A 57671-nucleotide genomic window follows, 5' to 3' on the forward strand; every position below is an offset into this window, starting at 1 on the left:
CAGGTAAACCTTGTTTGGCGGCAGCTTCCATCAAATCCCAGCCACGTTCAACATTGACCGGCACGCAAATGCCGTAAGCCAACATATCACCGTATAAAAACTGATAAGAAGGCAACTTCATAATATCAGCCCGGGCTTCGATATCTTTCACCAATTGGCATTCATCATCTTTCACCCGTTTCAGATGCAGATTTTGCCGGATCAACGCCAGCAATTCATCCTGACTGTACAACTGAACAACCTGCAAATCATCGACAGTGACCTGAGCTGTTGCCAACCCAGACCAGGCACATATTATCGCCAACACGCTATTGCGCCATCTGCTCATGTTCATCACCTCAAAATGCCACAGCCATCTTTATTAAGCTAACTATCCGCATTGCGAACTATAGTTATGGCATTGTTATCGGCTACACCGCAAGCTTCCTGAGGCTTGGCAACAAAAAAATCTGCCTGCCGTCCATTTATTGCGCCCATAAAAAAAACGCTGCACCAGGCAGCGTTTTTTCAACATCGCGGATTAAGCAAATGGATGCAGTAACACTATGGTTTGTACCCGATCCGGCCCGGTAGAGACGATATCAATAGGTACACCTGTCACTTCTTCCAGTCGCTTGATGTAATCACGCGCCTGTTGTGGCAGACCTGCTAATGATTGCACACCAAAAGTCGATTCCGACCAGCCTGGCATGGTTTCATAGACTGGGGTAACCAGTTCATAACCTTCAGCCGCCAGTGGCGGTACATCGGCAATTGAACCGTCCTGTTGGCGGTAGCCAACACAAATCTTCACTTCAGTCAGCCCATCCAGCACGTCTAACTTGGTCAGACAGAAGCCAGAGATACTATTTAGTTGCACAGCACGACGCACAGCAACAGCATCAAACCAGCCACAACGACGTTTACGGCCTGTGGTGGCGCCAAATTCATGGCCTTTCACACCTAAGTGTTCACCGACTTCACAATCAAGTTCAGTTGGGAAAGGTCCAGAACCAACCCGGGTGGTGTAGGCTTTGACGATACCAAGCACATAATCAAGGTAACGCGGACCAAAACCAGCACCTGTGGCGACGCCACCAGCCGTAGTATTAGATGAAGTCACATACGGATAGGTACCGTGATCGATGTCCAACAAGGTACCCTGCGCACCTTCGAACATGATTTTTTGGCCGGCTTTACGCGCTTTGTCCAGCAAATCAGTGACATCCACCACCATGGATTTCAGCGTAGCTGCCATCGACAAGGCGTTGTCCAGCGTGGTCTGATAATCAATTGGATCCAGTTTATAATACTGGGTCAAGGTGAAGTTATGCAGCTCCATCAGCACTTTAAGCTTTTCAGCAAACAGCGCCGGATTAAACAGATCACCTACCCGTAAACCACGGCGGGCGACTTTATCTTCATACGCAGGACCGATACCACGGCCTGTGGTGCCGATTTTCTTATCGCCGCGGGCAGCTTCACGAGCTACATCCAGCGCAACGTGGAATGGGAGGATCAGGGGACAGGCTTCGCTGATCAGCAAACGTTCTTTCACCGGGACGCCACGCTGTTCCAGCATGGTCATTTCCTTTAAAAACGCTTCTGGAGACAGCACTACACCATTACCAATCACGCATTTTACGTTGGCACGTAAAATACCAGACGGGATTAAGTGTAATACCGTTTTCTCGCCGTCGATCACCAGGGTATGACCGGCATTATGGCCACCCTGATAACGAACAACATAGCTTGCCTTGTCGGTTAATAAATCGACGATTTTGCCTTTTCCTTCGTCACCCCATTGGGTGCCGAGCACTACAACGTTTTTGGCCATGGTTCCTACATCATGGAAAAAAATTAGGCGGGGATTCTACCAAAATAAAACACAAAGTTCAGCCGCAAGGGTAAAAAAAAACCAACTGATTATTCAGTTGGTTGAATTCATTCAAGTTTAAATCAGAAAAAAACACTCAGGACGTCTGGATTTCTAGTTTTTACAGGCGAACCAAGGCGACCTCTGTTGCTTGCAACAACCAGTCAGAGTAAAAACAGGTAAATCAACACTGCAGTGGCACAGAGCACAGCCCCAACCTGACGCAGGCTAGTGGCAGGTTCCTGCGCCAACCGGGCTAAATAACGCTGCCATTTATTGGGAAATAACAAAGGCCCCAAACCTTCGAGCAATAATACCATCACCAATGCCAGCCAGAATGCGTCCATCTAGCCCCCAGTTACTGCTGAATTCAGACACCCAAGCTGAATATCACTGATATCCAAATAAGGTGCAAAACCAAATCTGAGCCGGTCTCCCCGATAATCAGTATGGATCCCCTGCTGTTTTAACAAACTAGCCAAGCCGGCGACTGTAGTGGCATCAGCGAGTCTAAAGGTTAAAAAATGGCCATGCTGGTGCAGATCATGCTGGATTAAATTGGTTTGATTCAGTAGCGGATGCTGCTGCAGCGCCAGTTCAGTCAAAAAGGCTTGTTGCAGTTGTTGCACATGCTGATGCACGGCTGCGATGGTAATACCCTCAGCTTGATACAAATCCAGCACGGCTTCAAGGCGGTATAACGCGGTAAAATCCATGGTAGCGCCAGCAAACTGATAACCGTCCTGACTATATTGCACTGCCCCGGTACGGGCAGACGCCAGCGCGCCAAACTCGGCAAACCAGCCAGTGTACAAAGGCCGCAGACCGTTGTCGGCTGGCACCAGCATAAAACAGCAACCTTCGCCGCCCTGAGCGTATTTGTAAGAACCCGCCAGATAAAAAATTTCGCCTTCGAGCGCCGATAAATCAGTCGGTATCGCCATAAAAGCATGATAACCGTCAATGGCAATCCGGGCCTGACAAGCCTGTTGTAACTGGCGTACCAAGCTTGTCAGCTCAGGTACAACCACACCTGAATTAAAAAACACCTGGCTGAAAAAGATCAGATCAGGTTGCAACTCAGCAGCAGCAGTGACGAAGCGGCTGTTGAAGCTGGCGAAGGGTTCGGTCGGTACCTGAACTAATTGCACTTGTGGCAACTCAGCCAGCCGCTTGCTCTGGCGGTTGAAGCTATGAAACTCACTGTCAGTGGTCAGGATCTTCAGCGGTTTGCTCCAATCAAAGCAACTCAGCAGCCGGAACAATAATTCATGGGTATTAGGTGCAAAGACCAGCTGTGCACTTTGTTTGAGCTGCAATAAGCCGGCAATTTGCCGTTGTACTTTTGGTACTTTCTCACCAAACACCAAATCCCATTTATCGTCGACCAGGCGCGCACTGTCATCCCAATAGGCTAAAGTTGCAGCGCGGGTGACGTCAGGCCAATAATGATGGGAGTGGCAGGCAAAATGTTGCACCTTGGGGTTTGCTTGCAAAAAACGCTGATAATATTGTTTGTAAGACATAGAGGTCTCCGCTGTGTTGCCAGCATTGGTTGCTTGAGGTCGTCACTTGAACTAGCTAACCTGAACTCGGGTTAAGCAATACCGTTTCATACGCATCTTTTCGCGCCTCTCTGCGTTGCTTTTTCTAGCTATAGCCAGCTATGACGTACGAAAAAACGCCTTGATATCCACAAAAATCTACGCATGAAACCTTTCATTCGTGCTGTTCATATCAATCTTAGTGCACGGTACTCATTAACCCGAGTTCAGGTTAACTGAGTGACTGTCAGCGCGCAAAAGCAAGATACAAAAAAGGCGCACCAGGCGCCTTTTTCTCAGTACTGCAAATTATTTCTTGGTTTGTGATTTCATATATTGGAAGAAATCACTATCAGGCTGCACCACCAGAATATCAGATTTGCTGTTGAAGCTACGGTTGTATGCTTCTAAGCTTCTGACAAAACTGAAGAACTCAGCATTTTTATTGTACGCTTCAGCATACACTTTGGCAGCAAGCGCATCACCTTCACCGCGAACAGTACGCGAATTACGCTCGGCTTCTGCCACCATGACCGTCACTTTGGCATCGACATCAGCCCGGATGATCTCGGCCTGCTCCATACCACGGGCACGGTGCTCTTTGGCCACTGCAGTCCGTTCGGCGCGCATCCGCTGGAAAATGTTATTACTGATTTCATCTGGCAGGTTAATTTTCTTCACCCGCACATCCAGAATTTCAATACCCAGCTCATCGGCACCTTTACCGGCTTGTGCCAGCGCGCCAGTCATCAGCTCAGCCCGTTCACCAGACACAATCTGCTGAATGGTACGGGTACCAAACTCAGTCCGTAAACCGTTGTTAATGTATTGCTTTAACAAAGTTTCGGCCCGGTCAGTCCGGCCTGCAGTCGCCAGGAAGTACTTACCAAAATCTTTGATCCGCCATTTGACATAGCTATCGACCAGTAAGTCTTTTTTCTCAGCAGTCACAAAGCGATCAGCTGGATCATCCAGCGTCTGCACTTTGGCATTCAGCAAACGAACATTTTCGATCATCGGTAATTTAAAGTGCAAACCTGGTTCAAATACCACCACACTACCATCACTGGTCCGCTGGATTTTACTGAACTGGAATACGATACCACGTTCACCTTCCTGCACCACAAACAGCGACGAATACACTACGATCAGGATTAAAGCGATAATAGCTGCAATAAAGTTCTTCATGGCTTAACCCCTCCCTGCCCGGTTGGAATCCACGCGCGGACTCGGATTCACGCTGTCAACGCTACGATTCTCAGGCAAGCTGATTCTGGGTTCTGCTGTTGCAGGCTGCGCTGCAGCGCCCGACTGATTCAGCATTTTATCCAATGGTAAATACATAATATTGTTACCGTTTTTCACATCAACCAACACTTTTGACGTGTTGCCATAAACCTGTTCCATCGTTTCCAGATACAACCGCTCACGGGTAACCTGTGGTGATGCAATATACTCAGGCAGTAATTTTTCAAAACGGGCCACTTCACCCTGTGCCTTGAGTTGTGATTGCTGCTTGTAAGCTTCGGCTTCCTGCATCACGCGGTTCACCCGACCACGGGCTTCAGGTTCAATGGCACGGGCATATGCCTGCGCTTCCTGAATAAAACGTTGTTCGTCTTCCTGCGCCGCAATAGCATCGTCAAAAGCAGCTTTCACTTCTTCTGGCGGCCGGGCATCACGGAAGTTGACATCAACAATCTCTAAACCCAGGTTATAAGGTTTGATAATGCTTTCCAGTTCGACACGGGTATTCTGCCGGATCAATTCACGACCTTTGGTTAACACATCATCCATCAATGAGTGACCAACCACATAGCGTAACGCGGCATCGGTCGCCTGGCGCAGGCTAATATCCGGATCAACCACCGCAAATTTATATTGGCGTGGGTCAACAATCCGGTACTGCACTTCAAAAGTCACCCGAACCAGATTCTGGTCCTGCGTCAGCATAAAACCATCAGTTTTTAAGGTTTCAACGCTGCTGACATCAACTGGCAATACTTTGTCGATAAAAGTTGGTTTCCAGTTAATACCCGGACTGACTTCACTATGGTACTGACCAAAACGCAAAATCACGCCACGTTCCGATTCTTTAATGGTGTAAATACCACTGAAAAACCAGCCGATAACGGCAATCAGGATTGCAAACACCAGGATGGCAGAACCACCACCGGAACTGCTGGCTGAACCGCCTTTATTGCCACCAAACAATCCGCCGAGTTTTTTGCTCAGATTGCGAAACATTTCGTCCATATCAGGTGGACCCTGATTGCGACCACCCTGGTTCCAGGGGTCGTTGTTTTTGCCGTTATTACCCGGCTCATTCCAAGCCATACTTCACTCCGTCATGCTGTAAAAAGAGTTGAGGTTAATGTATCAAAAAGTCAGGTCGATACGATAAAATTTTGCAATTGGCCAGCGCTGAGTTTCAGCAATCTGGCCCATTGTGCTGATGCAAGTGCCAGTTCTAACCGACAACTGCCATCCTGTTCAAATTGTTCCTGCTGCACCGCTCCCAACTGGTGCAATCTGGCGCGCCAGTGCCCGGCATCCGGAGGTAACAACAGTTGCAGACGCTGATAACTGTCTGACAATAATTCAGTAATCGCTTGCAGCAATAAACTGATACCTTCATCAGTGCGGGCCGACAAATACACGGCTACCGGTAAGGCTGCTTCGTTATATTCAATCCGCGGTTGCTGTGCTAATAAATCGATTTTATTAAATACCAGCAGTTGCGGAATACCATCAGCTTCAATTTCCTCCAGTACCAGTTCAACCTGGCGGATATTGTCATTGATGCGTGGATCAGCCACGTCTATCACATGCAACTGCAAATCGGCTTCCCGACTTTCCTGCAACGTTGACTTAAACGCCGCCACCAGGTCATGGGGCAAATGCCGGATAAAACCAACAGTATCAGCAAAAATTAATTGACCAAAATCCGCCAGCCGGACTTGCCGCAGCGTTGGATCCAAAGTCGCAAACAGCTGATCTGCCGCATAGACTTCAGAGCGGGTCAGTCGGTTAAATAAAGTAGATTTACCCGCATTGGTATAACCGACCAGCGAAATCACCGGAATTTCAGCCCGTTGCCGCGCTTTACGTCCCTGCTCACGCTGTTTACCAACCTTTTCCAACTTCTGATACAAAGCAGCTATACGGTCGCGCAACAAACGTCGATCTGTTTCCAGTTGAGTTTCACCTGGTCCACGCAAACCAATACCACCTTTTTGCCGTTCGTTATCAAAACCACGGATCAAACGGGAGGATAAATGTTTCAACTGCGCGAGCTCAACCTGCAACTTGCCTTCATAACTGCGGGCACGCTGAGCAAAGATATCCAGGATCAGAGTGGTACGATCGATCACACGACACTGAAACAGCAGTTCCAGATTGCGGGTTTGGGCTGGTGAAAGAGCGTGGTTAAAAATAACCACCTGAGCGCCAGTTGCAGCGACCGCCTGTGCTATTTCCTGCGCCTTGCCACTGCCGACAAAAAGTCTGGCATCGACAGTACTGCGATTGCAGGTGACAACCGCAACTTCAGAAACTCCTGCGGAAGACACCAGCATTTGCAGTTCGTGCAGGTCTTCACAAGCGTGTTCTTGCGGAAAATAAACATGCACAAGGATCGCTTGCTCAGCCTGAGAGTCACGGTCAAACAAGCGTAAAAATCCTGTTGATTATTCGTTCTCGTCCATATCACCGCTGCCTGAACCATGGCTAACCATAGTGTTCACTGCGCGGGCCGGCACCACAGTTGAGATAGCGTGTTTATATACCATCTGACTCACTGTGTTCTTCAGCAAAATAACAAACTGATCAAAAGACTCGATTTGTCCCTGTAATTTAATCCCATTCACCAGATAAATGGAAACTGGAATACGTTCCCGCCGTAAGGTGTTTAAAAATGGGTCTTGTAAAGATTGGCCCTTTGCCATGTGCCGCTTTCCTTTTTCTTAGTTCTGATTCTTGATATATGGATTATTATATTATTTTCAAGTCGTTAAATAACGATTTTTTTCTCTTCACCCACAGAGCGTAGCGAAGATAAAACAGCTTGCAAGTTTTCTGCAGGACTTCCTTCACTTTTCAGCCAGTTTAAATCCTGCCAACTGCGCAACCAGGTCAATTGCCTTTTTGCCAGTTGTCTTGTCGCGGCGACCCCACGATACACCATCTCAGAGTAAGGCACTAGCCCGTCCAGATAATCCCACATCTGGCGATAGCCGACACAACGCATCGATGGTAAATCCGGATGCAGGTCACCCCGTTGTCTGAGCGCAATGACTTCCTGCTCAAACCCTTGCTGTAGCATCAAACTAAAACGCTGCTCTATCCGCTGATGCAATACCGCCCGTTCAGTCGGCGCTATGGCAAATTGCCGCACCGGATAAGGCAAAGCTTCACCTTTTTCGGCTGTCCATTCGGTCAGACTTTTACCACTTATCAGGTAAACTTCTAACGCCCGACTGATCCTTTGTGGATCGTTGGGATGGATCCTTGCTGCCGACACCGCATCGACCTGTGCCAGTTGCTGATGCAATTGCTGCCAACCGACCACCGCAGCCTGCGCTTCCAACTCAGCTCTAATCGCAGGTTCCGCCTCAGGTAATGGCGAAATCCCTTCCAGTAATGCTTTAAAATACAGCATAGTACCACCAACCAACAGCGGAACTTTACCTTTTTGCTGAATATCCGCAATGTGCCACAAAGCGTCTCGGCGAAAGTCGGCTGCTGAATAAGCCTCTGCTGGATCCAAAATATCAATCAGCCGATGTGGTGCCAGCGCTTGTTCGGCCGCATCAGGTTTGGCAGTGCCAATATCCATGCCCCGATAGATCAGTGCACTATCAACACTGATAATTTCCGCATTCGCCTGCTGCACCAGCTCAAGCGCTAACGCAGTTTTGCCAGCAGCCGTCGGGCCCATCAAAAAAATTACCGGCTGCATGCGCTGGCCTCCAGTTGTGCCTGACTTGCCGACAGATCTAACGGCACTGCCAACCAGCATTGCGGCTCAGACAAGAGCGGCGCAAAATAGTTTAAAAAAATTTCGGCACTAAACCAATGCTGCTTTAGTCCATGTTGGAATAAAATTTGTAACAATTCAGCGCTATTGCATGTAGTGACCGGCCAATGTTGCCACCAAAGCGGTAACCACTGACTGAAAGCAGATTGACGCAACAACTCAGGCACGGCGCGGATAATCAGCGTTTGGTTGTTCAGCAGCAAATCAAACCCCAGCTCAGCCAACAGCGTTGCTTGCGCCAATAGCAACGGTTTCTCTGCCGTGGTCAAACTCAGCCGCACTGGCAATAATAAAGTTGCACTGGCCACAGGCTGTTTATGCCAAAGCGGCGCCAGTGTCGCCGCCAGATCAATCAGCCACAGCTGCCCGCCAGCAGCTGCCACCGCATAATAATTATCTTGCAGCAGCCAGTTTAAAACCGACTGGGTCACAGCAGAGCCGGTCGCTGCCGTCGGCACTGTCGTTGGCTGTGCCGGTATGGCCGCAGCGGCCCCCGTTTCCGTCAAAGTGGGTTCAGCCACGCGCATTGCGCCTGTATCTGACTGCACTGCCAACCCTGTCTGCTCTGGTAGTGGCCAGCCACGGCCAGCGCCGCCAATTGCCGTATAATTCTGCCCAGCAGGGCTACGACTTACGCCAGCGCCCTGATAAGTGCTACGACTCAAACCGGCAGAGGAACTCAAGCCACCCCATGAGCTGTTCGTCTGGAGCGGGCGTTCAGCTTGCGCCACCGCCTGGTCCTGACGCTGTCCGATACTGTGCAATAGCGAAGGTTGCTGGCAAACCTGCGCCAATGCGCTGGCAACAAAATCATGCACCAGGCGGGCCTGATGAAACCGCACCTCATGCTTGGCCGGATGTACATTGACATCCACTTGTTGCGGATCAAGCTCCAGGTACAACACAAAAGCCGGCTGCACACCAGGTGCCAGGCTATCGTCATAAGCTTGCCGAATGGCATGGTTCAGCAACTTATCCCGCATCATCCGGCCATTGACGTAACTATACTGACAAGCTGGTTGCGCCTGACAGGCTTCCGGCGCCTGGATCCAGCCCCATAACCGCATCTGTTCGTACTGACTTTCGACAAAGAGCGCCGATTCAGCAAAAGACCTGCCACACAATTGCGCCAGTCGTTTTTGCCGGCCGGCCTGATCAGTGGCAATTTTTAGCTGCCGCACCGGCTGGCCGTTATGCTGTAGCTGCCATTGCACATCGTAACGACTGAGTGCCAGTCGTTTCACCAGTTCATCGATGTGACCAAATTCAGTTTTATCACTGCGCAAAAAACGCCGGCGGGCTGGTGTATTAAAAAATAAATCCAACACTTCAATGCTGGTGCCCGTCGGATGCGCGGCCGGTTTTAATTGCACCTGCATGTCACGGCCTTCTGCCATCGCCTGCCAGGCACTTTCCTGCTCCGCCGGTTTTGAAGTCAGGGTCAAGCGGGAAACGGAGCTGATACTCGCTAGGGCCTCACCACGAAAGCCAAGACTGACGATTTGTTCTAAATCAGTCAGTTGAGAAATTTTGCTGGTGGCATGCCGACACAAGGCGAGTTCCAGCTCTGCTTGGGCTATGCCACAGCCATTATCGCGGATACGAATTAATTTACTGCCACCTTTGTCGATATCAATACTAATGCTAGTGGCGCCTGCATCCAGACTGTTTTCTACCAACTCTTTCACCACCGATGCAGGCCGTTCGACCACTTCGCCGGCGGCAATCTGATTGGCAAGTTGGGGCGATAAAATCTGAATGGGCATCAGTTCGGGATCCGCAGTTTCTGACCAATCTGGATATTGTCTGATTTCAGTTTATTATGCCGGCGTAACACCGACATCGGTATGCCATATTTTTTCGCCAGGCCAGATAACGACTCACCTTTACGCACCAAGTGCACTTGCTCGCGGGCTTGTGGCGTCGGCGAAAGTTTCGGCGCCGTCCTGACAATAGGTCCCGGCTGGCTTGGCACAGTCCGCACTATCGGACCGGGCTGAACCCCTGCGCTGCTTTGCTGCTGCCCCTGCTGTCGGCTAACCGGGCGGTCCAGCACTGGCTGACCTTTGCGTTGTGCCAACCAGGAATCAGCTGGTGGGTTTTGCTGATAATGCGACTTCAGCGCCCGGAAAATCGCACCAGCTAGTTTTTGCTGATATGAAGCCGACTTTAGCTTTTGCTCTTCCGCAGGATTAGAGATAAAACCGGTTTCAATCAGGAACGACGGAATATCCGGCGCTTTTAACACGCCCAGACTGGCGGGCTGTGGTTCCTTTTTATGCAGGTGAGTCACTTTACCCATTTCAGCCAGCACCTTAGTGGCTACTTCAAAACCTGTTGTCATCGAATGATTCATCGATAAATCCAGCACTGTTTGAGCCAGATAGCGCTCATTGGCAGAATCCTTAATCACTTCTGCTACCCCACCCAACAACTCTGAGTGTTGTTCCGTTTGCTCCAGCATCCGGCCGACTTCAGTGGTGGCACGACGCAGGGATAACACCCACACCGAACCGCCATGGGCTTGACGGTTTTTCACCGCATCAGCATGTACAGAGATCAGTAAGTCTGCCTGTTTATTGCGTGCCAGTTCAGGCCTTTTCGTTGGATAAATATAATAATCTGCAGTACGAGTCAGCACAGCTTTAAAACCAGGCTCCTGGTTAATCAGCGCCATTAACCGCTCTGAAATCGCCATAGTGACATGTTTTTCATAAGTGCCACGCGGGCCAACAGCCCCCGGATCATGACCCCCATGACCGGCATCAATCGCAATCACAATATCGCGACCAGCCCCTGAACTACGTCTGATCACCGGAGCCGCAGTCGCAGCAGCAGCTTGCTCTGCTTTACTGTCTGCCAGATCAAGCACCAGACGGTGACCATAATTTGCCGAAGGTGGCAGGCTAAAAGCTTTGCCTTGCGCCGATCTGGTTAACTCAATCAGCAAGCGGATACTGTTACCGGCCTGACGCTGCACCCGGATGTCCTTGACCAAATCAGACTCACCTGACATCCGTCCCAGCGATGGGCTGCTGACATTACTCAGATCCAACTGCACCACGTTGCCCTGTTGTGGCAATAAGCGATATTGCACCCGACCACTGACATCGAACACCACGCGAGTACTATCGGGGGATGGCCAAATACGGACACTCTGGATTTTTTCTGCCGCTTGCAGCGGATTTAGCAGTAATAACCAGCCCAAACACAGCCAACCAGCAAACACCAACCGCATTAACAGACTCCAAAACAGTGTTGCAACATCTGGTTGCCACGCGCGGATTGCGCAGTCAAGGTGAACTGACGGGAATGTTCAGCCAGGATCTGCAGTTCCAGCAAGACATCAGGTGGCGGCAATAAAGGTTCGCCACGTTGCGGCCATTCCACCAGACACAGATTATCCGCACTGAAATAATCACGGATCCCCATAAATTCCAGCTCTTCCGGATCCCGCACCCGATATAAATCAAAATGAAACACCGTCAGGTCGGCCAGTTGATAAGGCTCGACCAGGGTATAAGTTGGACTTTTCACATTGCCTTGATGACCAAGCGCTTGTAACAGACAACGGCTGAAGCTGGTTTTGCCCGCGCCCAACTCGCCCTGCAAATAGATCACAGCCCCCTGACGGCAAGCAACTGCCAATTCTGCAGCCACTGTCTGGGTATCGGCTTCGCTGTGAAGCAATCGTTGATAACTTGCACCTGTCATGCTTTTCCTCAATCGAAAAACTACTGCTCTGCCAGCGCGCCGTCAGGAGGGCTATGGCTTTGATGTTTGGGTTGCTATGCTACCAAATTGTGCACCTCAGAACCACAGCTATAGCCGGTTGATTTCAGGTTGCACCGGCGGCAGCGCTCTGGGTATGATCAGCGGCCTTGGTGTAACAGCCGTCATTTTGGACTTTCAGCAACATGGGGCATCAAGCGCCTGACATCGACTGGCAGCAACTCGCCAGTCAGATCAAACAGTGGGCACTGGAACTGGGCTTTGCTCAGGCCGGTATTTGTGACACCGACTTGCAACCGGAAGAAGCCAAACTGCAGCAATGGCTGGATTTGGGCATGCACGGCGAAATGAGTTATATGGCCGAGCATGGCATGATGCGGGCAAGGCCCACCGAACTACTACCCGGAACTTTAAGGGTGATCAGCGTGCGGATGGACTACCTGCCACCGGCCGCTGCATTTGCCACCAATCTGGCCGATCCGGCCCTGGCTTATATCAGCCGTTATGCGCTGGGCCGGGATTATCACAAATTAATCCGTAACCGGTTAAAACAACTCGGCGAACGGATAGAGCAACAGCTCGGCAGTTATGGCTACCGGCCTTTCGTCGATTCAGCGCCAGTGCTGGAACGACCGTTAGCCGCCAAAGCGGGTTTAGGCTGGATTGGCAAGAATAGCCTGTTGCTCCATCCGACCGCTGGCTCCTGGTTTTTCCTCGGTGAATTGCTGGTGGATTTACCGCTGCCGGTGGATCAACCGCTCAGCCAGGACTGCGGCCATTGTGTCGCTTGTATCACCATGTGTCCAACCGGCGCTATTGTGGCACCAGGCGTGGTTGATGCCCGCCGCTGTATCAGTTATCTGACAATTGAACTTAAAGGTGCCATTCCACTGGAATTCAGGCCTCTGCTCGGCAACCGGATTTATGGTTGCGATGACTGCCAACTGGTGTGCCCGGTCAACCGCCATGCACCACTGACCCGTCAGAGTGATTTTCATCGCCGCCGGCAGTGGCAGGACCAAAGTTTATTGGCGTTATTTTTATGGGACGAAAACACTTTTTTACGCCAAACCGAAGGCTCAGCGATCCGGCGCATCGGTTATCAGCGCTGGCAACGCAACCTGGCTGTAGCATTGGGCAATGCGCCTTATCAGGCTGAAATTATCGCCGCCTTACAACAGCGTGCCGGCACTGCCGAAGCTATGGTGCTGGAACATATCGAATGGGCGCTGGCACAACAGCAGCAAAAACAACAGCAGGCGGAAAAAGCCAATCGTCAGCAACAAAGGTTAATCCGGATTATTCAGGTTGGTTTGCAAAGAGATGCCTGATGGCATCAAGGCTGATTCAGACTGCAACCGCGCTTGCTGCAGTTGCGCTAATCTGGCACTGGCAGTGGCAATAATCTGTAATTTCTGCTGCTCATCGGCCTGATGCCAGCCAGTGATTTCGGCCAGTGAACGACCACAACCCAAGCAGATATCTTGTTGATCCAAGCAGCAATTACGCCGGCAAGGAATGGGTATCATCACTGCGGCCCCTGCAGCAACTGTTGTTGACAGAACTGCAGCAGTGCCGGCAGTGGCAAAGGCTTACTGAAATAATAACCTTGGATAAAATCACAATCCAGTTGCCGTAATACCTCCAGTTGCTCCAGAGTTTCAACGCCTTCTGCTACCACTTGCACATCCAGCACCTTCGCCATATTGATCAGGACCGCCACCAGGGCACGGGCTTTTTCATGTAACGCCACTTCGACAATAAAACTTTTATCAATTTTGATAAAGCCAACCGGATAGCGACTCAGATAATTTAAGGCGGAATAACCAGTGCCAAAATCATCAATCGCCAATTGTAAGCCTTGCTGATGAAGGCGGGCAATATTCTGTTGCTGGATTGAGACTCTGTCCATAAACAGCGATTCGGTGATTTCAAAAATAATCTGGCTACTGTCGATTCCGGCCGCTTGCATCAGGTTCAGCCATTCATCCGCCACATGGTGCACGTTAAACTCCTGACTGCTGCGGTTAATCGACATTTGCAGCCTTAATCCCTGCCGGTTCAGCTCGGTTAAATCCCGCAGTGCCTGTTGTAAAATCCATAAGCCCAGCGGTCGAATGGCACCAGTTCGCTCCGCCACCGGGATAAAATCCAGCGGCGAAATCAAGCCACGCTCCGGGTGTTGCCAACGCACCAATGCTTCGCATTTGCTAAATCCGGCAGTCGCCATATCGTAAATTGGCTGATACACCAGAAAAAACTGTTCGTGGGCTATGCCATGCAAAATTTCATTATGCAGATGGACAAAACGATCAGCTTCTTTTTGCATCTGAGCATCATAAAAATGATAGGTATTGCGGCCCAGTTGTTTTGCTGCGTACATAGCGCGGTCGGCATGTTTGAGTAAATCACCATGATTCATGCCGTCATGTGGATACATGGCAATGCCAATACTGGCGCTGACGGCCAGACTTTTATCACCGACCTGCACCGGCTGCGATAACTGTTGTACCAGCCGTTCTGCCATCAGCTCAGTTTGCTCTGGCGCTTTGCCCAGCATAGTCACAATCACAAATTCATCGCCGCCCAGCCGTGCCAGCAGATCATGCTCGCCAACCAGTGACTGTAAGCGCTCCGCCACCGCCCTTAACAATTTATCGCCGACCAGATGGCCTAGGCTTTCATTCACCTGCTTAAACTCGTCCAGATCCAGACAGAGCAAACTTAAACAGCTGTGCTGATTTTGCGCCTGCTTGATCATGCGGGACAATTGTTCGGTAAACACCACTCTGTTGGGTAAGTTGGTCAAGGGATCATAAGTGGCCTGAAACGCAATAGTATACATCGCCAACTCGCGCTCGCGCGCCAAACGTAACAGCAAAAAGGCAGCTGTACAAAGTAACAGAATGACCGTCACGGCCAGCAAGGCCAGCCACTGTAACGAGCCGAACAACCAAGCGTGCTGCTGCCTGGGGGCCGCTTGTAATTGCCAGCGCCCGACCGGTAATTTGATATCGGCCATCACGCGCGGCTGGCTGGTGACTTCGACATCGCCCCAAAACAACTGTTCCGGCTGATCATCACCATCTTTACCTGATAAACCAACATAATAATGCGCTTGTAAGGACGGCAATCTGACCTGCTGCAATAATAATTCCAGCGGCATAATGGCAGCAATCAGCCCCCAATGTTGCTGCTCAGCAAGCAACACCGGCACCCGCACCACCAGCGCAGTGCCACCTTGCAATAAATTCACTGGCCCTGCCACTACAGGTTTGCCCAGTTTTAGGGTTTTTTCGATGGCCGCCATTTGCTGTGGTAGATTTCGATAATCAACACCGACGATACTTTCATTGCCTGCCAGCGGATAGACGTAACGGATCACCAGATCAGGCGCCAGCGCCACATGGCGAAATAACGGATAATTTTGCAACAACAAACCCACCCGCTGATCCAGCCGCTGTAAATTGGCAGAGGGCTGCAGAATCAATTCACTGCGAATGGAATCCAGCGCCACCACCCCACTGTTGACGGCACCTTCTAATTCCGAAGCGTAATTGGTCAAAGTTTGCAGCAGTTGATAGCGCTGCACTTCAATCTGGCGCGCTCTTTCCTGCGCCAACATTGCCAGCGCTAATGCCGCTAACAGCAAAAACAGCAGCACTGTCACCAGTTTCGGGTAACGAATAAGTAAATTACCAAGGTAAGGTCTTGGCATCAGGTGGGATAAAGTCGCTGGCATCGGCGTCAAAACTGGCGATCCAAAAAAGCTGTTATGCTGAACTTTAACAGGCAATCTGAGGGCGCGCCAGTTTAGCCGCAGTTCATCTCATCAACTTGACGCTTTACCGGCGGTGCGGTTTTTCGGGATCCAGGCCCAGACATATTCTGCCACCACAGGTTCAACGCCGACTTGATCGCTGATTTGCACCTGCAGCGTCACCTCTCCTTTCACGTTACTGCGAATATACTGAATTTGTTCAGCGGTCAGACTCACAGTGGCAGTCAACTCACCACTGGCTCTTTTGACATAATCCAGCTTCATCGATTTGAGTAAAGGCAACCTGTCATCCGGCACATGCATCCCCAGCAGAAAGCCACTGGCAGATTCCCCCAGTAGCGCCATCGCGGCGGCATGGACTGAACCAATATGATTCTGGACTTTACGAAAATTGCCTTGCTGCAAAACCGCTTGCTGAAAAGTTAACTGACGGATACGGATACCGGCGGTCCCGGCAAACTTGACAGCACGACCAAACAATTGACTCAGTAACCAACTTTGTAACCACTGCGGCGCCCGCTGAATTTGAACGACCATCCGGCTTAATTTATTGTTGCTTTCCATCCCGCACACCTCACTGGTCATACCTCTAATATGACAGCTAAATTAGCAGCTCGGCAGGCACAATACAAGCTGAGGCTTAGCTGATAGCTTTTGCATAGTATCGTAGTGAGAAGTATTTTAGACAACGAATTGCAGCATTGTTGCCGCCGCCCTGTCGGGAAAATTATGGCTTGGATGACATCTGAGGTACAGGATTTGGAGCGGGCAACGAGACTCGAACTCGTGACCTCGACCTTGGCAAGGTAGCGCTCTACCAACTGAGCTATGCCCGCATAACGAGGATTTACTATGAACTTGCTGACGATTGGAGCGGGCAACGAGACTCGAACTCGTGACCTCGACCTTGGCAAGGTAGCGCTCTACCAACTGAGCTATGCCCGCATCACCGTCAACTGAAGAATTTGGAGCGGGCAACGAGACTCGAACTCGTGACCTCGACCTTGGCAAGGTAGCGCTCTACCAACTGAGCTATGCCCGCATCAATTTCTTCTGAACACCGCTTTATCACAACACTAGCAACTGACTAACTTTGCGACTAAGCGGGGCGCATTTTACAAAATCAATTTGAGTTTGCAAGCACTTTATCAGGGTAAACGAAAAAAGTGTTGCTGATAGACCATTAATTCAGCAATTGAGTCACGAATATCATCCAGCGCTAGGTGGCTGGATGATTTTTTCACCAGTTTACTGACTTCCGGATTCCAGCGTTTGGCCAGTTCTTTCACCGTACTGACATCTAAATTGCGGTAATGGAAAAAACTCTCCAGCTCCGGCGCATATTTCACCAGAAAACGGCGATCCTGGCCGATGCTGTTGCCGCACATCGGTGACTTGCCGGCTGGCACGTACTGCGACAGAAAATCTATGGTTTGGGCCACGGCGGCAGCCAAGTCAGTCTGACTGTCACGGCAGCGTTGTGTTAAACCGCTTTTACCATGTTGCTCCACACACCAGGCACTCATATTGTCCAGTACTGCATTGGGCGTTTTAATCGCAAAAGCCGGACCTTCGGCCAGAATGTTCAGATTGCTGTCGGTGACAATAGTCGCCATTTCCAGGATCACATCCGTATCCGGCTCCAGGCCGGTCATTTCCAGATCGATCCAGACTAAATTTGTATCCTGTACTGTCATAAAAGGTACCTTCTTGCTGATGAAAGCCAGTTGCCAGCGGCTGGCAACGGATTGCCGCTTTGTAACTTGGCTGAATGCTAGTATCATACTACGCCTGACGCCAACTGGAAAACGCCCATCATGGGCCTGTGAGATACAGTGACGAAAAAGAAACATCTGAGTAACCGCCAAACCGACAGGATCGCCGGAAATCAGCAAAAACGACTGGAACGGCTGGAAAAAAAAGCCGTCAAAGCAGAACAACAACTGCAACACACGCAACTGGCGGAGCCTGAAGCCGGTGTGGTTATAAGCCGTTTTGGTCAGCATGCCGATGTCGAAGACAGCCATGGCCAGATTGAACGTTGTAATATCCGCCGTACTATTAATTCCTTAGTCTGTGGCGATGAAGTGGTCTGGCGGCGCTCACTCCAGCCACAGTCTGGTATTCAGGGCGTGATTGAAGCGGTACAGGAACGTCGCTCCGTATTATCCAGACCCGATTTTTATGATGGTCTGAAACCGGTCGCTGCCAATATCGACTTGCTGATTATTGTGTCGGCCGTGTTACCAGCCCTGTCGCTGAACATTATCGACCGCTACCTGGTCGCAGCTGAAGCAATGCAAATTAAACCTCTGTTATTGCTAAATAAAATTGATTTATTATCGGTCGAACAACGCGCCGTGGTGGAACAGCAACTCGATACTTATCGGGCTATTGGTTATGAAATTCTACTCCTTAGCGCCAAAACCGGTGAAGGTATGCTGCAGCTTGATCAGTACCTGCAATCAGGTACCAGCATCTTTGTCGGTCAGTCTGGGGTGGGTAAATCATCTTTGGTGAATAACCTGCTGCCAGAATTACAAGTCGTCACGCAAGAAGTCTCTGATAACTCAGGTCTGGGTCAGCACACGACCACAGTGGCGCGGCTTTATCATTTGCCGGATGGCGGTAATCTGATTGACTCGCCTGGGATCCGCGAATTTGCGCTCTGGCATCTGGAACCGGATGAAGTGCTGTGGGGCTTTAAAGAATTCCGTCCCTGGCTGGGTCGTTGTAAATTCCGCGACTGTAAACATGCCGATGATCCGGGCTGCGCGCTGCACCATGCCGTTGAAATTGGTGAAATCTGTGCAGAACGTTTTGAAAATTATCATAAAATCCTGCTGAGTATGGCGCAGGATAAACCGAATTTTTTTAAAGTTGATTAAGGATCCGTATGATGGATAAAGTCAAAATCACCCTGCAGTATCTGCTGCCAAAACATCTCATTTCCAGGCTGGTCGGTTATCTGGCGGCTGCGCGACTTGGCCCGCTGTCGCATGCGCTGATTAAACTTTTTATTAAAGCTTATGGCATTAACATGGCAGAAGCCAAATACCAAAACGCCAGCGATTACGCCAGCTTTAATGAGTTTTTTACCCGGCCATTAAAAGAGGGGATCCGGCCCTTGGTACAAGACGCCAACATCATTGCGCATCCGGTCGATGGAGCCATCAGTCAGTTAGGTGCGATTGAAGGTGATCTGCTGATCCAGGCCAAAGGCCATCATTATTCCCTGCAAGCGTTATTAGGCGGCAAACCGGAAACAGCGGCACCTTACCAGAATGGTCAATTTGCCTGTATTTATCTGGCGCCAAAAGATTATCACCGCATCCACATGCCGGTGACCGGTACCTTGCGCGAAATGATTTATGTGCCGGGCGAGCTGTTTTCAGTCAATCCGCTGACCGCAGCCAATGTACCGGGATTATTTGCCCGTAATGAACGCGTAGTTACCATCTTCGACACTGAAGTCGGACCAATGGCGTTGGTCTTAGTGGGGGCCACCATAGTTGCCAGCATTGAAACTGTCTGGGCTGGTACTATTAGCCCGCCGACCGGGAAAGAAGTATTTCGTTGGCAGTACCCGGCCACCGGGGCAAATTCAGTCACCCTGGCAAAGGGTGCCGAAATGGGCCGCTTTAAACTAGGTTCAACCGTGATCCTGGCATTTGCACCGGACCAAATTGAATTTTTAGCGCAACAATATCCAGGCGCGATAACCCGAATGGGTGAGCCCTTTGCAGGCATCAAGGCATAAACCACAGGCAGCTTCGGCTGCCTTTTTTGTCTGTTGCGATAGGAGAACAGTCTGATGAAAATTTTTGCTCACCGCGGCTGCAGTGGTCATTATCCGGAAAATACCCTGGCTGCCTTTGCCGCCGCCTTAGCCAGTGGCTGCGACGGCATTGAACTGGATGTGTTTGCGCTGCAGGACGAGCTGGTGGTGATCCACGATCGGCAGTTAGCTCGCACTACCAATGGCATTGGCAATCTGGAAGATTATACCCTATCGCAGTTGCAACAACTGGATGCCGGCCAGGGTCAGTCGGTCCCCATCTTGTGGCAGGTACTGGCGCTGGTGCAGAATCGTTGTACACTGAATATCGAACTCAAGGGCCATGATACGGTCGCACCACTGCTGCAACTGTTGAGCAAAGCACAAACCGAACTTGGCACTGAACTCAGTACCTTACTGATTTCCTCTTTTCATCACCCGCTGCTGTGGCAGTTGAAACAACAATGCCCGGCGCTGGCGATTGGCGCACTTACCGCTGCTATTCCGCTGCACTACAGTGCTTTTGCAACTGAGCTTGCTGCCGTGTCCGTTCATTGTGATCGCGGTTTTGTCGATGCCCATCTCGTGCGAGATGCCCATCAGCGTGGCCTTGCCTGTTATGTTTACACCGTCAATGATGCGCGGGAAGCGCGCAGATTGCAGCAACTTGGGGTGGATGGCATCTTCAGTAATTATCCGGCCGAAGCACGGCAGTGGTTGAGTGAAGCCTAATCACCAGCTTTGGTCAGGTGGATTTAGCTTCAGATGAAAAAAAACACCGAATTCGGTGTTTTTTTTCGTTTTCTGGTCAGCCAGACTGAGGTTAATGCTTGTCGCAGCTATGGCATTGATTGCATAACCGCATATTCAACACATGCGCCAATACCACAAAAGCAGCGCCGACAATCAGAATGTAATGTTCGTATTCGTGGCCTAATGAATCTTTTTGCCAGTAAATAAAACCACCTAAGAATAATGAATAAAATGGGTACAATTTACGGTGATAACGATGAAAACCAGCAAAAATAGTAATAAAACCCAGCACCATGGTAATTAATAACACAATACGTTCAAAAGCATGGTTATGCACAGAGGACAGACCCAATAATGGCAATACTGGCAGCAGCACAGGCAACATAATGCAATGAATTGCACAAAGCGATGTGACAGCAATTCCTACTTTATCCAGGGTATTGCGGATGTTACTGAGCATAAAACGACACCGGCCAGAAAATGGAATGAGATGATATAACAAATCTGGCAACTTGAAAACAGTTTCGGTGTAAAATAGCGGGCTGGCAACCAGCCTCATGCCAGCCGTTAGCGGCTATTTATGGCATAATGACCACAAAAATATGCGAGATTTTTATGGAACAATTACTGAATCAATTAGATGCTAACTTAAAAGAGCTATACCGCAAAGCGCTGGATGCAGACGCAGTGCTGGATGAATTACAGCAACAGGGCCATGCCAAACATCAGGCGATATTTCCAGCCGACCAGTTATTCCAGGTGCAAAGCCCAAGATTTATGCCGTATTTATCCGAAACAGCTGAGCAAGTATCGGCGATCCGGCAAACCCAACAATTTAATACCGCCACTTTGGAGCTTGTAGTCAAACAATTACAATTACTGCATAAGACACTGCATGAATTTAAAGCTGTGGTGGCAAAATAGCCTATACTCAGTGAGTTTATGACTGATTGAGCAGGCTGTTGCCGATAGATTGGGCACTTGGTGTCCAACACTTGGTGTCCAACACTTGGTGTCCAACACTTGGTGTCCAACTGTAATCAGTTGCTGAACCGTGCTGCCATGCTGTGTATTGAGTGTATTCACCACAGACACAGTTTGGCTGAGGAGGCAGAATGATGGTATTTCCAGCCAACCGGGATGTCACTTCCAGTAGTGAATCACAGGTATTGCGTTATAGCACGGCCAGAGATAAAGCAAATCCGGATCAACATCAACTCAGCCACCAAGCAGCGACCAGCCTGCTCAATGGCGCGCCTGAAATCAGCACTCAATTGCAATCTTTGTTGCCTGATAATCAGCAACAACAGGCCAGTGATACGGTGCGAGTCAGTAGTAGCTTGGGAAAAGCTGCATCCAGTGGCATGTTGAGCAAAGAAGAAGCATTGGCGATTTATCAGAAAATAGCCGCTTTTTTATAGTTAACTGGCGAAGGCGGATCAGTTGAAGCGCTGAACTTCCTTGTCCTTCATGCCTGTTATTGCGCTGTTGCCGATGGTACTTTAGTCAGGATCTCTTTTTTGAACCACTTCTTCAACATTTCATGTTCATAATGAAACTCGCGATTCATCGCGCCAATAGTCGAAGAGTTCATAAAACCCATATCCTGAATTTTAACATCGCTGCCGCGGGCAATTTCCTGTTGTTGCGGTCCTGTCAGCACATAATCCAGTTTCACTCTGGGGATATAGATATCTTTGATCACCCGGATATCACTATGGTTGGCGCGATACATCGGATTGACATCACCGGCCAGATCCACATCTGTCATCACAACGCTGAGTTGATAACCAGCCGGTAAATCATCCGCAAATTTGTTCCACATTTTATCAAAGGCCGTGATCACCTTTTGCTGATAACGTTTTTTGCTTTCTGAAGATGGCCTGATATCGGTAAACTTTTCCGGCGTCTGCCAGCTCACTTTAATCTGACTTTGAGTTGCAGCTCCGGTAGTAGCCATAGCTTGAAAGCTCAAGGCCGCGGCAATCAATACAGCAATGGTGTTACGCATGGTTCTACTCCTGAGGTTAACCCAGACCGCTAAAAGCGGCGTGGGATTTTTTAACTGTGCTAACTATAACTCCTGTGTTGAATGCTTGCAGTCGTTATTTGTCAACTGTTGTCTCGATATGTAACCTGACACTTTACATAAATTTACCAGCTATGCCCGCCCTATTCAGCACCACTTCAGCCTTGCGCTGCTATGTCTGTGCTTTGCTCGCGGCAACCGGACCCAGTATCCACTCTGCCATCGCCAGATAATGGGCTTCGGCAGCTAACATGCGAAATTCTGCGCTGATAATCATGCCTTCAACTAAGGTCAGTAACATTGCCGCTTTGCCTTCAATGACTGATTGCGCTGTATCTGGCGGAACTGCTTGCTTCACTAAATCGAACAGCCATAATTTCAACCAGACTTTATGAGCTCTGGCTTGCACAGTCAACTCGTTATCTGACAGCTTAAATTCAGCAACTGCATGCATAAACATACAGCCATAAAATTCAGACTGGGCAAACCAATCAAAATGCCAGCGCAATAATGCAGCAACTTTCGCACTGGGCGTTTGCGCAGCCTGAACCGCCTGCATCATGGCGTCGACAAATCTTTGATGGCGCCTGCACAACACGGCGCTAATCAGTTGATGTTTTGCACCAAACAGCCGGTACAGGCTGGTTTTGGAGACGCGTGCCTGTGCTGTAATCAAGTCAACCCCAACTGCGGTATAACCCTGTGCATTAAAAAGCTGTTCGGCAATGTCGAGAATTTGCTCGCGGGTCTGCATATCACACCTAATAATCTTGGTATTGCACAATATGGTACAGATCTGTACCATCATCTACAATACCAGCACAGCGTTACAAGACGCTGATATACAACAACAGACAAGCCAAAGACAGCACAGCATGAAACAAATTAAAACCAGACTTCGTGGTGGCGGCACTTTACCGGCCCAGCCGCAGCGACACCAACTACTACTGGGTTTACTGGGTAGCTTTCTCAGCATCCTGCTCCTGCAATGGCTGAGCAACTATACCAGCGACAATTGGCTGATCGCCCCATTTGGCGCAACTTGCGTACTACTGTTCGCCAGTCCACAATCACCTTTTGCCCAACCCCGCAACGTCATTGCCGGCCATCTGATTGCTGCGTTCATCGGTTTGTTATGCATTCAATTGCTTGGCCACACAGCACTAACCATGGCACTGGCCGTCAGTCTGAGCATAGTATTAATGCAAGCCTGGCGCGCTGTGCATCCGCCAGCAGGTGCCACGGCTTTATTGCTGACGCTGACAACCCCCGGCACTGTTGGTTATGAATTTATCCTGACTCCGGTGTTATCAGGCAGCGTGGCGCTGGTGCTGATTGCAGCAGTCTGTAACAATCTCAGCTCACCGCAGAATTGGCCATTATACTGGTTTGGCCGCAAAACGGCAGCGCCAGTTAAAACTGACAACTGAGTTTCAGTTGCGTTACGCGCCGATTTTAACTTTTGTCAGCTTCTGCATTGGCTGATCACGAAATAACCTTTACTTTTTTTGCTCAACCGCTACAATACGCGCCGCTCTTTTGACTGTTCTTTATACAATAAGGTAATCTCTCTATGCATCCGATGTTAAACATCGCTGTTCGTGCTGCGCGTGGCGCAGGCAATATTATCGCCCGTGCTTGTGGCCAACTGGATATGGTCCAGTCAATTCAAAAAGGCACCAACGACTTTGTCACCAACGTTGACAAAGAAGCCGAACAGGCCATCGTCAATATTCTGCGCAAGTCATATCCTGATCATGACATCATCGCGGAAGAAGGTGGTGAATACAGCAATAATGGCAGTGATTACCAGTGGATCATCGACCCGCTCGATGGCACCACCAACTTTATCAAAGGCATTCCTCATTTTGCCGTGTCTATCGCACTGCGCTACCGTGGTAAGTTAGACCAGGCGGTTATTTTTGATCCATTACGCGGTGAAGTGTTTACCGCCAGCCGTGGCGCTGGTGCCCAGCTGAATGGTCGTCGTATTCGCGTCACCTCAATGCCGGATTTAGGCGGCACAGTGCTGGCAACAGGTTTTCCGTTTAAACATAAGCATCATTTGGACGCTTACACCGAAACTTTTAAAACCTTTTTCACTGAAGCTGCTGATATCCGTCGTACCGGTTCAGCTGCGCTGGATCTGGCTTATGTGGCGGCCGGCCGCTTTGATGGTTTCTGGGAGATTGGCTTAAAACCATGGGATACCGCAGCAGGCGAACTGCTGGTGCGTGAGGCCGGTGGTTTGGTCAGCGACTTTGTCGGTGGTAACAACCACATGAAGAGCGGCAATATCGTGGCAGCCAGCCCGAAAGTGTTGCAAGCTATGCTCAAAGGCATGCGCCCGCATCTGACTGATTCTTTGATGAAATAAGCTATCTTTTGACAGAAAAAAGCCCTGCTGTTACTAGCAGGGCTTTTTTATAAGCTTAAGGTTTTTCCACCGAAAAACCGGCTTCCAGCCAGGCAGTATAACCCCCAGCCAGACTCCAGACATCGGTATAGCCCATTTTTTGCAGCATATCGGCAGCCAGTGCCGAACGATAGCCACCACCACAATACAACACCAGCGTTTGCTGTTTATCCTGCACAGCGTTTTCGATATCCCGCTCGATAATACCTTTGCCCAGGTGCATGGCCTGCGGTAAGTGGCCCGCCTGCCACTCCCGATCTTCCCGCACATCTATCAGCACTGAGGGCACCTGATGCTGGGCAAACTCAGCAATACTGATTTCACGCACCCGGCTTTTAGCGTCATTCACCACAGCCAGAAAGCCTGCAGTATGTACTTTACTCATAAGCTTCTCCTTAAAATTCAATCTGTCTGGCTTGCAACAGCCGAAAAAAAGCCAGTCAATTGACTGGCTTGTTAGTACTCAAACCGAAGGGGTCCCCTCGCCTTCTTTTTCAATCACGGTTGGCATCAAATCTTCACGACTTGCTCCCAACAATACGGCGATTGAGCTGGCGATATAGATCGATGAATAAGTACCAATAGCAATACCAAATAACAGTGCCGTGGCAAAACCATGGATCATCGCGCCGCCCATAAAGAACAGCACGATCAGCGTTAACGCTGTGGTAAATGACGTCATGGTCGTCCGGCTTAAGGTCGACGTAATGGCTTCATTGACGGTTTCATCAACTGTGGCATCGCGCATTTTACGGAACATCTCGCGGATACGGTCAAACACAACGATGGTATCGTTGATGGAATAACCGATCAGCGCCAGGATCGCAGCCAGCACTGTCAGGTCAAATTCCAGCTGGAACACTGAAAACAGACCCATGGTAATGATCACATCATGTAATAATGACGCCACTGCACCTACAGAAAAACGCCATTCAAACCGGGCTGCCACATAAAGCAAAATAACAACAAGCGCCGCCAGTACCGCCAGAAAACCATCTTCCTTCAGTTCGTCACCGACTGAAGAACCGACGATATCGACTTTGCGAACTGTGACAGGGGTTTCAGCTACAGTGTTCAGTGTTGTTAGCACCTGCTCGCCAATCGCTTTTTGATCCAGCTCCTGGCGTGGTGCAATCCGGATCATCACGTCTTGGCTAGTACCGAAATAAGCAACCTGGGCATCGGCAAAGCCATTCTCAGCCAAGGCATTGCGTACTTTGTTTAAATCGGCTTGCTGCTCAAATTTGACTTCGATCACTGTCCCGCCGGTAAAGTCTAAGCCCAGATTCAGCCCTTGTGTAAACAGGCTGAATAATGAACCCAGTACAAGTACGGTCGACAACAGAATGGCCGGAACTTTCACTTTCATGAAATCAACAGCTTTGGTGAACTTAAATAGTCTCATTGTGCTCTCCTCAGACCGGCAGTTCAGAGCCGCGACGCTGGCCCCAAATCAGATTAACCAGTACCCTGGAAACCAGTACTGCGGTGAAAATTGAGGTACAAATACCCAACGCCAGTGTAACTGCGAAGCCTTTAACCGGACCAGTACCAACACCAAACAGGATTAAGGCGACCAGTAAAGTGGTCACGTTCGAGTCGGCAATAGTGGCAAAAGCCCGATCATAACCTTCGTGGATCGCATGTATTGCGGAACGCCCTTCAGCTAACTCTTCCCGGATCCGTTCGAAAATCAACACGTTGGCATCAACTGCCATACCAACTGTCAGCACGATACCGGCCATGCCAGGCAACGTCAATGTTGCACCCGGCACCATCGACATAATACCAATCAGCATCACTAGGTTAGCTGCCAGCGCAATGTTGGCAATCACACCAAACCATTTATAGTAAATCACCATAAAGACCAAGACCGCGATCATGCCCCACATAATAGCAGACAGGCCTAGATCAATATTTTCCTGACCCAGGCTTGGACCAATAGTGCGTTCTTCCACGATCAAAATAGGGGCAATCAGCGCACCGGCACGTAATAACACCGCCAGATTCTGTGCTTCACCCGGCGCATCTAAGCCCGTGATCTGGAAACTACGACCAAGACGAGCCTGAATAGTGGCCACACTGACCACTTCCTGCTTCTTCTCCATAATGGTTTTACCGTTGGCATCTTTTTTATCGGTTGGTTTGTACTCGATAAATACCGTCGCCATTGGTTTACCAATCGCATCTTTGGTGCCAGCCGACATCGAATTGCCGCCTTTGGCATCCAAATCAATACTGACGCGTGGCCGACCATTTTCATCATAACCGGCATTAGCCCCTACGATATGGTTACCGGTTAACATGACGCGTTTTTGCAGCACCACCGGGTTACCGTTGCGGTCATAAAACAGTTCCGCTGATGGTGGTACCCGACCTGCCAGCGCACTTTGCACATCGGCAGTTTCATCCAGCAGACGGAACTCCAGTGTAGCCGTGGCACCTAAGATTTCTTTAGCACGTGCGGTATCCTGCACACCTGGCAGTTGCACCACAATGCGCTCAGCACCCTGGCGTTGCACCAAAGGTTCAGCAACACCAATAGCATTCACTCGGTTACGGATAATAGTGATGTTTTGTGCTACCGCATCTTCGCGCAATGCTTTTAACCGCTGCTCGCTGAAAGAGGCAATCAGGGTATTGTCATCTCCCTCATTAAAGGTCATATCCTGATCTTTTTTGCTCAGTGCGGCCTTCGCAGCAGCAACATCTTCAGCAGTCCGGAAACGGATGACGACTTGTTGCTTCAGCAAATCAGCCGTCACACCACTGTAACGGATTTTCGCTTCACGCAAATCGGTGCGGTAAATCTGCACCAAATCGTTGACGTTTTTGTCCATCGCAGTTTTCATGTCCACTTCCATCAAAAAGTGCACACCACCACGTAAGTCCAAACCCAATTTCATTGGTGAAGCACCAATACCAGCCAGCCAGGCCGGAGTCGCAGGTGCCATGTTCAGCGCCGTAACATAATCCTGGCCAAGCTCAGCCGCAATCACTTCACGGGCTTTGAGTTGATCTTCAGCACTACTGAAACGAGCCAGGATCTGACCGTTCTCCAGTACCACACTTTTCACTGCCAACTGATTTTTTTGCAGCGCTTGTTCCAGCACTGCCACTTTATCAGCAGACACTTCAGCACCACGAGTCGCACTGATTTGTAACGACGGATCTTCCGGATAGATATTGGGTAGTGCGTAGATCATTGAGACCGTAAGCACCACCACGACCATCAGGTACCGCCAGATTGAATTCTGGTTTAACACTTTTGATTCCCTTTCATCGCTACTGCGCTTACAGTGATTTCAGCGTGCCTTTTGGCAACACCGCACTGATTGAACCCTTTTGCACTGTGACTTCAGTTGTATCGTTCAGCGCAATCACCACAAAGTCTTTATCATCCGCAATTTTGCTGATGCGACCAACCAAGCCACCGCCTGTCAGCACTTCATCACCTTTGGCCAGTGCAGACATCAGGTTTTTATGCTCTTTCATCCGTTTGGCTTGTGGCCGGTAGATCAGGAAATAAAAAATCAGACCAAAAGCCACCAGCATGATGATCATATCCAGACCACCGCCAGGTTGACCTGCAGCCGGAGCTGTTTGGGCGTGTGCTTGCGAAATAAATAAACTCATGGTTGTCCCCTTAAATTAAAAAATCAAAATATTATGCTTGTTCAGTGCTGGTCAACGGCGGTAAAGCATCCAGCGCTGGCACTTCTTTATCACGGCGCTGATAAAAATCAGCCACAAATTCATCCAGCTTACCTGCTGCGATAGCAGTCCGTAAACCTTGCATCAATTTCTGGTAATGATGCAGGTTATGGATAGTGTTAAGCCGGGCCCCCAGGATCTCGTTGCAGCGGTCCAGATGGTGTAGATATGACCTGGTATAATTTTTACAAGTGTAACAGTCACATTCTGCGTCCAAAGGCGCAATATCGTCTTTGTATTTTGCGTTGCGGATCTTCACCACACCATTATTGACGAATAAATGACCATTTCTGGCATTGCGGGTTGGCATTACGCAGTCGAACATATCAATACCACGACGGACGCCTTCGACCAGATCTTCTGGTTTACCAACGCCCATCAGATAACGCGGTTTATGCACCGGCATCTGATCTGTGGTGTGATTGAGAATTTTGATCATCTCATGCTTTGGCTCACCGACCGATAACCCCCCAATGGCATAACCGTCAAAACCAATCTCTTCCAAGCCTTGCAGTGACACATCACGCAGATTTGGATACATGCCGCCCTGGATAATGCCAAATAACGCTGATGGGTTATCCCCATGCGCATCTTTACTGCGTTTTGCCCAGCGCAGCGACATTTCCATCGACTTTTTCGCTTGTTTCTCCGTCGCCGGATAAGGCGTACATTCGTCGAAAATCATCACGATATCCGAACCCAAGGCCGCCTGAACTTCCATCGAACGCTCTGGCGTTAAAAAGATTTTTTCACCATTTAGTGGTGAACGGAAAGTGACACCTTCTTCTTTAATTTTGCGCAATTCACCCAGGCTAAACACCTGAAATCCACCGGAGTCGGTCAGGATCGGTTTATGCCACTGCATAAAATCGTGCAAATCACCGTGTTTTTTGATGATTTCAGTGCCCGGGCGTAACATCAGATGAAAAGTGTTGCCCAAACAGATCTCGGCACCTGTGGCAGCCAATTCTTCCGGCGTCATGCCTTTGACAGTGCCATAAGTTCCCACTGGCATAAAAGCCGGCGTTTCCACCACGCCACGGTCAAAGATCATCCGGCCACGGCGGGCCTTACCATCTGTGGTTAATAATTCAAATTTCACAAAAACCTCGTTGCCGGAAAAACAGTCCAGCCTGATAAAAAAACCGGCCCGATTGTAGCAGAGAAATAGCAGGAACCCTACCCTTTGCCAGCCGACAAGCTGTCGGCCGGCAGGCAGAAACTCAGAGGATCAGCATGGCATCGCCATAAGAGTAAAAGCGGTATTGCTCAGCAATCGCGGTTTGATAAGCGTGCATCACATAATCGCGGCTGCTAAACGCCGATACCAACATAATCAGTGTCGATTCCGGTAAATGGAAATTGGTGATCAAACCATCCACCACCTCAAACTGGTAACCCGGATAGATAAAAATGCGGGTATCGCCGGCAAAGGGCTGTAATGGCTGACCCTGCGTTTTGGCAAATTGCGCAGCCGACTCCAGCGAGCGTACCGAGGTGGTCCCCACAGCAATCACTCTGTTACCTCTGGCTTTACAAGCCTGCACTGCTGACACCACCTCAGATGGCACTTCGATGTATTCAGCATGCATCTGATGTTCAAGCACGTTGTCGACCCGCACCGGCTGAAAGGTGCCAGCGCCGACATGCAAGGTGACAAAGGCAAATTCCACCCCTTTGGCGGTTAAGGCATCTAATAGTGGCTGATCAAAATGCAAACCTGCGGTTGGCGCTGCCACTGCGCCTGGTTTCTGGTTATAGACGGTCTGATAACGTTCGCGGTCTGATGCCGCATCAGGCCGGTCAATATAGGGTGGCAGTGGCATATGCCCCAATCGTTCCAGCATAGCCAGCACAGGTTCGCTGCCCGTTACTCTGATTTCAAACAATTCGCCATGGCGCTGCACCATTTCTACTTCAGCGTCGTTTTCCAGCAACAGCAGCGCACCAGGTTTTGGTGCTTTGCTGGCACGCACATGCGCCAGAAATCGCTGTTCATCCAACAACCGCTCGACCAGCACTTCGACTTTGCCGCCGGAAGCTTTCTGACCAAATAACCGGGCCGGAATCACTCGGGTGTTGTTAAATACCAGCAAATCGCCAGGCTCAAGCGCCTGTAATACATCGGTGAAATGTTGATGTTGCAATTCGCCATTGCTGCGGTTGAGCTTTAATAATCGACTGGCTGAACGCTCAGGCTGGGGATAACGGGCAATCAGCTGCTCTGGCAGCTCAAAGGAAAAATCGGTACGTAGCATAATGAAGTCCGCTTTACTGACAAACTAATGGGAGCGGCATTGTAAAGGTATTAGCCAGCGAACTCAAAAACATCAGCCAGCCAAGCAAAACTTTGCAGCAAATTGCTCCGACCAGCGGTAATTAAGCAAAAACTGTTATTTATTTCAGCGCAATCTGAATTATACTCAGGCGGCAACACTGGCAGGACGTCAGTACAAAGGAGTAAAAATGGAACTTTGGTTTGCGGTCGGTATTTTCACAGTCAGTCTGATTATTCTGAGCTGGTATTGTTATCAACTGGCGCAGGAGAAAGGCTATCAGCCCTGGTTGTTTGCGCTGTTGGGCTTGCTCCCTGTCATCAATTTCTTTTCATTATTGCTGCTGTATTTACTGCCGGATAAGTTTGCCGCTGAGCACCAGCTCTATTTCAGCAAATCCAGACAAGGCCGCTGGTGAAGAGCTTGGTGCGCAACTGCGGCAAGGCGCTGCAGTGCACACCAGAAACTCGCACCGACTTGATTGCAAAACCGTTAGTTACTCACCGGCTCTGGACATTTTTGTTGTAACACCGCGGCAATCAAATCAGCCATCAAGCGGTAACTGCGCGCCTTGGTTGACGTTGGTCGCCAGGCCACCCCTATGTCGCGATAAGCTGCAGCACTGCTCGGAGCCTGACTGACCAATTGCGTACCATCCAGCAAACCACTATTAATTGCCATCTGCGGCATAAAAGTGACCCCCAGCTTGTTGTTCACCATTTGCGTCAAGGTGTGCAAACTGGTGGCAAAAAATGGATTCACCTTGCGGGAGTCTTCCAACTCACAGGCTTTCACCGCATGATTGGTCAGACAATGCTCGCGCTCCAGTAAAAAAATACTTTCATCCGGCCACTGACTGATATCCTGGCCAAAACCACGATCAAGCCAGTCCTGGTGCAACACCAGCTTAAAGCCGTCCTGCGCCAAAATTTCAGTATGAAAAGCGCCGGTTTCATAAGGCAGCGCTAATAACACCATATCCAGCCGACCTTCCGCCAACGCATGCAGCGAATTATCGGAGGTATCTTCGCGCAACAATAACTGCAATTCCGGATACATCTGACGGCAAGACGCCATCACTTCACTCAGCACAAAAGGCGCGATGGTTGGAATACAACCGAGTCGGAATGGTCCCGTCATCGGCTTGCCCTGATGCCGGGCAAAGTCGGTCAGCTCTTCACATTGTTCAATGATGTAACGCGCCTGTCGCACCACATCCTCACCCAGTGGGGTAAAGATAAAGGTTTTATGATCACGCTCCAGCAATTGCGCGTTCATGGTGTCTTCCAGATTGGCAATAGCGGCACTGAGCGTTGACTGTCCGATATAACAGGCATCGGCAGCCCGGCCAAAATGCTGATGTTCATGCAGTGCCAGCAAATACTGGAGCTGCTTAATACTGGGCAGTCTTTTCATCATTATTTCCGTTAAAAATTCTGGTTTCTAGCTGTATTAGCGATGAATTGATGCTAGTGGAGAAGCGCATCGGCGGCAAGAAAAAAGTTGTTTTTTGCGATAGCAGGATAAAATAATCACATAACTGGCTTCGGCTCACCAACGCCTGCCAAACATATCAAGCGAAAGTCTGTGAGCAAAAAAATACACCCGCTAAAGCGGGTGTGTTTTTTAAAAACCTAATAGTAAGGCTTTGACTAACAAACTATAAACCAGCTTTACAGCATCTCCATGATACCTTTGATCATAAAGAAGAAGATGATTGATAAGAATGCACCAATAGGTAAGGTAACCACCCAGGAAATAAAGATATTCCGGATCACACCCAGATTCAGTGCGGCAATACCACGTGCCATCCCCACACCGAGCACTGCGCCGACCAAAGTCTGCGTGGTTGAAATCGGCAGACCTAAACCAGATGAAATCACCACTGTACTAGCAGCAGCGATCTCAGCTGCAAAGCCACGACTTGGCGTTAAGTGAGTAATATTAGAACCAATAGTCTGGATAACGCGGGCACCAAAGGTCATTAAACCAATCACAATACCCACAGCACCTAACGGCAGGATCCACCAGTCCAGTGCAACTTTATCCAACACCTGACCACCAGACTGGATCACACCAACCACTGCAGCCAATGGGCCAATTGCATTCGCAACATCATTTGAACCATGCGCAAATGCCATACAACAAGCAGTGAAAATCATCAGAATACCGAAGATTTTTTCCACATTATTAAAATGCATTTCTTTATCAGCATTCGGGTCAATTTTCAGTCGGCTGATGGCAATTTTACCAATAGCACCAACGGACAATGCAATAGCGACGCATAACAGCAAACCTTCAGTGTCCGTCAAACCAATACCAACGTGTTTCAGACCTTTGGTAACAGTAACAAAAGACATCATAAAAGCGGCAAACACCATATAAAATGGCACGAACTTTTTCGCATTTGCCAGCGGATTATCGGTATCAAAAATCAGCTTTTGTGCACTCATAAAAATCAGGTAAGCCAGAATACCAGATAGCATTGGGGTCACGACCCAACTGCCAACGATACCGCCAACTTCGTCCCAGTGCACAGCATGCATACCAACACCAACGGCACCAAAACCAATGATGGCACCAACGATAGAATGGGTGGTCGACACAGGCCAGCCAAAGTAGGTTGCAACCAGCAACCAGGTACCAGCGGCCATCAGTGAGGCAATCATACCGTATGCCAGCAGTTCAGGCACTGCGGCGAAAATCTGCGCATCGACAATACCGCTGCGGATCGTAGATGTCACCTCACCACCCGCAAAAAATGCGCCGGCAAATTCGAAAATAGCAGCGATAATAATCGCTTGTTTAATGGTCAGCGCTTTTGAACCTACTGAGGTCCCCATCGCATTGGCGACGTCATTTGCACCAACACCATAGGCCATAATAAAGCCAAACACTGCAGCTACGACCAGCAAATAAAAGCCGTATTGAGACAAAATTTCCATGATTTAACTACCCTGAGAATTAACGAGCTAACATGATTTCAAGACGCGAACCGACCCGCAGGGCCGTGTCAGCTAAATCGCCAACCCATTCCAGCGTACGATACAGGAACATCACATCAACCGGGTTTAACTCAGTTTCTGCTTTACGGACATACTTGCGCAGACTGATCTGCATCTGATCGGTGTCATATTCGATTTCATCGATTTTTTCCACCATTTTGATCACCAGATCGACTTCACGACCACGGAAGCCGGTTTCCAGTAATTCATCTAATTCATTAATCGCTTCACAAGCCAGCGTGACAGCATCAATACAACGCTGCAAATAGGTATGAAATTCAGCCTGAATAGGTGCCGGAATTTCTAACTCACGCCCCAGTACCCGACCAGTAATATCTTTGGCTTTGTTGGCAATTTTATCCTGTTGCGATACCAGCTCCAGGATATCAGTGCGATCTACCGGTAAAAATATCCCGCGTGGTAAATGGATCCGGATATCACGTTTTAACTTATCGGCGTCTTTTTCCAGCGCCACAATGGTCTTCCTGACTTCCGCAGCGGTATCCCAGTCTTTGTTGTACACAGCAGCGAAAAACGGCAGCAGCTGTTCACTTGCGGTTAATACTTTGCGTATATGCTCTTCAATCGGCTTGATCGGTGATTTTGCGAATACAGCCAAAAATGCACTTGGCATAAGTTTGCCTCTTGGTTTTAAGTGGACGAAAGTCGGCGCGCATTGTACTGCAATCCCCCATGAATAAAAACGGATTCTGGCAGTAAAATAACAAAACCTGGCTGAATTTTAGTCAGTCCAGGTGCTTTTGCCGTGTTTTTTTGCCGCTTCAGCTATCAACTGCGCGCATTTTGCTCCAGGCTGTCTTCATCGCTGTGTCGTACATCTTTGCCTTTGACAAAAGAAATCACATACTCAGAAATATTTTTGCAACGATCGCCAATCCGCTCTAAAGCTCTGGCCGACCACAACACATTCATAATTTTTGGGATAGAACGCGGATCTTCCATCATATAAGTCATCAACTGCCGGGTGATAGCTTCATATTCTCGGTCGACTTTTTTATCTTCTTTGTAAACAGCTAACGCCGCTTCCACATCCATCCGGGCGAAGGCATCCAGCACATCATGTAACATTTGCGCGACATGACGCCCCATGTTTTCCAGGCTGACCAGCAAATCCTGCTGAGCACTGTTAAAAGACTCCAGCGCTACTTTCGCAATCCGTTCTGCTTCATCGCCGATCCGTTCCAGATCAGAAATTGCCTTAATGATGGCCATAATTAAGCGTAAATCACTGGCTGCAGGCTGGCGCTTGGCAATAATACGGGTACATTCGCCATCAATGCGGATTTCCCATTCATTAACTTTTAAATCGGTGGCAATCACCTGCCGCGCTAAATCGGCATCACTCTGCGCTATGGCTGTCAGAGCATCCGACAACTGCTGTTCGATCAAGCCCCCCATTGCCATTACATGGTTGCGGATCTGTTCAATTTCTTCATTAAACTGACTGGAAATATGTTTTGTTAAATTCAGCTTATCCATCGTGGACTCCTGTGTATTCGCTTAGCCGGCACCAGGTGCCTCTATTGTCCCGCTACGCAGCAGCGCACTGCTGCGGCATGTTCACCCTTGTGGCCCGACCGGGCTTAACCAAACCGACCTGTGATGTAATCTTCGGTTTGCTGTTTCGATGGAGTGGTAAACATTTTATTGGTGGCATCAAATTCAATCAGATCACCCATATACATAAAGGCAGTATAGTCAGAGACCCGCGCTGCCTGTTGCATATTGTGGGTAACAATCACAATAGTGTAGCGGTCTTTCAGTTCGTAAATCAGTTCTTCAATTTTTAACGTTGAAATCGGGTCCAGTGCTGAGGCGGGTTCGTCCAGCAACAACACTTCAGGCTCGATGGCAATAGCGCGGGCAATCACCAAACGTTGCTGTTGACCACCTGATAAACCAAAAGCGTTGTCATGCAAACGGTCTTTCACTTCGTTCCACAAGGCCGCACCTTTGAGTGAGGTCTCGACCACCTCATCCAACACCCGCTTATCACGCACGCCTTGTAAACGCAGACCATAAGCAACGTTTTCATAGATGGTTTTCGGAAATGGATTTGGCTTCTGGAACACCATGCCAACTTGACGACGCAGCTCAGCCACATCCACGGCCTTGTCATAGATATTCTGCCCGTCCATCAGGATCTGACCTTCAATCCGGCAAATATCGACTAAATCATTCATCCGGTTAAAGCAGCGCAGCAGCGTTGATTTACCGCAGCCTGACGGGCCGATAAAGGCGGTCACGCGCTTTTCCGGAATCGTCAGATTGATATTTTTCAGCGCCAGTGATTCACCGTAATACAGTTTTAAATCATTGACGGTTAACTTAATTTTCTCGTCGGCCAGATTCAGATCGGCATCGTGTTTTATCATTTGCTGTTGCGTCATGGTCATTCTCTCAATACTGCAAAATTCTGTCAGAGCAGCCCAGGGGCCGCGGTGTCGGGCAAAGCTCAGACTTTGCCCGGGTTTGGCAGCCGGTTAATCGGATTCACTGCGATATTTTTCCCGCAGCTTGTTACGCAGGTGAATAGCGGCCATATTCAGCACCACAATCAATAACACCAGCACCAGCGCTGTGGCATATAACAAAGGCCGCGACGCTTCAACGTTTGGACTTTGGAAACCAACATCATAAACATGGAAACCCAGGTGCATAATTTTTTGATCTAAATGGATAAATGGGAAGTTACCATCGACCGGTAAAGTGGGCGCGAGCTTTACGACACCAACCAGCATTAAGGGCGCTACTTCACCGGCAGCGCGGGCAATCGACAGGATCAGACCTGTCATCATTGCAGGCGTCGCCAGTGGCACCACGACTTTCCATAAAGTTTCAGATTTAGTGGCACCAAGCGCCAGACTGCCCATCCGAATCGTGCTCGGAATACGGGACAATCCTTCTTCGGTGGACACTATCACCACTGGCAGGGTCAATAACGCCAGCGTCAGTGAAGCCCAGAACAAGCCAGGGGTACCAAAAGTCGGTGCCGGCAGAGATTCCGGATAAAACAATGCGTCGATATTACCGCCCAGGATATACACAAAGAAACCCAGACCAAAGACGCCATACACAATCGAAGGCACACCGGCCAGGTTATATACCGAGATCCGGATAATCCGCAGCAAAGGACCGTCTTTGGCATATTCGCGCAAGTAAATCGCCGCCAGCACGCCAAAAGGAGTCACAATAATCGACATCAGGATAACCATCGTGATAGTGCCGAAAATCGCAGGAAAGATACCGCCTTCGGTATTGGCTTCGCGTGGATCATCCGCCAGGAAACTCCAGATGGCGCCTACATAATGCAGCGATTTATCCAGTAACGTCATTGCGTTTGGCTGATGAGCATGCACTATGTTACCCAGACTGATCCGTAACTCTTTACCTTCAGCAGTGGTTGCCAGCAGCGTATCGCGTTTGGCAGCAGCATAAAGTTGCTCCAGTTGTTGTTGCAAACCAGCATAACGCGCGTCCAGTTCAGCTTTGTGCTGAGCTGATTCCTGCTGAAATTGTGCCATAGTCGCAGCATCAGCGCCTTCCAGCTCCAGCCGGCGTTGCTCTAACCGCAATTGCTCCAGGCCGTTGTTGATAACACCAATATCGCCTTTTTCAATCGCACTAATCTGGTCAAAAATCTGATTGGCTCTTTTGATCCGCAGCAACAGCTCAGGCCATAGCGCCGCCCCTTCTGCGACCACTTTCTCGCCTTCGAGCAATTGTTGCGGGAAACCATAGAAATTTCCCCATTCGCGCCGTTCAATCACAGTGGCATTGGGCTCAACTGTCCAGCCAGTTAAGTCATCCGCCAGAAACCAAGCAAAATCACGACCATACACATCGCGATTGCCCAGCTTGAGTAAATGGCGCTGGAAAAACTCAGCATTGCTGGCTACCGCAGCGCCTGATTCACGCAGCACCACAGCACTGACTTCTTCAGTGCGCACCAGCTCGGCCAGCAGCGCTTTATTGCTGCCATCGGCCTGCTTTGCTTGTACTGTCTGTAAATCTGCTGGCCAGAAGTGACTACCGCCCTGCACTGCAATCAAACTTAACACGCCAACCACCATCACCAGACACAAGGCGATAGCACCGGCATTTAACCAAATCCACGGCGTACCCGTTTTAAACCATGCTCTCATCGTCGAAGCTCCACTTACAGATTGCTAAAGCGCTGACGTAAACGCTGCCGGATCACTTCGGCTAAAGTATTGAAGACAAAGGTGAATACAAAGAGAACCAGCGCAGCCAGGAATAACACCCTGAAGTGAGTGCTGCCGACAGCTGTTTCTGGTAATTCCACCGCGATATTGGCCGATAAGGTGCGCATCCCTTCAAACAGGTTGAAGTTCACCACCGGACTGTTACCTGTTGCCATCAGTACAATCATGGTTTCGCCGACAGCACGGCCAAAGCCAACCATCACTGCAGCAAAAATCCCCGGACTGGCGGTGGGTAACACCACACCCAGCATGGTCTGCCATGGGGTTGCCCCCAAAGCCAGACTGCCCTGCGTCAGGTGACGTGGTACGTTAAATACGGCATCTTCAGCAATAGAGAAAATATTTGGGATCACGGCAAAGCCCATCGCAATCCCGACAACTAACGCATTACGCTGGTCATAGCTAATGCCGTTGTCGGTAAACCACTGCCGCAGGCTGCCATCAAAGAACAAGGTATCAATACCTGGACTTAAGCTGACACAGACCCAGATAAACAGCACAATCACCGGAATTAACACCACAATTTCCCAGCCCAGCCCCAACCGGTTGCGTAATGACGCTGGCACAAAACGCCATAAGTAAGCGGTCACCAACATCATCACCGGCAATAACAGCAGGATAGCAAAAATGGCACTCAGGTAGTTTTCGATAAAAGGTGCCAACCATAACCCGGCCAGGAAACCAAGAATAACAGTTGGTAACGCCGCCATGATTTCGATGGTTGGTTTGACTTTGCCGCGAAGTGCAGGCGCCATAAAATAAGCGGTATAAAGCGCGCTCATGACCGCCAGTGGTGTTGCAAATAACATGGCAAATAATGCGGCTTTTAAGGTACCCAATGCCAGTGGCACCAGGCTCATCTTGGCTTCAAATTCATCTGAACCTGATGAGGCTTGCCAGATATAATCTTTTTCGCCACGGCCTTCATACCAGACTTCATTCCACATTGCTTTCCAGGACACGTCAGGGTGTGCGTTATCCAGCGCAAAGTGATACGTCTGACCATCTGCCGCCAATGCTAAGAAACTTTGATTAATCGGGGAAATCGCGATCCGTTGTGGCGCAATACCATCGCCCAGCGGTTCCAGCCACAAAGTCCGGGCTGAAGTGCCATAGTGGATACCAAGATGACCTTGGTTATCGATCGCCATAAAACCTTTGCGCGAATATTCAGGTTCAATTTGCACTATCGCGCCAGGATGCTGGTCAAAATCGCGGATGTGTTTTAAGTGGTGATTGTTATGTTCGTCCCGCACCAGAAACCACTGGCTGACAGAACCATCGCTGCCGCCAATAATCAGCGACACTGACCCCACCAGAAACTCCATCGCACCAATAGTCTGACCGGCAGGCACCACAGATACGGCTTCCACATAACGGGCTGTTGCCGGATCGCGGATATCGTAATAATGCACTTTACCTTCGTTGTCAGCGACAAACAGATTTTGCAACGTGGTATCGACCAATAACTTTTGCACCGTTTTAGGCGCATCTGGCAGTTGATAGTCGGTCCGTTCCAGCGTGGTTTCGCCACTGAGGAATTCTGTTTTGGCGGCAAACAGGTTGTAAGATAAACGACCATCACCGGTAAAAGCGGTCAGAGCTGTACCATCAGGACCTTCCTGTACCGATAAAGCTGCGATGACTTCACCTTTAGGATCCAACTGGATCGGGGTTTCCCCCAACGGATAAGTCACGACTGGTACAATCTGCCGTTTATCATCAGGATAACTCAGGTTGTATTCGTGTTTTGCCACGATCACCTGGCCATTACTCAGACCAAACGCAACAATACCGGAACGTGGTTCGCCTTTGGCAAAACTGCTGATACTGGCACCAGTCGGCAGATTCAGCTGAATTTTCTGGCCAGCAGCACCGGTCTTGGCATCAAAAAATTGCAGCGAACCTCTGGCATCCGCTACCAGACCAACCTCACCATAACGCTCCAGATTGCTGAACAATGGTTGGGATTGCACTGTTGGATAAGATTGCTGTTTTTCTACCGACGCCGACGAAAAAATCGGTCCGACTTCAGAAAACAAATAGACAAAAATAGTGGCAAAGGCCAGTACCACACTGATACCGGCAAAAGCGATGCCATATTTTGACAGTTGATCTTTCACCCGGCGCCAACGGCGTAACCGGGCACGGCGCTCTCCGCTTGGCAGCAACGAGGCGCGTTCCGGGACAGCACTGGCTGAACTGGCTTGGCTTGACTGCATAGTTTCTACATCCACATCTGACTTTTCGGATGCTGCAAACTATAGATGAGCTTTATGTCAGAAATATTACACTGAGCCAGTTTTTGTCATACTTCTGCAATCTAAACGCCGAAACCTGCCGCAAAAGACAGCAAAAAACTGATGTGAAACAACGAGAAAAGGCGCTGATCACAGCGCCTCTGATAACAGGATTAACTCAGACGTTATTTGATGCCAAGTTCAGCTAACACTTTTCTGGCGACTTTGTTTGGTACTGGCACATAACCATCACGCACCACCACTTCCTGGCCGCGTTTTGATAACACCATTTTGATGAACTCACGTTCCATCGGTGCCAGTTCTTTGTTTGGATGTTTATTGACATACACATAGAGGAAACGAGACAGCGGATACTTCCCATCTAAAGCATGATCAGCGGTTGGTTCAACAAATGGCTGACCGTCTTTTTTCGCCAGTGGTAAGGCCCGTACCCCTGAAGTGATATAACCAATCCCTGAGTAACCAATACCGTTGATAGATTCGCTGACGCCCTGCACGACCGAAGCAGAACCTGGCTGTTCATTGATGCTGGATTTAAAGTCACCATTACAAAGCGCGTGCTCTTTGAAATAACCATAAGTGCCTGACACGGCATTACGGCTGTACATAGTGAAATCGCGGTTCGCCCATGCACCTGTTAAACCCAGTTGGCCCCAACGGGTGACATCTTCTTTATAAGCACAGCGACGGGTCGCCGAGAACACAGCATCAACCTGCGCCAGCGTTAAACCTTTAATTGGGTTGTCTTTATTGACATAAACAGCCAGCAAGTCGATAGCCACTGGCACTGCAGTCGGTTTATAACCATATTTAGCTTCAAAAGCCTGCACTTCAGAAGGTTTCATTGCGCGGCTCATCGGGCCAAAGTTTGAAGTCCCTTCGGTTAAGGCTGTTGGTGCTGTTGATGAACCAGCGCCTTGAATTTGAATATTTACGTTTGGGTAGACTTTGCGATAGTCTTCAGCCCATAACGTCATCAGGTTGTTCAGGGTGTCAGAACCGATACTGGAGATGTTACCTGACACACCACTGGCTTTTTGATACTCAGGCAAGGCTGGATCCACTTTCGGTGTGGCCGCTTGCAAGGTAAAACTTAAAGATGCGGCAACCAGAGTTGCAGTAGTTAACAGTTGAAAAGCTTTCACTGGACAGTCCTCTTGTGGCTGATTCAGGCCTGCGCCTGTTGTTTGATTCCACTGCATCATAAGTCGATTATATGACAGTATTATGACCAAAATTTACCAACTACAAATTTTGCTGCCCAAGCTCAGACTGTAACTGCCGATACCAATCATAGCCAGTCATAACCTTTGTTTCAGTGGCGGCAAGTTGTGTTTTTGCGCTCAGCGACTATATTTTGCAGCAAGTTTTCTAAGCTCAATGCCCGTTTGCGACCAATAACGGCTAGTAAGCTGGACATACCAGAGCGAAGCGGTTAAAAATAAGCTAACAAAATTACTACTTATTTTGTATTCCATAAAAACAAGGATTTGCGCTATGAAGCAGTTGGTTCTGACACTGATAGGTAAAGATAAAGCCGGCTTGGTTGAACAGCTGGCAACCATTGTGAGTGAACATCATGGTAACTGGACTGCCAGTAATCTGAGTCATTTGGCCGGATTTTTTGCTGGTATTCTGCAAATCGAAGTCTCTGCTGAACATGCCGAGGCCTTAACCTCAGCGTTGCAGCAAATGCCTGAGCTGGATATTCATGTCCATCATGGCGAAAATACGCAACTGGATGCGCATAAATTACTGAAATTTGTCATCACAGGCAACGACAGACCCGGCATAGTGCGTGAGCTCTCTTCGGTGATTAAACATAAAGGTACCAATATTGTGCACTTTGAAAGTTCGAAACAAAGTGCGCCGAATTGGGGGGTGCCATTGTTTACTGCCATCGCCACTGTGGAACTGCCGGAAGGCCTGAATAAAGATGAAGTGATTTATGCTTTAGAAGCCATCGCAACTGATGTGGTGGTCGATGTGGAAAACCTGCATTAATTCCTGTACCTTGCTCCTTGCCAAACGACAAGATAGCCCATTCGGGCTATCTTGTTCATAAAACTTTCATAAAAGTGCCATAGAGTATTACCTACCAAACGGATTGACGGTCTTGCTATGAACGCCCAACAACAAACAGTGACTGAATTGCATTATTTCCCGAAAGAACTGAGCTGGTTATCCTTTAATGAAAGGGTGTTGCAAGAAGCAGCCGATGAGCGTAACCCGCTGATTGAACGGCTGCGTTTTCTGGGGATTTATTCCAATAACATGGATGAATTTTACCGGGTGCGGGTAGCTGACGTTAAAAGACGGATTTTATTAAAAAAGTATCAGTCCGACGAGCAGGAAGATGCCGAAGAGCTGATGCAGCTGATCCAGCGCCATGTGCTGAAACTGGGCGATAAATTTAACGGCATTTACCTGGCGCTGTTGCTGCAACTACGCAAACACAACATTGAATTTATTGACCATTACAAACTCAACGAATCACAGTCAGCCTGGATTCGCACCTATTTCAAAGAACGGGTGCTGCGCCATATCTCGCCTATTCTGCTCAGTAATGAAGATCTGCAATTGTCAAAGCGGCTGGAAGATAATGCCACCTACCTGATGGTGGAAATGACAGGTGCGAACAAAGCAGAATACGCCATAGTGCAAGTGCCAACCGACGAAGTATCCCGTTTTATCGAATTACCGCTGTACCTGAACAAAACCAAAAAACGTGGTCGTTACCGTCATCAGTTTATGATGCTGGATGATCTGATCATCCACTGTTTACATGATTTGTTCCGCGGCTTTTTTGAATTTTGTGATATTCAGGCCTTTTCCCTGAAACTGACCAAAGACGCCGAATATAACTTAAGTGATACGCTGGATCAGAGTTTACTGGATAAAATGTCCAAAGGCATTCGCCAGCGACTGGAATCCGAACCGGTACGGCTGGTGTATGATGCCAACATGCCGGAGCATATGCTGAAACTGCTGAAAAAGCAGCTCGGTGCCAGCTCTTATGACTCGTTAATCCCAGGCAGTCGCTATCGCAATTTTAAAGACTTCATCAGCTTCCCGAATATCGGCCATGCCAGTCTGGAATATTCACCACTACCGCCATTACCCAGCCCGGATTTTGAGCAACATACCACCACTTTTGATGCCATCCGCAGTAATGATGTCCTGCTGCACTACCCTTACCATAATTTTACCTATTTTACCGAATGGGTGCGGCAAGCATCTTTTGATCCAAAAGTAACATCGATCAAAATGACCATGTATCGGGTAGCGAAAAATTCCAGGGTGATCCATTCACTGCTGGATGCAGTGCGCAATGGTAAAAAAGTCACTGTGGTGGTCGAGTTAAAAGCACGTTTTGACGAAGAAAATAATATCCACTGGGCCAGACGGATGACTCAGGCTGGTATTCAGGTGGTCTTTGGCCTGACCACGTTAAAAATTCACTCCAAACTTTGCCTGATCAGCCGGCAGGAAAAAGGCAAGACGGTAAAATACGCTCACATCGGGACAGGTAATTTCAACGAAAAAACCGCCCGGATTTATACCGACATGAGTTTGTTTACTTGTCATGCTGAAATTTGTGATGAAGTGGATCAGGTATTTGAATTTATCGAGTACAGCTATAAACCTTTTGTTTTTAATCACTTAATTGTATCGCCTACCTGGAGCCGGCATAAGCTGACAGCACTGATCCAGCGCGAAATGGATTTTGCTATTAGCGGTCGGAAAGCCGAAATCCTGCTGAAGATTAACAACCTGGTCGACAACGATATTGTTGATCAACTGTACAAGGCTAGTCAGGCCGGGGTAAAAATCCGGATTATTGTGCGTGGTATGTGTTCCTTGATCCCCGGTGTACCTGGCCGCAGTCAGAATATTAGCATCATCAGTGTGCTGGATAGATATCTGGAACACGCCCGGGTTTATCAGTTCCATAATGGCGGTGATATCGATTTATACCTGTCGTCTGCCGACTGGATGACCCGCAATATTGACCAGCGGGTGGAAGTAGGCGTACCGATTTATGATGCGCGGATTAAGCAACAGATCATGACAGTGCTGGATTTACAATGGCACGATAACGTGAAAGCCCGTATCATTGATCAGCATCAACTTAATGACTACGTTAAACGTGGTAATAAAAAGAATATCCGCTCGCAGCAGGCCATCTATGATTATCTGGCCGGCCAACAGTTTGGTCCGACGATTCAGGCAGAACCATGACACATCTGACACCCAGTGCAATTTCAGCAGCCGAACTTATTGCTGCTGTTGATTTAGGCTCCAATAGTTTCCATCTGGTGATCGCCAGGATTGTCGATGGTGCTTTGCAGTTACTGCACCGGGAAAAACAAAAAGTATTGCTGGCCGACGGGCTGGACGATGAGTTGCAGCTCAGTGAAGAAGCGATTGGGCGCGGTCTGACCGTGCTGAGTCAATTTGCCGATACTCTGCAAGGCATTCCACCAGCTTCAGTCCGGGTGATTGCCACTTATACCCTGCGCCGCGCCCGCAATGCCCAAACCTTTTTGCATCAGGCCAGAGCGGTTTTTCCGTTTCCGATTGAAGTGATTTCCGGTCAGGAAGAAGCGCGCTTTATTTATCAGGGCGTGGCTCATTTTGAACACTTCCCGGATAGCAGGCTGGTGATGGACATTGGCGGTGGCAGTACTGAATTTGCCATAGGTCAGGATTTTCAACCGCTGAAACTGGCCAGCCGAAACATGGGTTGTGTCAGTTATGCCAGGCTGTTTTTCCCCAAAGGCAAAATCAGCGCCAAAAGGTTTGACCGGGCGATATTACAGGCCGAGCAGGAACTGGAAAATATCAGTAATGGGTTTAAAGCCACCGGCTGGCAACAGGTCGTGGGCACGTCCGGTACGATAAAAACCATTAAAGATATTATCGCTGCGCTTGGTTGGCAGCCGCATTTTATTGAACTATCGCATTTACTGAAATTAAAGCAGTTGCTGTTACAGGCCGAACATCATGATGAACTGGATTTACCGGGTCTGACTGAAGATCGGAAACAGTTACTGTGTCCGGGGCTGGCGATCCTGATCGCGGCATTCCAGATGCTGGGCATAGAACAAATGGTGTTTGTCGATGCAGCCTTGCGCGAAGGGGTGTTATACGAGATGAGCGATCGACTGCAACATCAGGATATCCGCCGCCACACAGTGCAAAGCCTGGTCAAGCGTTATGCTGTCGATTTACCTCAGGCAGAACGGGTCCGGCACACCGCACTGACATTATTACAGTTGGCACAACCTGGCTGGCAACTGGCGGATGAATGGCAGCAAATCCTCGGCTGGGTCGCGACTTTATATGAAATTGGCTTGCAGATTAACTCCAGCAGTGTGCAGCGGCACAGCGCTTATATTCTGAACAACTCCAATCTGCCAGGGTTTAACCAGGAACAGCAGCAGTTATTGGCCTGCCTGGTACGGTTTCATCGTGGCAAAATCAAACTGGAAGACTTCCCGGATGGTTATCTGTATAACCTGACCGATGTCACTTATGCGCTGGTGATTTTTCGCCTTGCCATCCTGCTGAATCAGAAAAGACGCGATGATGTGGTGCCAGAGTTACAACTGCAGTCAGCACCTGGCCAACTGACGTTATTGTTGCCTGACAACTGGTGTCAGCAGCATGTGGTGCTGGCGGCCGATCTTCTGACTGAACAACAACAGTTAAAACGACTCGGTTTTCAATTGCTCTGCCCGGCCATTGTCAGCGATGCTGAGGATAGCTGAAAAAACATTGGCAAGCGGTGGAGATTTGGCTAAGGTAAAGTCCTGTTTCAGGACCACCAACTACAGGTTGCACCATGCCTTTTACTCCTTCTCTATCCCGTCTGGCGCTGTTATCAACAGCTGTAGTCAGCATCGCGTTCAGCAGTCCGTTACTGGCCGTTGATAAAAACAGTCTGACCGCGGCTATTAGCGCCCAGATGCCACAAGTGATTGCCTGGCGTCGTGATTTTCACCAACATCCGGAATTATCTAACCGAGAGTTTCGCACCAGCAAAATTGTTGCCGCCGAGCTGAAAAAACTGGGCCTTGAAGTGCAAACGGGTATAGCCCATACCGGCGTGGTAGCCATTTTAAAAGGGGCTAAGCCGGGACCGGTAGTGGCACTGCGGGCCGATATGGATGCCCTGCCTGTGACTGAACAAGTCGACCTGCCTTTTGCTTCCAAAGTCAGTACTGAATACAACGGCCAGCAAGTCGGTGTGATGCATGCATGCGGCCATGACGCCCATGTTGCGATGTTATTGGGAGTGGCCAATATCCTTAGTCAACAGCAAGCCCGGCTTAGCGGCACTGTGATGTTTATTTTTCAACCGGCCGAAGAAGGCCCACCTGCCGGCGAAGAAGGTGGCGCTGCTTTGATGCTGAAACAAGGTTTGTTCAGCAAAATCAAGCCGGATGCTATCTTTGGTTTGCATGTCTGGCCGGGCAAAGCGGGTCAGTTGCAAGTCAAAGCCGAAGGCATTATGGCGGCGGCGGATAGTTTTAATATCACCGTCAAAGGCGTGCAAACCCATGGCTCCAGCCCCTGGCGTGGAGTCGATCCTATCGCGGTCAGTGGCCAGTTAATCACAGCATTACACCAAATCCCGGCACGGCAACTGGACGTCACTCAGGCGCCAGCGGTGTTATCTGTCGGTCAGGTGCATGGCGGCGTGCGCTGGAATATTATTCCGGATCAAGTAAAGCTGGAAGGTACAGTGCGCACCTTTGATGCTGGCATGCGGGAGCAATTACTGGCAAAAATGAAACATACCGCCGAGCATGTCGCTATTGCCAGCGGTGCCACCGCAGAGTTTCATCACCATAACTTCGCCGCCGTGACCTGGAATGATCCGGCCCTGACTAGCTGGGCGATGCCAACGCTGAACTGGGCGGCCGGTCAGGCAGGCGTCAGTGCGATTAAACCTATTACCGGCGCTGAAGATTTTTCGTTTTATCAGCAGCAAATCCCAGGCGTGTTCTTTTTCCTCGGGATTGCTGAGGCAGGTGTGGCGGTGAATGATACTGCCCCCAACCATTCACCCTTTTTCCGCATCAACGAAGCGGCACTGGAAAATGGCGTGCGAGCTTTAACCGGACTGGCGCTGGACTTTCTGGCTGCGCCACCAAAGTCCGCCAACTAAACAGCCCGCTCAAAATGACTGGCTAGCCAGGACCTGCTATCTTGATACGCCGTGTATCTGTTTGCGCAACTACACGGCAGTTGACTTTAGCGCTGGCAGGAACAGACTGAGACTTTCAGCCAGCGCGTGAATAAAACCGTCAGGCCCAGTAACAAACTCGACAGCCATAAACAAGGTTGCAGGCCATAACTTTGATAAACCCAACCTGATAATAAAGTGCCCAGCAACCGGCCTGCAGCATTGGCCATATAATAAAAACCGACATCCAGCGACACGCCATCCCTTGCCGCCACACTGACAATCAGATAACTGTGCAACGACGAATTGACCGCAAAAATAGCGCCAAACAGCAACAGCCCGCCGATCAATACCCAGAGCGGATAAAGCGAATAATGCATACCAACACTGATCAGTACCGGAATACTGCAAAGCGCTAAAGCCCAAACGAGCGCAGTGGTGGCATCAGGTACTTTGGCGGATTTTTTGCCAGTCAGCGCAGGCGCCAGAGCTTGTACAGCGCCATAACCAATGACCCATAAGGCTAAAAACGATCCGACTTCAGTCTGACTCCAGTTGAACTGTGAAGTTAAATACAGTGGCAAGGCAATGACAAACCAGATATCGCGGGCCGCGAACAAACAAAGCCTCGCCGCTGACAGCAAATTAATCTGCTGGCTTTTCGACAACAGATCTGTAAATTTAGGTTTGAAGCTGCTTTTGCCTAAGTCTTTTTTCAGCAGCAGTAAACTGAGCAGCCAGACCAATGCCAGCACTGCTGCTAACACGGCGATAGCGCCCTGAAAACCAAGCCAGCTCAGTAGCACCCCGCCAAGGAAAAAGCCCACTCCTTTGAGCGCATTTTTCGAGCCGGTCAGAATAGCAACCCATTTATAAAGTGCTCCCTGCGCACTATCCGGCAGCAGCAGTTTTAACGAGCTTTTTGCACTCATTTTATTCAGATCTTTGGCAATGCCAGACATGGCTTGCGCCGCCATCACCCAAAGCACCGTCAGCATCGAAGTTGGGACTAACAGCATGGCAAGCGCCAAGACCTGCAGCAATAAACCAATCAACATGGTTTTATTCAGACCAAGCCGCGCTCCTAACCAACCTCCGACCAAATTGGTCACCACGCCAAAAAATTCGTAAAACAAAAACAACGAAGCAATGGCCAGTGGTGTATACCCCAACTGATAAAAATGCAGCACGATCAGCATTCGCAGTGCGCCATCCGTCAGAGTAAAAGCCCAGTAATTACCGGTCACCACCAGGTATTGTTTTAAGTCTTGACTGAAGGTATTCACCAGCTTGGTCTGAGGTTGATTTGTCATCTGACGACCCCTATGCCTGCCCTACCATGCGGGCTAATTCGACGGTACGGTTGGCATAGCCCCACTCATTGTCATACCAGGCGTAGATTTTGACCTGAGTGCCGTTCACCACCAGAGTCGACAGTGCATCAATAATGCTGGAACGTGGATCCGTTTTATAATCGACAGACACTAGAGGCCGCTCTTCATAACCTAAAATATCTTTCAGTTCATTTTCTGCGGCGGCTTTGAGCAGACTGTTCACTTCCTCCGCCGTAGTCACCCGCTCCACCTCAAATACGCAGTCGGTTAAAGAGGCATTGGCCAGTGGCACCCGCACCGCATGACCATTGAGGCGGCCTTTCAGTTCCGGGAAGATTTCAGTAATGGCAGTGGCTGAACCTGTGGTCGTTGGAATTAAACTACTGCCACAAGCGCGGGCGCGCCGTAAGTCTTTATGCGGCGTGTCCAGAATCGACTGGGTATTGGTTAAATCGTGAATAGTGGTGATAGAGCCGTGTTTAATACCCAGTTTTTCATGAATGACTTTCACCACCGGCGCTAAGCAGTTGGTAGTGCAGCTCGCTGCCGTCACTATCCTGTGCACTCTGGCATCAAACAACTGATGATTAACCCCCATCACTACGTTCAGCACCCCTGCTTCTTTCACTGGCGCACTCACCACCACCCGTTTAACACCTTGCTCCAGATAGGCTTGCAGCTGTTGTGCGCTTTTCATTTTACCTGAGCATTCAATCACAATATCGCAGCCTGACCAGTCGGTATCTTTAATGGCTTTGTGATGCGTCACTGTGATCGCCTGGCCCTGGATCAGGACGGTATTGTCCAGAACGTCAGCCTGATGCTGCCAACGACCATGCACTGAATCAAAATTCAGTAAATGGGCAAAAGTGGCAGCATCGCCGGCCGGATCGTTGATATGCACAAATTGAAATTCAGGCCAATCAAAAGCGGCGCGCAGCGCCAACCTGCCGATCCGACCAAAACCGTTGATGCCTACTTTAATTTTCATTGGAAGATCCTTGTTAAACAGGCTGAGCCGGGGAAGAGACGTAAAGATTTAACCACAACAGACTTTGTCTCGTTGTGGTCGATCACCCATACCGGCCAAATGACTCAGTAACGGCTGCAGCATGCTGCCACTGGCATGCAACGTCTGCCGGATGCTAGACACGGCATAATCGGGCAAGGCCGGATTCAGCCGGTAAAACACCCATTGCCCTTGCCGGCGGTCCAGTAATAATCCACCTTTGCGCAACATTGCCAGATGACGGGAAATTTTCGGCTGGGTCAACTGTAAAGCTGTGGTCAGCTCGCACACACAAAGCTCACCTTGCGCTGCAATCAGCAACACGCTGTGCAACCGGGTTTCGTCGGATAACAATTTGAAAAATTCTAATGCCTGCATCATGACCTCTGCCATCACATACGAATAATCATATATATGATTATTCGTATGTCAATAGGTGGCATGCTGCAGTGACTGATTGAGCCAACCAGCAGGTGAAGAGAAATGTGGATAACGGGGAAATAAAAAAGGCCGGTTATCAGCTGTTGTCAGGCTGAGTACCGACCTTTTGACCAGCAAGCTAATCAGCCGCCAGCCGCTTTTTTTGCCAGCTGTGGCTTGCTCGTCTTGGCGTGATGCACCAGTTCTGGTGGCAGGGTAAAGGAAAAACTACTGCCACGTTTTGGCTCGCTGAAAATCATCAGTTTACTGTGATGGCGTGATAACACATGTTTGACGATTGCCAGGCCAAGGCCGGTGCCACCGCTACTGCGGGTGCGCGCTTCATCCACCCGGTAAAAACGCTCAGTCAGTCTTTTGACATGATGGGCAGCGATACCTTCGCCATTATCGGTTACCGAAAACACCGCTTTGGTATGCTGGCGTTGCCAACTGATCTGGATCTCACCACCGGCTGGCGTGTATTTAATGGCGTTGGTGATCAGATTAGAAAAGGCACTGCGCAGCTCTTCGGTGATACCACTGACCCTGAGATCAGGGTCGACACTAAAAGTGATACTGTGTTGTTTTTCCCGATTCAGACTCTGTGCTTCCTGCTCCAGCAGCGCCAGCATCACAGGCACATCGACCACAGGATCAAACTGCACTTTGGCGGAGGCTTCAATGCGCGATAAGGTAAGCAATTGCTGCACTAAGGCATCCATCCGTTTGGTTTGGTCCAGCATCACGCCATGCGCTTTTTGCCAAATCGCCACCGACGGTAGATGATCTGCATCCATCACTTCCAGATAACCATGCAACACCGTCAGTGGTGTGCGTAATTCATGCGAAACGTTGGCAACAAAGTCTTTGCGGATTTGTTCTAACTGTTTGATTTGCGTGATATCGCGGATAATTAGTAAAAACTGTTTCTGGCCGTACTGCAAAATCCGGTATTCCAGCGTCACTTCGTCTGACAAAGGCGACACCAATTCCAGCCCATGTTCAAACTGTTTATTTTGCAGAAATTGCCCAAATTCAGGATTACGGATCAGGTTGTCTATCCGCTGATGTTCATCCAGCGGCCAGCGCAGACCAGCCAGTTGCTGGGCTAATCTGTTACACCAGACAATGGTCCAGTCGGCATTCAGCACAATAATGGCATCTGGTAAGGCTTCAGCACCGTCGCGAAAACGCCGGACTAAACCACGTAATTCTTTATTTTTCTTGCGGGATTTACGCTGGCGATAATAGATGCCATCAAACACTTGTTGCCAGCTGCCATCACCGGCCGGTGGCGATAATTTGCGATCACGCCACAACCATTTATCCAGCAGAAACAAATGCTTGTAGTGCCAACCTATCAGCAGCACACAACATAATAACAAGAATTCCAGCGCCAGACCGAAGATCCAGCCCAGCAATAATGACACAGTGGCGAGCACCACTAATTGACTGACAATTTTTCGCCGGGAAAGCAATAAACGCATAACACCTACTCAGCTGCAAAGGCGAACATAAGCCAGCGTCGTCCTGACGCTGGCTGTCGGTGGGTTATTTTACCGAAAAACGGTAGCCAGAGCCACGTACAGTTTGCACCAGTCTGTCATGCCCTGCCACCGAAATGGCTTTGCGCAGTCGCCGAATATGCACATCGACAGTACGGTCTTCTACATACACATTGGTGCCCCAGACGTGATCCAGCAATTGTTCACGACTGTACACCCGCTCCGGATGCGTCATAAAAAAATGTAATAACCTAAATTCAGTCGGCCCCATATCCAGTGGTTGCTCAGAAGCACTGACACGGTGTGACACTGGATCCAGTTTCAGGCCCTGCACTTCGATGACTTCATCCAGACTGGTTGGCGCGACCCGACGGATCACCGCTTTGATTCTGGCCATCAATTCTTTCGGTGAAAATGGCTTAGTGACATAATCATCAGCGCCGACTTCCAGTCCGCGCACTTTATCTTCTTCTTCGCCGCGGGCGGTAATCATGATGATGGGGATATTACGGGTTAAGTCATGTTGCTTCATTTTTTTGGCGATCTGAATACCGCTGCCGCCAGGCAACATCCAGTCCAGCAGTACCAAATCCGGGTAAGGCTCAACCAGCTGATTGATGGCACTGTCAAAATCGCCCGCAGTACTGGCCTGATAGCCGTTTTGTTCCAGCACAAAACACAACATATCGCGGATTGGTGCTTCATCCTCAACAATCAGAATTCTTCTCGACATAGCAGTTTCCGTTATCCATTTGTTATATCAACTCTGCGCAGTATCACGACTTATTATGACAATTTTATGAAAAGAAGTCGTCAAATTGTCATGCAGACTCCATGTTAATCCATAATTTTGTTGCCTCCTGAGCATTCACAGCAAATAAGACAGCTAGATGGCACTGCGCGGAAACTTTTTTTACATTCAGCAAAAAGCATCTCTTTCATCAAGTAACTGACCACAGTAGCAAGATGAATTATTTATGACGTCTTCAAACTGTAACGAAAATGTCACTTAGCCTCAGTACCTTGAACTCCGATTTGATTAACCCACACTTCCAAATTTCGGAGAGATCGATGCAACTCAAGACTGTGTTTAAGGTATCTGCTGTAGCTGTTGCCCTGGTACTGGCCGGCTGTGGTGGCGATATCAAAATTACCCCAACTGTAAACGACACCAGCGTCAATAACTCAAACAATACAACCAACAACAGCGGTGGCAGTACTGGCGGCAACGGCGGCACAGGCACAACAAACCCTTGCACCAAACGTGGTGAGATCCAAGGCGCTTATGATGGCAAAGATTGTTCTTACACTGCGGCTTTTGCCAGCAAAAACGTCACTATCACTGACAACCTGACGTTCAAAGAATTACCAAATGGCGGTGTCCATGTTTTCTCTGGCGCCATTTTGTTCGGTACTGACTGCGATACCACACTGGGTTGTACCGTCAATGCTTCAGGTCCAACTCTGACCGTTGAGCCAGGTGCCAACATGGCCTTCACCAGCGGTGAATCTATTATCCGGATTGCCCGTGGTGCCAAAATCAACGCTGTTGGTACTTTTGAAAAACCAATTACTTTTACTTCTGCTAACGCTTACCCACGGTTAGATGTAGTTGGTGATGGTCCTCAGTTTGCCGATTGGGGTGGCATTATCATCAACGGTTTTGGTATTACTGATAACTGCAAAGATGCTGAACGTAATGGTACTCAGGATCCAAAGGCCGGTGCTTGTAACGTCAAGTCTGAAGGTATCGTCAGCTACTACGGTGGTAAAGATAACGCCGATAACAGCGGTTCAATCAAATATGCCAAAATCTGGTATGCCGGTTCAGGCCCGAAAGTGGGTGGTGAAGGCGACGACTTAAACTCGCTGACTTTAAACGCGGTCGGCAGTGGTTCCAGCTTTGAATTCCTGCATATCCACCAAGGTTATGATGATGGTATCGAGTTCTTCGGTGGTGCTGCTAACATTAAAAACATCGTGGTTACCGACACTCAGGATGATGCCATTGACGTTGACGCCAGTTGGCAGGGTAAAGGCCAGTACATCATGGTTCGTCACGGCACTGTCGATACCAAAAAAGATGTCACGCTGGATAACGGCACTGTGGTGAAAAAAGGCTCTAAAGTCTTTATGGGTAATGCTGGTTTTGAAGTCGATGGCCGTAAGAGTAACGGTAGTGCCGATTACAGCCAAACGAAGCCTTCTAGCCCGAATTTTGCCAACGTGACTGTGATCACCACTGATGGCCAATCTGTGCGCGACAACTTCCCTTCACTGGCCGTGACCTTTGATGACGAATTTGCCGGTTCTTATTTCAACACTTTGTTCGTGAAGAAAGAAGGCACTAAATCGCAATGTATCAACTTTATTCCAGACGGTGAAAAACAGGTTGATAAGATCAAAATGAATGCTGTAGTGCTGGCTTGTGATGTGAATTTCAGCAAAGCAGATGGTTTATTTGCTGGCGGCCCGAAAAAAGGCGAAACCATGCTCAGTTGGCTTGTAAATGGTGGCGCTAGCCAGAGCTTAGGTGCAATCGGTGATGCAGTAGCGGCTGATGGTTATTCCACCAACACAGCATCAACCAAAATCACCGTTAAACCGAATGATCTGAAAACGCTGGATGCGTTTTACGACCCAGCCGGTGCTGCTTTTATCGGTGCGTTATCTGATAAAGACACCACGTCCAACTGGGCGAAATGGGTCAAAGAAGCTGTGACTGCAGCGGATAAAGACTAATCCGATGGTTTTATATCGATAAAAAAAGGCGCTGTTATTGCGCCTTTTTTTCGATAACAAGCAGGAAAACAACAGATGAATACGCATCTTCGACGTACTAAACTGGCGGGCGCAGTCGCGCTGGCCTTGCTGGGCAGCCCATTGGCGCTGGCACAGCAACCCGATGAACAATTGATGGAAGAAGTGGTTGCCACCGGCAGCCGCTTACAAGGCAGTGCTGCAGCTGTCATTGAGGAACGTAAAACTCAGGCCTTTGTCGCTGATATCCTGGGTGCTGAACAATTATCCAGAACCGGTGACTCGGATGCCGCCTCTGCCTTGCGTCGCGTCACAGGCTTGACCTTGGTCGATGGCAAATTTATTTATGTCCGTGGTCTGGGTGAACGTTACTCCAGCGCCCGACTGAATGGCGCCAATATTCCCAGCCCGGATTTAACCCGTAACGTAATGCCACTGGATATTTTCCCAGCCAGTATTATCGATAGTATGGCGGTACAAAAAGCCTATTCGCCTTCGATGCCGGCAGCCTTTGGTGGCGGTAGCATTGATATCCGTACTAAGGGGGTACCGACTGAATTTACCGCTGGTATTGAAGCCGGTGTTGGTAAAGACAGTAACTCTGGCTCGGGCTTTACTTACAATCGCAATGACGATGGCATTCCAACCGCATTGCAACAAGGTATTGTGCATTACCGCGGTGATTTCAGCCTGCGTGGCATTATTGAAAAAGATGGTTTAAAAGATACCGCCACTGCCAGTCGGGCAGCGCAGGCCTTACAAATCAATAACCAGTTACTGAAATCCTTACCACGCAACATGGTGATGCAGGATGAATCACTGGATCCTAAATACAATCTGAAAGCGCATATTGGCGACAGTTTCGGCGAGAACTGGTTTGGCGGTCAAATTGGCGTGCTGGCGGCGGTAGCTTATGACAGCGGCTGGAATTTTAGTGAACGCAAAACCGGCGTTATCGCTGAAACTGTCACGGACGGCTGTAGCAGTAGCCTGGCAACCGCAGCGGATGCCAGCACCAGTTGTTACAACACAGTCAAAGATAGTCAGGTCACCACTGAAACTGAACGACAAAACGGCGTGCTGAATCTGGGCTATAAACTGGGTCAGCATGAAGTCAGTTATGCCAAAATGTATCTGTCTGATAGCGACGACGAAAGTGAAATTGCTATTTTACAAAGTCCGAATGCCAGTACCATTAAAACCATTATGGGCAATGGCCAGGCGGTCAGAAATCATAGTTTTGAGTATCAGGAAAGAACGCTGGATATCGACCAGTTCAAAGGTTTACATACCTTTTTAGATCTGGCTGGTTTAGGTTTTGATTGGCAATACACCCAGTCTAAGGCCGAAACTGACATTCCAACGGAAGTCAATTACACCTTTGAAGATGCTTATAATGGTCAAGGCGCTTATTTGCGCTCTTCCATCACCGGTGATGATAACCGGATTTCTTATTCGTTTGTCAGCATGGAAGATAATGTCAAATCCTACAGCGGTAATCTAAACCTACCGGTCAGTCGCGGCCTGTATGAAATGGAATTTAAAGGCGGTTACGACTTTAGCGACAAAGCCCGGGTTTACAATACCTCGACTTTTGCGATGAACAATACCACAGGCGTGTCATTAGGGTTGAATGATAAGGCCGATGGAATTCTTGGCATGACGGGTTATCTGAGCGATAGCCTGATTGACAAAAACGCCCTGTTGGTGGATTTTCGTGAACCGACCTCACCGGATGCCGACGATTATCTGGCCGCGCAAAAAGTGGATGCGTTATACGGTGAGTTTGACGTGATTTACGACAACCTGCTGCGCTTTAGTGGTGGTGTGCGGTATGAAGACTTTAAACAGGTCACTATCGGTACTTCCAGCCTGATTTTCAGCCGGGAACAGCTGGATATCTATTACAACAACGAGCGTATTCAGAGCGGCACCATCAATAAAGACAATTTTTACCCGGCCTTATCGATGACCTATCTGGGTGGCGAGAAGTATCAGGTACGATTTGGTTATGGTGAAACTGTAGTCCGGCCTGATCTGCGCGAAGTGGTGCCGGTGGTGTATTTTGATCCGCTGACCGATATCCGTACTATTGGTCGTGCTGGCCTCGAAAGCAGTCCAATCAAAAACTATGATGCCCGTTTTGAGTATTACGGTGAGAATGGCAACAACTATTCAGTGGCAGCTTTTTATAAAGACATTACCGCGCCAATCGAAACCATTTTGTCAGTCGGCGACACTGAATACACCGCCACTTTCGTCAATGGTGAAACGGGTGAAGTCTATGGTATCGAAGCTGAGTTCCTGCAGGACATCAATTGGCTGGCGGATGGCTTGTTTACTTCAGGCAATATCACGCTGAGTGATTCAGAAGTGTCGATAGACCCGGCACTGGCAGGCAGTCTGACCAACCCAACCAAACGTTTGACCGGTCATTCGGAATATGTGGTGAACCTGCAACTGAACTACGATTCTGCTGATGGCGAGCACAGTACATCTTTGGTGTATAACGTGTTTGGCGAACGGATCCTGGCGTCTGGTGTCGCTGGCCGGCAAGATGCCTTTGAACAACCGTTCCATTCACTGGATCTGGTGTACACCTGGTATCCGGACTTTAATTCCAAAGTGAAATTTAAAGTACAAAACCTGCTGGGTGAAACGCAAGAAGTGACACAATCGGATGTGATAGTGCGCTCAAAAGAAATCGGCACAGGTTTTGGCTTGAGCTATAGCTACGAGTTCTAATGCCTTGCCTTGCGAACAGAATCAGGCCGCACTCTGCGGCCTGATTTTTTTCATGCCACTTAAAACTGCCAACTCAGTCTCAGCGCCAGCTGGTTGACTTTGTTAGTGTGGATTTCACTGCGCTGCAACTGCAACTGGGCCTGCCACTGCGGACTGAACTGATAACCCAAAGCCACGCCATAATACAAATCAGTACCACTGAAGTCGCTGTTTAACCGTTGTGATGGCACGCCGTTGATTTCAAGCTGACTGCTGACCTCTGTTTGCCAATACT

At 49.2% G+C, this 57671-nt stretch carries 54 protein-coding genes and 3 tRNA genes (2 of these 57 cut by a window edge); 15 read left to right on the forward strand and 42 right to left on the reverse strand.

The genetic code is table 11. The features are described from left to right. The 12 genes from AC53GJ_RS17610 to tsaE all read right to left on the reverse strand — a co-directional run. Positions 1-328, reverse strand: the 5' portion of a protein-coding gene (locus tag AC53GJ_RS17610; RefSeq protein ID WP_496729658.1) for a tetratricopeptide repeat protein. Its footprint begins 302 nt before the window's first position; 328 of the gene's 630 nt are visible here — the first part of the coding sequence; its start codon is at positions 326-328; the stop codon falls past the left edge of the window. Positions 329-520: 192 nt separating this feature from the next. Then, positions 521-1816 (reverse strand): adenylosuccinate synthase, encoded by a 1296-nt coding sequence (locus tag AC53GJ_RS17615; RefSeq protein ID WP_496729660.1) that lies wholly within the window; start codon positions 1814-1816, stop codon positions 521-523. A 203-nt stretch (positions 1817-2019) separates the two neighbouring features. Further along, complete coding sequence (locus AC53GJ_RS17620; RefSeq protein ID WP_496729662.1) at positions 2020-2202, reverse strand: DUF2065 family protein; 183 nt, start codon at positions 2200-2202, stop codon at positions 2020-2022. Next, positions 2203-3381, reverse strand: a complete 1179-nt coding sequence (locus AC53GJ_RS17625) for an aminotransferase class V-fold PLP-dependent enzyme (RefSeq protein ID WP_496729664.1) — start codon at positions 3379-3381, stop codon at positions 2203-2205. A 327-nt stretch (positions 3382-3708) separates the two neighbouring features. Then, positions 3709-4587 carry a protease modulator HflC gene (gene hflC, locus AC53GJ_RS17630; RefSeq protein ID WP_496729666.1) on the reverse strand — a complete coding sequence of 293 codons (879 nt, stop codon included), beginning with the start codon at positions 4585-4587 and terminating at the stop codon, positions 3709-3711. Between the two features lie 3 nt (positions 4588-4590). Continuing rightward, positions 4591-5736, reverse strand: a complete 1146-nt coding sequence (hflK, locus tag AC53GJ_RS17635) for an FtsH protease activity modulator HflK (RefSeq protein WP_496729668.1) — start codon at positions 5734-5736, stop codon at positions 4591-4593. Positions 5737-5786: 50 nt separating this feature from the next. Then, positions 5787-7037, reverse strand: coding sequence for a ribosome rescue GTPase HflX (gene hflX / locus AC53GJ_RS17640; RefSeq protein WP_496732814.1), 1251 nt, complete (start codon positions 7035-7037; stop codon positions 5787-5789). A gap of 51 nt (positions 7038-7088) precedes the next feature. Further along, on the reverse strand, positions 7089-7346 hold the full coding sequence (gene hfq, locus AC53GJ_RS17645) for an RNA chaperone Hfq (protein ID WP_496729670.1): 258 nt from the start codon (positions 7344-7346) through the stop codon (positions 7089-7091). Between the two features lie 65 nt (positions 7347-7411). Continuing rightward, positions 7412-8359, reverse strand: coding sequence for a tRNA (adenosine(37)-N6)-dimethylallyltransferase MiaA (miaA, locus tag AC53GJ_RS17650; RefSeq protein ID WP_496729671.1), 948 nt, complete (start codon positions 8357-8359; stop codon positions 7412-7414). Beyond that, positions 8347-10203, reverse strand: a complete 1857-nt coding sequence (gene mutL, locus AC53GJ_RS17655; protein WP_496729672.1) for a DNA mismatch repair endonuclease MutL — start codon at positions 10201-10203, stop codon at positions 8347-8349. The genes miaA and mutL overlap by 13 nt, the downstream gene beginning before the upstream one ends. Then, a complete protein-coding gene (locus AC53GJ_RS17660; protein ID WP_496729674.1) occupies positions 10203-11675 on the reverse strand; it encodes an N-acetylmuramoyl-L-alanine amidase in 1473 nt (490 codons plus the stop codon). The genes mutL and AC53GJ_RS17660 overlap by 1 nt, the downstream gene beginning before the upstream one ends. Next, a complete protein-coding gene (tsaE, locus tag AC53GJ_RS17665; protein ID WP_496729676.1) occupies positions 11675-12151 on the reverse strand; it encodes a tRNA (adenosine(37)-N6)-threonylcarbamoyltransferase complex ATPase subunit type 1 TsaE in 477 nt (158 codons plus the stop codon). The genes AC53GJ_RS17660 and tsaE overlap by 1 nt, the downstream gene beginning before the upstream one ends. A 203-nt stretch (positions 12152-12354) precedes the next feature. Here tsaE and queG point away from each other — a divergent pair, with 203 nt between their 5' ends. Continuing rightward, the gene (gene queG, locus AC53GJ_RS17670; RefSeq protein WP_496729678.1) at positions 12355-13500 is read left to right on the forward strand and encodes a tRNA epoxyqueuosine(34) reductase QueG; all 1146 of its coding nucleotides are present in this window, start codon (positions 12355-12357) and stop codon (positions 13498-13500) included. Here queG and AC53GJ_RS17675 read toward each other — a convergent pair. The 7 genes from AC53GJ_RS17675 to orn form a co-directional block, all read right to left on the reverse strand. Then, a complete protein-coding gene (locus tag AC53GJ_RS17675) occupies positions 13459-13698 on the reverse strand; it encodes a DUF1289 domain-containing protein (protein ID WP_496732815.1) in 240 nt (79 codons plus the stop codon). The two genes, queG and AC53GJ_RS17675, sit on opposite strands and share 42 nt — an antisense overlap. After that, positions 13698-15911: a putative bifunctional diguanylate cyclase/phosphodiesterase gene (locus tag AC53GJ_RS17680; RefSeq protein ID WP_496732816.1), complete on the reverse strand. Its 2214-nt coding sequence runs from the start codon at positions 15909-15911 to the stop codon at positions 13698-13700. Before AC53GJ_RS17680 ends, AC53GJ_RS17675 begins: the two co-directional genes overlap by 1 nt. 90 nt (positions 15912-16001) lie before the next feature. Then, complete coding sequence (locus tag AC53GJ_RS17685; RefSeq protein WP_496729679.1) at positions 16002-16514, reverse strand: DUF4442 domain-containing protein; 513 nt, start codon at positions 16512-16514, stop codon at positions 16002-16004. Positions 16515-16710: 196 nt separating this feature from the next. Beyond that, positions 16711-16786, reverse strand: a tRNA-Gly gene (locus tag AC53GJ_RS17690). 33 nt (positions 16787-16819) lie between these two features. After that, positions 16820-16895 (reverse strand) — tRNA-Gly (locus AC53GJ_RS17695). Between the two features lie 21 nt (positions 16896-16916). Beyond that, positions 16917-16992: transfer RNA gene (locus AC53GJ_RS17700), tRNA-Gly, on the reverse strand. Positions 16993-17098: 106 nt separating this feature from the next. After that, positions 17099-17647 carry an oligoribonuclease gene (gene orn / locus AC53GJ_RS17705; protein WP_496729680.1) on the reverse strand — a complete coding sequence of 183 codons (549 nt, stop codon included), beginning with the start codon at positions 17645-17647 and terminating at the stop codon, positions 17099-17101. A gap of 138 nt (positions 17648-17785) precedes the next feature. Between orn and rsgA the strand changes: the two genes are divergently transcribed. From rsgA to AC53GJ_RS17720, 3 genes are read left to right on the forward strand one after another with little or no spacing between them, the layout of a single operon-like run. Further along, complete coding sequence (gene rsgA / locus AC53GJ_RS17710; RefSeq protein ID WP_496729682.1) at positions 17786-18838, forward strand: small ribosomal subunit biogenesis GTPase RsgA; 1053 nt, start codon at positions 17786-17788, stop codon at positions 18836-18838. An 11-nt stretch (positions 18839-18849) separates the two neighbouring features. Further along, a complete protein-coding gene (gene asd, locus AC53GJ_RS17715) occupies positions 18850-19710 on the forward strand; it encodes an archaetidylserine decarboxylase (RefSeq protein WP_496732817.1) in 861 nt (286 codons plus the stop codon). Positions 19711-19764: 54 nt separating this feature from the next. Continuing rightward, a complete protein-coding gene (locus AC53GJ_RS17720) occupies positions 19765-20460 on the forward strand; it encodes a glycerophosphodiester phosphodiesterase (RefSeq protein ID WP_496729684.1) in 696 nt (231 codons plus the stop codon). A gap of 91 nt (positions 20461-20551) precedes the next feature. On the opposite strand, the gene AC53GJ_RS17725 is transcribed toward AC53GJ_RS17720, so the two are convergent. Beyond that, complete coding sequence (locus AC53GJ_RS17725) at positions 20552-20941, reverse strand: MerC domain-containing protein (RefSeq protein WP_496729686.1); 390 nt, start codon at positions 20939-20941, stop codon at positions 20552-20554. Positions 20942-21096: 155 nt separating this feature from the next. On the opposite strand from AC53GJ_RS17725, the gene AC53GJ_RS17730 reads away from it, so the two are divergent. Together AC53GJ_RS17730 and AC53GJ_RS17735 are read left to right on the forward strand one after the other, a co-directional pair. Further along, the gene (locus tag AC53GJ_RS17730) at positions 21097-21405 is read left to right on the forward strand and encodes a prephenate dehydrogenase (RefSeq protein WP_496729688.1); all 309 of its coding nucleotides are present in this window, start codon (positions 21097-21099) and stop codon (positions 21403-21405) included. 191 nt (positions 21406-21596) lie between these two features. Beyond that, complete coding sequence (locus AC53GJ_RS17735) at positions 21597-21902, forward strand: hypothetical protein (protein WP_496729690.1); 306 nt, start codon at positions 21597-21599, stop codon at positions 21900-21902. A 56-nt stretch (positions 21903-21958) separates the two neighbouring features. Here AC53GJ_RS17735 and AC53GJ_RS17740 read toward each other — a convergent pair whose 3' ends face one another. Both AC53GJ_RS17740 and AC53GJ_RS17745 read right to left on the reverse strand, forming a co-directional pair. Further along, positions 21959-22492, reverse strand: coding sequence for a DUF3016 domain-containing protein (locus tag AC53GJ_RS17740; protein WP_496729691.1), 534 nt, complete (start codon positions 22490-22492; stop codon positions 21959-21961). Positions 22493-22682: 190 nt separating this feature from the next. Further along, positions 22683-23264: a TetR/AcrR family transcriptional regulator gene (locus AC53GJ_RS17745; protein ID WP_496729693.1), complete on the reverse strand. Its 582-nt coding sequence runs from the start codon at positions 23262-23264 to the stop codon at positions 22683-22685. Between the two features lie 121 nt (positions 23265-23385). On the opposite strand from AC53GJ_RS17745, the gene AC53GJ_RS17750 reads away from it, so the two are divergent. Beyond that, the gene (locus AC53GJ_RS17750; RefSeq protein WP_496729695.1) at positions 23386-23940 is read left to right on the forward strand and encodes an HPP family protein; all 555 of its coding nucleotides are present in this window, start codon (positions 23386-23388) and stop codon (positions 23938-23940) included. A gap of 143 nt (positions 23941-24083) precedes the next feature. Further along, positions 24084-24887: an inositol-1-monophosphatase gene (gene suhB / locus AC53GJ_RS17755; protein ID WP_496729696.1), complete on the forward strand. Its 804-nt coding sequence runs from the start codon at positions 24084-24086 to the stop codon at positions 24885-24887. 55 nt (positions 24888-24942) lie between these two features. On the opposite strand, the gene AC53GJ_RS17760 is transcribed toward suhB, so the two are convergent. From AC53GJ_RS17760 to queA, 6 genes are all read right to left on the reverse strand, one after another. Continuing rightward, positions 24943-25311 (reverse strand): rhodanese-like domain-containing protein, encoded by a 369-nt coding sequence (locus AC53GJ_RS17760; protein WP_496729698.1) that lies wholly within the window; start codon positions 25309-25311, stop codon positions 24943-24945. Positions 25312-25389: 78 nt separating this feature from the next. Beyond that, positions 25390-26331 (reverse strand): protein translocase subunit SecF, encoded by a 942-nt coding sequence (gene secF / locus AC53GJ_RS17765; protein ID WP_496729700.1) that lies wholly within the window; start codon positions 26329-26331, stop codon positions 25390-25392. A 10-nt stretch (positions 26332-26341) separates the two neighbouring features. Beyond that, positions 26342-28192 (reverse strand): protein translocase subunit SecD, encoded by a 1851-nt coding sequence (gene secD, locus AC53GJ_RS17770; RefSeq protein ID WP_496729702.1) that lies wholly within the window; start codon positions 28190-28192, stop codon positions 26342-26344. Between the two features lie 28 nt (positions 28193-28220). Then, positions 28221-28562 (reverse strand): preprotein translocase subunit YajC, encoded by a 342-nt coding sequence (gene yajC / locus AC53GJ_RS17775; RefSeq protein ID WP_496729704.1) that lies wholly within the window; start codon positions 28560-28562, stop codon positions 28221-28223. Between the two features lie 31 nt (positions 28563-28593). Then, a complete protein-coding gene (gene tgt / locus AC53GJ_RS17780; RefSeq protein WP_496729706.1) occupies positions 28594-29742 on the reverse strand; it encodes a tRNA guanosine(34) transglycosylase Tgt in 1149 nt (382 codons plus the stop codon). A gap of 121 nt (positions 29743-29863) precedes the next feature. Then, positions 29864-30898 carry a tRNA preQ1(34) S-adenosylmethionine ribosyltransferase-isomerase QueA gene (queA, locus tag AC53GJ_RS17785; protein WP_496729708.1) on the reverse strand — a complete coding sequence of 345 codons (1035 nt, stop codon included), beginning with the start codon at positions 30896-30898 and terminating at the stop codon, positions 29864-29866. A gap of 208 nt (positions 30899-31106) precedes the next feature. Between queA and AC53GJ_RS17790 the strand changes: the two genes are divergently transcribed. Continuing rightward, entirely contained in the window at positions 31107-31334 is a 228-nt protein-coding gene (locus AC53GJ_RS17790; protein WP_496729710.1) for a hypothetical protein, read from the forward strand. A 74-nt stretch (positions 31335-31408) separates the two neighbouring features. On the opposite strand, the gene AC53GJ_RS17795 is transcribed toward AC53GJ_RS17790, so the two are convergent. The 8 genes from AC53GJ_RS17795 to AC53GJ_RS17830 form a co-directional block, all read right to left on the reverse strand. Then, positions 31409-32335, reverse strand: a complete 927-nt coding sequence (locus tag AC53GJ_RS17795) for a hydrogen peroxide-inducible genes activator (protein ID WP_496729712.1) — start codon at positions 32333-32335, stop codon at positions 31409-31411. 254 nt (positions 32336-32589) lie between these two features. Beyond that, entirely contained in the window at positions 32590-33861 is a 1272-nt protein-coding gene (locus AC53GJ_RS17800; RefSeq protein WP_496729714.1) for an inorganic phosphate transporter, read from the reverse strand. Between the two features lie 19 nt (positions 33862-33880). Continuing rightward, positions 33881-34555 (reverse strand): TIGR00153 family protein, encoded by a 675-nt coding sequence (locus tag AC53GJ_RS17805; RefSeq protein WP_496729716.1) that lies wholly within the window; start codon positions 34553-34555, stop codon positions 33881-33883. A 155-nt stretch (positions 34556-34710) separates the two neighbouring features. After that, positions 34711-35421 (reverse strand): phosphate signaling complex protein PhoU, encoded by a 711-nt coding sequence (phoU, locus tag AC53GJ_RS17810; RefSeq protein WP_496729718.1) that lies wholly within the window; start codon positions 35419-35421, stop codon positions 34711-34713. Positions 35422-35525: 104 nt separating this feature from the next. Further along, positions 35526-36338: a phosphate ABC transporter ATP-binding protein PstB gene (gene pstB, locus AC53GJ_RS17815; RefSeq protein WP_496729720.1), complete on the reverse strand. Its 813-nt coding sequence runs from the start codon at positions 36336-36338 to the stop codon at positions 35526-35528. 87 nt (positions 36339-36425) lie between these two features. Next, a complete protein-coding gene (gene pstA / locus AC53GJ_RS17820) occupies positions 36426-38087 on the reverse strand; it encodes a phosphate ABC transporter permease PstA (RefSeq protein WP_496729722.1) in 1662 nt (553 codons plus the stop codon). Positions 38088-38101: 14 nt separating this feature from the next. Next, positions 38102-40390 carry an ABC transporter permease subunit gene (locus AC53GJ_RS17825; RefSeq protein WP_496729724.1) on the reverse strand — a complete coding sequence of 763 codons (2289 nt, stop codon included), beginning with the start codon at positions 40388-40390 and terminating at the stop codon, positions 38102-38104. 203 nt (positions 40391-40593) lie between these two features. Beyond that, positions 40594-41574 (reverse strand): PstS family phosphate ABC transporter substrate-binding protein, encoded by a 981-nt coding sequence (locus AC53GJ_RS17830; RefSeq protein WP_496729726.1) that lies wholly within the window; start codon positions 41572-41574, stop codon positions 40594-40596. 352 nt (positions 41575-41926) lie between these two features. Between AC53GJ_RS17830 and AC53GJ_RS17835 the strand changes: the two genes are divergently transcribed. The 4 genes from AC53GJ_RS17835 to AC53GJ_RS17850 all read left to right on the forward strand — a co-directional run bounded on the left by AC53GJ_RS17835 (position 41927) and on the right by AC53GJ_RS17850 (position 47606). Beyond that, on the forward strand, positions 41927-42433 hold the full coding sequence (locus AC53GJ_RS17835; RefSeq protein ID WP_496729728.1) for a glycine cleavage system transcriptional repressor: 507 nt from the start codon (positions 41927-41929) through the stop codon (positions 42431-42433). Positions 42434-42550: 117 nt separating this feature from the next. Continuing rightward, on the forward strand, positions 42551-44671 hold the full coding sequence (ppk1, locus tag AC53GJ_RS17840; protein WP_496729730.1) for a polyphosphate kinase 1: 2121 nt from the start codon (positions 42551-42553) through the stop codon (positions 44669-44671). Beyond that, the gene (gene ppx, locus AC53GJ_RS17845; RefSeq protein WP_496729731.1) at positions 44668-46203 is read left to right on the forward strand and encodes an exopolyphosphatase; all 1536 of its coding nucleotides are present in this window, start codon (positions 44668-44670) and stop codon (positions 46201-46203) included. Before ppk1 ends, ppx begins: the two co-directional genes overlap by 4 nt. Before the next feature lie 74 nt (positions 46204-46277). Then, positions 46278-47606 (forward strand): amidohydrolase, encoded by a 1329-nt coding sequence (locus AC53GJ_RS17850; protein ID WP_496729733.1) that lies wholly within the window; start codon positions 46278-46280, stop codon positions 47604-47606. A gap of 86 nt (positions 47607-47692) precedes the next feature. On the opposite strand, the gene arsJ is transcribed toward AC53GJ_RS17850, so the two are convergent. The 5 genes from arsJ to phoB all read right to left on the reverse strand — a co-directional run bounded on the left by arsJ (position 47693) and on the right by phoB (position 52625). Continuing rightward, positions 47693-48937, reverse strand: coding sequence for an organoarsenical effux MFS transporter ArsJ (arsJ, locus tag AC53GJ_RS17855; RefSeq protein ID WP_496729734.1), 1245 nt, complete (start codon positions 48935-48937; stop codon positions 47693-47695). A gap of 10 nt (positions 48938-48947) precedes the next feature. Then, on the reverse strand, positions 48948-49949 hold the full coding sequence (locus AC53GJ_RS17860) for an ArsJ-associated glyceraldehyde-3-phosphate dehydrogenase (protein ID WP_496729736.1): 1002 nt from the start codon (positions 49947-49949) through the stop codon (positions 48948-48950). Between the two features lie 48 nt (positions 49950-49997). After that, a complete protein-coding gene (locus AC53GJ_RS17865) occupies positions 49998-50348 on the reverse strand; it encodes a metalloregulator ArsR/SmtB family transcription factor (protein WP_496729738.1) in 351 nt (116 codons plus the stop codon). A gap of 182 nt (positions 50349-50530) precedes the next feature. Next, a complete protein-coding gene (phoR, locus tag AC53GJ_RS17870) occupies positions 50531-51874 on the reverse strand; it encodes a phosphate regulon sensor histidine kinase PhoR (protein ID WP_496729740.1) in 1344 nt (447 codons plus the stop codon). A 64-nt stretch (positions 51875-51938) separates the two neighbouring features. After that, a complete protein-coding gene (gene phoB / locus AC53GJ_RS17875; RefSeq protein WP_496729742.1) occupies positions 51939-52625 on the reverse strand; it encodes a phosphate regulon transcriptional regulator PhoB in 687 nt (228 codons plus the stop codon). Positions 52626-52963: 338 nt separating this feature from the next. Between phoB and AC53GJ_RS17880 the strand changes: the two genes are divergently transcribed. Both AC53GJ_RS17880 and AC53GJ_RS17885 read left to right on the forward strand, forming a co-directional pair. Beyond that, positions 52964-54634, forward strand: coding sequence for a beta-helix domain-containing protein (locus AC53GJ_RS17880; RefSeq protein WP_496729744.1), 1671 nt, complete (start codon positions 52964-52966; stop codon positions 54632-54634). A gap of 75 nt (positions 54635-54709) precedes the next feature. Further along, positions 54710-57397, forward strand: coding sequence for a TonB-dependent receptor plug domain-containing protein (locus tag AC53GJ_RS17885; protein WP_496729746.1), 2688 nt, complete (start codon positions 54710-54712; stop codon positions 57395-57397). A gap of 59 nt (positions 57398-57456) precedes the next feature. Here the strand turns inward: AC53GJ_RS17885 and AC53GJ_RS17890 are convergent, their stop codons facing one another. Beyond that, positions 57457-57671, reverse strand: the 3' portion of a protein-coding gene (locus AC53GJ_RS17890; protein ID WP_496729747.1) for an Ig-like domain-containing protein. Its footprint extends 10675 nt past the window's final position; 215 of the gene's 10890 nt are visible here — the last part of the coding sequence; its start codon lies beyond the right edge, outside the window — the gene reads right to left on this strand; its stop codon occupies positions 57457-57459.

The sequence above is a fragment of the Rheinheimera sp. B2H12 genome (genome assembly GCF_059620065.1).

What these genes read in the sequence shown, in the direction of transcription:
- AC53GJ_RS17615 (WP_496729660.1), bottom strand. Translation starts at nt 1,816, where the DNA reads ATGGCCAAAAACGTTGTAGTGCTCGGCACCCAATGGGGTGACGAAGGA.
- AC53GJ_RS17620 (WP_496729662.1), bottom strand. Translation starts at nt 2,202, where the DNA reads ATGGACGCATTCTGGCTGGCATTGGTGATGGTATTATTGCTCGAAGGT.
- AC53GJ_RS17625 (WP_496729664.1), bottom strand. Translation starts at nt 3,381, where the DNA reads ATGTCTTACAAACAATATTATCAGCGTTTTTTGCAAGCAAACCCCAAG.
- hflC (WP_496729666.1), bottom strand. Translation starts at nt 4,587, where the DNA reads ATGAAGAACTTTATTGCAGCTATTATCGCTTTAATCCTGATCGTAGTG.
- hflK (WP_496729668.1), bottom strand. Translation starts at nt 5,736, where the DNA reads ATGGCTTGGAATGAGCCGGGTAATAACGGCAAAAACAACGACCCCTGG.
- hfq (WP_496729670.1), bottom strand. Translation starts at nt 7,346, where the DNA reads ATGGCAAAGGGCCAATCTTTACAAGACCCATTTTTAAACACCTTACGG.
- miaA (WP_496729671.1), bottom strand. Translation starts at nt 8,359, where the DNA reads ATGCAGCCGGTAATTTTTTTGATGGGCCCGACGGCTGCTGGCAAAACT.
- mutL (WP_496729672.1), bottom strand. Translation starts at nt 10,203, where the DNA reads ATGCCCATTCAGATTTTATCGCCCCAACTTGCCAATCAGATTGCCGCC.
- AC53GJ_RS17660 (WP_496729674.1), bottom strand. Translation starts at nt 11,675, where the DNA reads ATGCGGTTGGTGTTTGCTGGTTGGCTGTGTTTGGGCTGGTTATTACTG.
- tsaE (WP_496729676.1), bottom strand. Translation starts at nt 12,151, where the DNA reads ATGACAGGTGCAAGTTATCAACGATTGCTTCACAGCGAAGCCGATACC.
- queG (WP_496729678.1), top strand. Translation starts at nt 12,355, where the DNA reads ATGGGGCATCAAGCGCCTGACATCGACTGGCAGCAACTCGCCAGTCAG.
- AC53GJ_RS17675 (WP_496732815.1), bottom strand. Translation starts at nt 13,698, where the DNA reads ATGATACCCATTCCTTGCCGGCGTAATTGCTGCTTGGATCAACAAGAT.
- AC53GJ_RS17680 (WP_496732816.1), bottom strand. Translation starts at nt 15,911, where the DNA reads ATGCCAGCGACTTTATCCCACCTGATGCCAAGACCTTACCTTGGTAAT.
- AC53GJ_RS17685 (WP_496729679.1), bottom strand. Translation starts at nt 16,514, where the DNA reads ATGGAAAGCAACAATAAATTAAGCCGGATGGTCGTTCAAATTCAGCGG.
- orn (WP_496729680.1), bottom strand. Translation starts at nt 17,647, where the DNA reads ATGACAGTACAGGATACAAATTTAGTCTGGATCGATCTGGAAATGACC.
- asd (WP_496732817.1), top strand. Translation starts at nt 18,850, where the DNA reads ATGGATAAAGTCAAAATCACCCTGCAGTATCTGCTGCCAAAACATCTC.
- AC53GJ_RS17720 (WP_496729684.1), top strand. Translation starts at nt 19,765, where the DNA reads ATGAAAATTTTTGCTCACCGCGGCTGCAGTGGTCATTATCCGGAAAAT.
- AC53GJ_RS17725 (WP_496729686.1), bottom strand. Translation starts at nt 20,941, where the DNA reads ATGCTCAGTAACATCCGCAATACCCTGGATAAAGTAGGAATTGCTGTC.
- AC53GJ_RS17730 (WP_496729688.1), top strand. Translation starts at nt 21,097, where the DNA reads ATGGAACAATTACTGAATCAATTAGATGCTAACTTAAAAGAGCTATAC.
- AC53GJ_RS17735 (WP_496729690.1), top strand. Translation starts at nt 21,597, where the DNA reads ATGATGGTATTTCCAGCCAACCGGGATGTCACTTCCAGTAGTGAATCA.
- AC53GJ_RS17740 (WP_496729691.1), bottom strand. Translation starts at nt 22,492, where the DNA reads ATGCGTAACACCATTGCTGTATTGATTGCCGCGGCCTTGAGCTTTCAA.
- AC53GJ_RS17745 (WP_496729693.1), bottom strand. Translation starts at nt 23,264, where the DNA reads ATGCAGACCCGCGAGCAAATTCTCGACATTGCCGAACAGCTTTTTAAT.
- AC53GJ_RS17750 (WP_496729695.1), top strand. Translation starts at nt 23,386, where the DNA reads ATGAAACAAATTAAAACCAGACTTCGTGGTGGCGGCACTTTACCGGCC.
- suhB (WP_496729696.1), top strand. Translation starts at nt 24,084, where the DNA reads ATGCATCCGATGTTAAACATCGCTGTTCGTGCTGCGCGTGGCGCAGGC.
- AC53GJ_RS17760 (WP_496729698.1), bottom strand. Translation starts at nt 25,311, where the DNA reads ATGAGTAAAGTACATACTGCAGGCTTTCTGGCTGTGGTGAATGACGCT.
- secF (WP_496729700.1), bottom strand. Translation starts at nt 26,331, where the DNA reads ATGAGACTATTTAAGTTCACCAAAGCTGTTGATTTCATGAAAGTGAAA.
- yajC (WP_496729704.1), bottom strand. Translation starts at nt 28,562, where the DNA reads ATGAGTTTATTTATTTCGCAAGCACACGCCCAAACAGCTCCGGCTGCA.
- queA (WP_496729708.1), bottom strand. Translation starts at nt 30,898, where the DNA reads ATGCTACGTACCGATTTTTCCTTTGAGCTGCCAGAGCAGCTGATTGCC.
- AC53GJ_RS17790 (WP_496729710.1), top strand. Translation starts at nt 31,107, where the DNA reads ATGGAACTTTGGTTTGCGGTCGGTATTTTCACAGTCAGTCTGATTATT.
- AC53GJ_RS17795 (WP_496729712.1), bottom strand. Translation starts at nt 32,335, where the DNA reads ATGATGAAAAGACTGCCCAGTATTAAGCAGCTCCAGTATTTGCTGGCA.
- AC53GJ_RS17800 (WP_496729714.1), bottom strand. Translation starts at nt 33,861, where the DNA reads ATGGAAATTTTGTCTCAATACGGCTTTTATTTGCTGGTCGTAGCTGCA.
- AC53GJ_RS17805 (WP_496729716.1), bottom strand. Translation starts at nt 34,555, where the DNA reads ATGCCAAGTGCATTTTTGGCTGTATTCGCAAAATCACCGATCAAGCCG.
- phoU (WP_496729718.1), bottom strand. Translation starts at nt 35,421, where the DNA reads ATGGATAAGCTGAATTTAACAAAACATATTTCCAGTCAGTTTAATGAA.
- pstB (WP_496729720.1), bottom strand. Translation starts at nt 36,338, where the DNA reads ATGACCATGACGCAACAGCAAATGATAAAACACGATGCCGATCTGAAT.
- pstA (WP_496729722.1), bottom strand. Translation starts at nt 38,087, where the DNA reads ATGAGAGCATGGTTTAAAACGGGTACGCCGTGGATTTGGTTAAATGCC.
- AC53GJ_RS17825 (WP_496729724.1), bottom strand. Translation starts at nt 40,390, where the DNA reads ATGCAGTCAAGCCAAGCCAGTTCAGCCAGTGCTGTCCCGGAACGCGCC.
- AC53GJ_RS17835 (WP_496729728.1), top strand. Translation starts at nt 41,927, where the DNA reads ATGAAGCAGTTGGTTCTGACACTGATAGGTAAAGATAAAGCCGGCTTG.
- ppk1 (WP_496729730.1), top strand. Translation starts at nt 42,551, where the DNA reads ATGAACGCCCAACAACAAACAGTGACTGAATTGCATTATTTCCCGAAA.
- ppx (WP_496729731.1), top strand. Translation starts at nt 44,668, where the DNA reads ATGACACATCTGACACCCAGTGCAATTTCAGCAGCCGAACTTATTGCT.
- AC53GJ_RS17850 (WP_496729733.1), top strand. Translation starts at nt 46,278, where the DNA reads ATGCCTTTTACTCCTTCTCTATCCCGTCTGGCGCTGTTATCAACAGCT.
- arsJ (WP_496729734.1), bottom strand. Translation starts at nt 48,937, where the DNA reads ATGACAAATCAACCTCAGACCAAGCTGGTGAATACCTTCAGTCAAGAC.
- AC53GJ_RS17860 (WP_496729736.1), bottom strand. Translation starts at nt 49,949, where the DNA reads ATGAAAATTAAAGTAGGCATCAACGGTTTTGGTCGGATCGGCAGGTTG.
- AC53GJ_RS17865 (WP_496729738.1), bottom strand. Translation starts at nt 50,348, where the DNA reads ATGATGCAGGCATTAGAATTTTTCAAATTGTTATCCGACGAAACCCGG.
- phoR (WP_496729740.1), bottom strand. Translation starts at nt 51,874, where the DNA reads ATGCGTTTATTGCTTTCCCGGCGAAAAATTGTCAGTCAATTAGTGGTG.
- phoB (WP_496729742.1), bottom strand. Translation starts at nt 52,625, where the DNA reads ATGTCGAGAAGAATTCTGATTGTTGAGGATGAAGCACCAATCCGCGAT.
- AC53GJ_RS17880 (WP_496729744.1), top strand. Translation starts at nt 52,964, where the DNA reads ATGCAACTCAAGACTGTGTTTAAGGTATCTGCTGTAGCTGTTGCCCTG.
- AC53GJ_RS17885 (WP_496729746.1), top strand. Translation starts at nt 54,710, where the DNA reads ATGAATACGCATCTTCGACGTACTAAACTGGCGGGCGCAGTCGCGCTG.